This window comes from Pseudarthrobacter sp. NS4 (assembly GCF_024758005.1).
Classification (GTDB): Bacteria; Actinomycetota; Actinomycetes; order Actinomycetales; family Micrococcaceae; genus Arthrobacter.
Map to the genome: position 1 here is coordinate 3,589,383 of NZ_CP103288.1, position 56,496 is coordinate 3,645,878.

At 65.3% G+C, this 56,496-nt stretch carries 50 protein-coding genes and 1 pseudogene (2 of these 51 running past the window's edge); 24 read left to right on the top strand and 27 right to left on the bottom strand.

What is annotated here, in order from left to right:
• The 3 genes in view from NXY83_RS16950 to NXY83_RS16960 are tightly spaced (at most 36 nt apart) and all read left to right on the top strand, a layout consistent with a single transcriptional unit that may run on beyond the window.
• A protein-coding gene (locus NXY83_RS16950) for a molybdopterin-dependent oxidoreductase (RefSeq protein ID WP_258803370.1) crosses the window boundary here: on the top strand, nt 1-1,251 show its 3' portion. It extends 321 nt beyond the left edge of the window; the window shows 1,251 of its 1,572 coding nt (coding positions 322-1,572); the start codon falls outside the window, past its left edge; its stop codon occupies nt 1,249-1,251.
• Between the two features lie 36 nt (nt 1,252-1,287).
• Complete coding sequence (locus NXY83_RS16955; RefSeq protein ID WP_258803371.1) at nt 1,288-2,307, top strand: asparaginase; 1,020 nt, start codon at nt 1,288-1,290, stop codon at nt 2,305-2,307.
• 35 nt (nt 2,308-2,342) lie between these two features.
• A complete protein-coding gene (locus tag NXY83_RS16960) occupies nt 2,343-2,720 on the top strand; it encodes a sterol carrier family protein (RefSeq protein ID WP_258803372.1) in 378 nt (125 codons plus the stop codon).
• A gap of 67 nt (nt 2,721-2,787) precedes the next feature.
• Here the strand turns inward: NXY83_RS16960 and NXY83_RS16965 are convergent, their stop codons facing one another.
• The 3 genes from NXY83_RS16965 to NXY83_RS16975 form a co-directional block, all read right to left on the bottom strand.
• On the bottom strand, nt 2,788-3,549 hold the full coding sequence (locus NXY83_RS16965; RefSeq protein WP_258803373.1) for an SDR family oxidoreductase: 762 nt from the start codon (nt 3,547-3,549) through the stop codon (nt 2,788-2,790).
• 73 nt (nt 3,550-3,622) lie between these two features.
• Entirely contained in the window at nt 3,623-4,366 is a 744-nt protein-coding gene (locus NXY83_RS16970; RefSeq protein WP_258803374.1) for an aspartate/glutamate racemase family protein, read from the bottom strand.
• Between the two features lie 10 nt (nt 4,367-4,376).
• Complete coding sequence (locus NXY83_RS16975; RefSeq protein WP_258803375.1) at nt 4,377-5,945, bottom strand: NCS1 family nucleobase:cation symporter-1; 1,569 nt, start codon at nt 5,943-5,945, stop codon at nt 4,377-4,379.
• Between the two features lie 303 nt (nt 5,946-6,248).
• On the opposite strand from NXY83_RS16975, the gene aceE reads away from it, so the two are divergent.
• Together aceE and nboR are read left to right on the top strand one after the other, a co-directional pair.
• Complete coding sequence (aceE, locus tag NXY83_RS16980) at nt 6,249-8,990, top strand: pyruvate dehydrogenase (acetyl-transferring), homodimeric type (protein WP_258803376.1); 2,742 nt, start codon at nt 6,249-6,251, stop codon at nt 8,988-8,990.
• Nucleotides 8,991-9,072: 82 nt separating this feature from the next.
• Nucleotides 9,073-9,756, top strand: a complete 684-nt coding sequence (nboR, locus tag NXY83_RS16985; protein WP_258803377.1) for a nicotine blue oxidoreductase — start codon at nt 9,073-9,075, stop codon at nt 9,754-9,756.
• Nucleotides 9,757-9,790: 34 nt separating this feature from the next.
• On the opposite strand, the gene NXY83_RS16990 is transcribed toward nboR, so the two are convergent.
• The 9 genes from NXY83_RS16990 to NXY83_RS17030 form a co-directional block, all read right to left on the bottom strand.
• Nucleotides 9,791-11,293 (bottom strand): HNH endonuclease signature motif containing protein, encoded by a 1,503-nt coding sequence (locus NXY83_RS16990; RefSeq protein WP_258803378.1) that lies wholly within the window; start codon nt 11,291-11,293, stop codon nt 9,791-9,793.
• Between the two features lie 42 nt (nt 11,294-11,335).
• The gene (locus tag NXY83_RS16995; RefSeq protein ID WP_258803379.1) at nt 11,336-11,731 is read right to left on the bottom strand and encodes a DUF5655 domain-containing protein; all 396 of its coding nucleotides are present in this window, start codon (nt 11,729-11,731) and stop codon (nt 11,336-11,338) included.
• A gap of 62 nt (nt 11,732-11,793) precedes the next feature.
• Nucleotides 11,794-12,447 carry a uracil-DNA glycosylase gene (locus NXY83_RS17000; protein ID WP_258803380.1) on the bottom strand — a complete coding sequence of 218 codons (654 nt, stop codon included), beginning with the start codon at nt 12,445-12,447 and terminating at the stop codon, nt 11,794-11,796.
• Nucleotides 12,448-12,493: 46 nt separating this feature from the next.
• Nucleotides 12,494-13,474: an aldo/keto reductase gene (locus tag NXY83_RS17005; RefSeq protein ID WP_258803381.1), complete on the bottom strand. Its 981-nt coding sequence runs from the start codon at nt 13,472-13,474 to the stop codon at nt 12,494-12,496.
• 75 nt (nt 13,475-13,549) lie between these two features.
• A complete protein-coding gene (locus NXY83_RS17010; RefSeq protein ID WP_258803382.1) occupies nt 13,550-16,432 on the bottom strand; it encodes a molybdopterin-dependent oxidoreductase in 2,883 nt (960 codons plus the stop codon).
• Between the two features lie 2 nt (nt 16,433-16,434).
• A complete protein-coding gene (locus NXY83_RS17015) occupies nt 16,435-17,352 on the bottom strand; it encodes an FAD binding domain-containing protein (protein ID WP_258803383.1) in 918 nt (305 codons plus the stop codon).
• Nucleotides 17,343-18,605 carry an XdhC family protein gene (locus tag NXY83_RS17020; RefSeq protein ID WP_258803384.1) on the bottom strand — a complete coding sequence of 421 codons (1,263 nt, stop codon included), beginning with the start codon at nt 18,603-18,605 and terminating at the stop codon, nt 17,343-17,345. The genes NXY83_RS17015 and NXY83_RS17020 overlap by 10 nt, the downstream gene beginning before the upstream one ends.
• A gap of 169 nt (nt 18,606-18,774) precedes the next feature.
• On the bottom strand, nt 18,775-20,295 hold the full coding sequence (locus tag NXY83_RS17025; protein ID WP_258803385.1) for an NCS2 family permease: 1,521 nt from the start codon (nt 20,293-20,295) through the stop codon (nt 18,775-18,777).
• 14 nt (nt 20,296-20,309) lie between these two features.
• Nucleotides 20,310-20,804, bottom strand: coding sequence for a nucleoside deaminase (locus NXY83_RS17030; RefSeq protein WP_258803386.1), 495 nt, complete (start codon nt 20,802-20,804; stop codon nt 20,310-20,312).
• Between the two features lie 398 nt (nt 20,805-21,202).
• Between NXY83_RS17030 and NXY83_RS17035 the strand changes: the two genes are divergently transcribed.
• The gene (locus NXY83_RS17035) at nt 21,203-22,576 is read left to right on the top strand and encodes an 8-oxoguanine deaminase (RefSeq protein ID WP_258803388.1); all 1,374 of its coding nucleotides are present in this window, start codon (nt 21,203-21,205) and stop codon (nt 22,574-22,576) included.
• 45 nt (nt 22,577-22,621) lie between these two features.
• Nucleotides 22,622-23,866: a non-homologous end-joining DNA ligase gene (ligD, locus tag NXY83_RS17040; RefSeq protein WP_258803389.1), complete on the top strand. Its 1,245-nt coding sequence runs from the start codon at nt 22,622-22,624 to the stop codon at nt 23,864-23,866.
• Nucleotides 23,867-23,879: 13 nt separating this feature from the next.
• On the opposite strand, the gene NXY83_RS17045 is transcribed toward ligD, so the two are convergent.
• Nucleotides 23,880-24,062, bottom strand: a complete 183-nt coding sequence (locus NXY83_RS17045) for a hypothetical protein (RefSeq protein ID WP_258803390.1) — start codon at nt 24,060-24,062, stop codon at nt 23,880-23,882.
• Nucleotides 24,063-24,432: 370 nt separating this feature from the next.
• Here NXY83_RS17045 and pucL point away from each other — a divergent pair, with 370 nt between their 5' ends.
• On the top strand, nt 24,433-25,341 hold the full coding sequence (gene pucL / locus NXY83_RS17050) for a factor-independent urate hydroxylase (RefSeq protein WP_258803392.1): 909 nt from the start codon (nt 24,433-24,435) through the stop codon (nt 25,339-25,341).
• Between the two features lie 165 nt (nt 25,342-25,506).
• Nucleotides 25,507-27,012, top strand: a complete 1,506-nt coding sequence (locus NXY83_RS17055) for a nucleobase:cation symporter-2 family protein (RefSeq protein WP_258803394.1) — start codon at nt 25,507-25,509, stop codon at nt 27,010-27,012.
• Between the two features lie 102 nt (nt 27,013-27,114).
• Here the strand turns inward: NXY83_RS17055 and NXY83_RS17060 are convergent, their stop codons facing one another.
• Both NXY83_RS17060 and NXY83_RS17065 read right to left on the bottom strand, forming a co-directional pair.
• On the bottom strand, nt 27,115-27,363 hold the full coding sequence (locus NXY83_RS17060) for an SCO4226 family nickel-binding protein (protein WP_258803395.1): 249 nt from the start codon (nt 27,361-27,363) through the stop codon (nt 27,115-27,117).
• 159 nt (nt 27,364-27,522) lie between these two features.
• Nucleotides 27,523-28,278: an IclR family transcriptional regulator gene (locus tag NXY83_RS17065; protein WP_258803396.1), complete on the bottom strand. Its 756-nt coding sequence runs from the start codon at nt 28,276-28,278 to the stop codon at nt 27,523-27,525.
• 212 nt (nt 28,279-28,490) lie between these two features.
• On the opposite strand from NXY83_RS17065, the gene NXY83_RS17070 reads away from it, so the two are divergent.
• From NXY83_RS17070 to NXY83_RS17090, 5 genes and pseudogenes are all read left to right on the top strand, one after another.
• Complete coding sequence (locus NXY83_RS17070) at nt 28,491-29,945, top strand: NAD-dependent malic enzyme (RefSeq protein ID WP_258803397.1); 1,455 nt, start codon at nt 28,491-28,493, stop codon at nt 29,943-29,945.
• 38 nt (nt 29,946-29,983) lie between these two features.
• Nucleotides 29,984-31,581: pseudogene (gene aceB / locus NXY83_RS17075) on the top strand (malate synthase A).
• 3 nt (nt 31,582-31,584) lie between these two features.
• Nucleotides 31,585-32,862 (top strand): DUF6986 family protein, encoded by a 1,278-nt coding sequence (locus tag NXY83_RS17080; RefSeq protein ID WP_258803398.1) that lies wholly within the window; start codon nt 31,585-31,587, stop codon nt 32,860-32,862.
• Nucleotides 32,863-32,876: 14 nt separating this feature from the next.
• On the top strand, nt 32,877-33,689 hold the full coding sequence (locus NXY83_RS17085; protein ID WP_258803400.1) for a bifunctional allantoicase/(S)-ureidoglycine aminohydrolase: 813 nt from the start codon (nt 32,877-32,879) through the stop codon (nt 33,687-33,689).
• A gap of 106 nt (nt 33,690-33,795) precedes the next feature.
• Nucleotides 33,796-34,950 (top strand): serine hydrolase domain-containing protein, encoded by a 1,155-nt coding sequence (locus tag NXY83_RS17090; protein WP_258803401.1) that lies wholly within the window; start codon nt 33,796-33,798, stop codon nt 34,948-34,950.
• Nucleotides 34,951-34,966: 16 nt separating this feature from the next.
• Here the strand turns inward: NXY83_RS17090 and NXY83_RS17095 are convergent, their stop codons facing one another.
• Nucleotides 34,967-36,142, bottom strand: a complete 1,176-nt coding sequence (locus tag NXY83_RS17095; protein ID WP_258803402.1) for a zinc-dependent alcohol dehydrogenase — start codon at nt 36,140-36,142, stop codon at nt 34,967-34,969.
• Between the two features lie 204 nt (nt 36,143-36,346).
• Here NXY83_RS17095 and NXY83_RS17100 point away from each other — a divergent pair, with 204 nt between their 5' ends.
• Nucleotides 36,347-36,595: a hypothetical protein gene (locus tag NXY83_RS17100; RefSeq protein WP_258803403.1), complete on the top strand. Its 249-nt coding sequence runs from the start codon at nt 36,347-36,349 to the stop codon at nt 36,593-36,595.
• A 45-nt stretch (nt 36,596-36,640) separates the two neighbouring features.
• Here NXY83_RS17100 and NXY83_RS17105 read toward each other — a convergent pair whose 3' ends face one another.
• The 3 genes from NXY83_RS17105 to NXY83_RS17115 all read right to left on the bottom strand — a co-directional run bounded on the left by NXY83_RS17105 (nt 36,641) and on the right by NXY83_RS17115 (nt 39,572).
• A complete protein-coding gene (locus NXY83_RS17105; protein ID WP_258803404.1) occupies nt 36,641-37,357 on the bottom strand; it encodes an HAD family hydrolase in 717 nt (238 codons plus the stop codon).
• Nucleotides 37,357-37,647 carry a hypothetical protein gene (locus NXY83_RS17110; RefSeq protein WP_258803405.1) on the bottom strand — a complete coding sequence of 97 codons (291 nt, stop codon included), beginning with the start codon at nt 37,645-37,647 and terminating at the stop codon, nt 37,357-37,359. The genes NXY83_RS17105 and NXY83_RS17110 overlap by 1 nt, the downstream gene beginning before the upstream one ends.
• 116 nt (nt 37,648-37,763) lie before the next feature.
• Nucleotides 37,764-39,572: a glycoside hydrolase family 15 protein gene (locus tag NXY83_RS17115; protein WP_258803407.1), complete on the bottom strand. Its 1,809-nt coding sequence runs from the start codon at nt 39,570-39,572 to the stop codon at nt 37,764-37,766.
• A 61-nt stretch (nt 39,573-39,633) separates the two neighbouring features.
• Here NXY83_RS17115 and NXY83_RS17120 point away from each other — a divergent pair, with 61 nt between their 5' ends.
• Nucleotides 39,634-40,365 (top strand): DUF72 domain-containing protein, encoded by a 732-nt coding sequence (locus NXY83_RS17120; protein WP_258803408.1) that lies wholly within the window; start codon nt 39,634-39,636, stop codon nt 40,363-40,365.
• 66 nt (nt 40,366-40,431) lie between these two features.
• The gene (locus NXY83_RS17125) at nt 40,432-41,538 is read left to right on the top strand and encodes an App1 family protein (protein WP_258803409.1); all 1,107 of its coding nucleotides are present in this window, start codon (nt 40,432-40,434) and stop codon (nt 41,536-41,538) included.
• A gap of 54 nt (nt 41,539-41,592) precedes the next feature.
• On the opposite strand, the gene NXY83_RS17130 is transcribed toward NXY83_RS17125, so the two are convergent.
• Nucleotides 41,593-43,140, bottom strand: coding sequence for a glycoside hydrolase family 1 protein (locus tag NXY83_RS17130; protein ID WP_258803411.1), 1,548 nt, complete (start codon nt 43,138-43,140; stop codon nt 41,593-41,595).
• A gap of 87 nt (nt 43,141-43,227) precedes the next feature.
• Here NXY83_RS17130 and NXY83_RS17135 point away from each other — a divergent pair, with 87 nt between their 5' ends.
• On the top strand, nt 43,228-44,679 hold the full coding sequence (locus tag NXY83_RS17135; protein ID WP_258803412.1) for an AAA family ATPase: 1,452 nt from the start codon (nt 43,228-43,230) through the stop codon (nt 44,677-44,679).
• A 25-nt stretch (nt 44,680-44,704) separates the two neighbouring features.
• On the opposite strand, the gene NXY83_RS17140 is transcribed toward NXY83_RS17135, so the two are convergent.
• The 3 genes from NXY83_RS17140 to NXY83_RS17150 all read right to left on the bottom strand — a co-directional run bounded on the left by NXY83_RS17140 (nt 44,705) and on the right by NXY83_RS17150 (nt 46,008).
• On the bottom strand, nt 44,705-45,082 hold the full coding sequence (locus NXY83_RS17140; protein ID WP_258803413.1) for a hypothetical protein: 378 nt from the start codon (nt 45,080-45,082) through the stop codon (nt 44,705-44,707).
• 54 nt (nt 45,083-45,136) lie between these two features.
• Nucleotides 45,137-45,460, bottom strand: coding sequence for a J domain-containing protein (locus NXY83_RS17145; protein WP_258803414.1), 324 nt, complete (start codon nt 45,458-45,460; stop codon nt 45,137-45,139).
• 122 nt (nt 45,461-45,582) lie between these two features.
• Nucleotides 45,583-46,008, bottom strand: a complete 426-nt coding sequence (locus tag NXY83_RS17150) for an Hsp20/alpha crystallin family protein (protein ID WP_258806310.1) — start codon at nt 46,006-46,008, stop codon at nt 45,583-45,585.
• A 138-nt stretch (nt 46,009-46,146) separates the two neighbouring features.
• On the opposite strand from NXY83_RS17150, the gene NXY83_RS17155 reads away from it, so the two are divergent.
• Complete coding sequence (locus NXY83_RS17155) at nt 46,147-46,467, top strand: MerR family transcriptional regulator (RefSeq protein ID WP_258803415.1); 321 nt, start codon at nt 46,147-46,149, stop codon at nt 46,465-46,467.
• A 65-nt stretch (nt 46,468-46,532) separates the two neighbouring features.
• Here the strand turns inward: NXY83_RS17155 and NXY83_RS17160 are convergent, their stop codons facing one another.
• Nucleotides 46,533-47,345 carry a phosphatase PAP2 family protein gene (locus tag NXY83_RS17160; protein WP_258803416.1) on the bottom strand — a complete coding sequence of 271 codons (813 nt, stop codon included), beginning with the start codon at nt 47,343-47,345 and terminating at the stop codon, nt 46,533-46,535.
• A 361-nt stretch (nt 47,346-47,706) separates the two neighbouring features.
• Between NXY83_RS17160 and chvE the strand changes: the two genes are divergently transcribed.
• The 4 genes from chvE to NXY83_RS17180 all read left to right on the top strand — a co-directional run bounded on the left by chvE (nt 47,707) and on the right by NXY83_RS17180 (nt 52,004).
• Nucleotides 47,707-48,831, top strand: coding sequence for a multiple monosaccharide ABC transporter substrate-binding protein (gene chvE / locus NXY83_RS17165; RefSeq protein WP_258803417.1), 1,125 nt, complete (start codon nt 47,707-47,709; stop codon nt 48,829-48,831).
• A 102-nt stretch (nt 48,832-48,933) separates the two neighbouring features.
• Complete coding sequence (gene mmsA, locus NXY83_RS17170) at nt 48,934-50,463, top strand: multiple monosaccharide ABC transporter ATP-binding protein (RefSeq protein ID WP_258803418.1); 1,530 nt, start codon at nt 48,934-48,936, stop codon at nt 50,461-50,463.
• A gap of 1 nt (nt 50,464) precedes the next feature.
• The gene (mmsB, locus tag NXY83_RS17175) at nt 50,465-51,772 is read left to right on the top strand and encodes a multiple monosaccharide ABC transporter permease (RefSeq protein WP_258803419.1); all 1,308 of its coding nucleotides are present in this window, start codon (nt 50,465-50,467) and stop codon (nt 51,770-51,772) included.
• A 16-nt stretch (nt 51,773-51,788) separates the two neighbouring features.
• Nucleotides 51,789-52,004, top strand: a complete 216-nt coding sequence (locus tag NXY83_RS17180; protein ID WP_258803420.1) for a hypothetical protein — start codon at nt 51,789-51,791, stop codon at nt 52,002-52,004.
• A gap of 89 nt (nt 52,005-52,093) precedes the next feature.
• Here the strand turns inward: NXY83_RS17180 and NXY83_RS17185 are convergent, their stop codons facing one another.
• The 3 genes from NXY83_RS17185 to NXY83_RS17195 all read right to left on the bottom strand — a co-directional run bounded on the left by NXY83_RS17185 (nt 52,094) and on the right by NXY83_RS17195 (nt 55,566).
• Nucleotides 52,094-53,905, bottom strand: coding sequence for a S8 family serine peptidase (locus NXY83_RS17185; RefSeq protein ID WP_258803421.1), 1,812 nt, complete (start codon nt 53,903-53,905; stop codon nt 52,094-52,096).
• 167 nt (nt 53,906-54,072) lie between these two features.
• On the bottom strand, nt 54,073-54,945 hold the full coding sequence (locus NXY83_RS17190) for an NAD-dependent epimerase/dehydratase family protein (protein ID WP_258803422.1): 873 nt from the start codon (nt 54,943-54,945) through the stop codon (nt 54,073-54,075).
• Nucleotides 54,946-54,978: 33 nt separating this feature from the next.
• Complete coding sequence (locus NXY83_RS17195) at nt 54,979-55,566, bottom strand: adenylate kinase (RefSeq protein WP_258803423.1); 588 nt, start codon at nt 55,564-55,566, stop codon at nt 54,979-54,981.
• A 295-nt stretch (nt 55,567-55,861) separates the two neighbouring features.
• Between NXY83_RS17195 and NXY83_RS17200 the strand changes: the two genes are divergently transcribed.
• A protein-coding gene (locus NXY83_RS17200) for a GAF and ANTAR domain-containing protein (protein ID WP_258806312.1) crosses the window boundary here: on the top strand, nt 55,862-56,496 show its 5' portion. It continues 109 nt past the right edge of the window; the window shows 635 of its 744 coding nt (coding positions 1-635); its start codon is at nt 55,862-55,864; its stop codon lies beyond the right edge, outside the window.

Below are 56,496 nucleotides of genomic sequence, written 5' to 3' on the forward strand. Positions count from 1 at the left end.
ATGGGCACCGTCATCATTGCAAGCGTCGTGACCCGCGCCGGCGTGGACCCGGTGGATGCGTTCCCCAGCGTGCTCGGAACGCTCGCGGGCCTCGTAACCCTGCGGCTCCTGATAGCCCCGCTGTGGGGACTGAAGGCCTGGCCTGAGGCGCCCGCCGATGTTGCCGACGGCCGGCACCCCGCAACCACCCGGCGCCGGTTCTTTGCGGCAACGGGAATCACCGCGGCAGCAGCGGGAATTGCGGCAACGGGTGGCCGGCTCCTCAGTGCCGCCCGGAGCAACATTGCCCAAGCGAGGGAGGCCCTCCAACTGCCCTCTCCTGCCAAGGCCGCACCCCCCGTACCCGCAGGCGTCCAGTCAGCGGTGGCAGGCGTTCCGCCGTGGACAACGCCCAACGGCGACTTCTACCGCATCGATACCGCCCTCAGCGTTCCGGAGATCAACGCCGATGACTGGGAACTCCGGATCCATGGACTGGTGGAGGAGGAAGTGCGCCTCACCTTCCAGGACCTGCTCGACGCCGACCTGATCGAATCACACGTGACCCTCACCTGCGTCTCCAATCCGGTAGGCGGAAACCTGGCAGGCAACGCCAAGTGGCTGGGCCTGCCCATCCGGGAGGTCCTCAAGCAGGCCCGGCCCAAGGACGGGGCGGACATGGTGCTCTCCACCTCCATCGACGGCTTCAGCGCCTCCACTCCCCTGGAAGTACTCCAGGATGACCGTGACGCCATGCTGGCCATCGGCATGAACGGCGAGCCCCTTCCACTGGAGCATGGCTACCCCGTGCGGATGGTGGTTCCCGGCCTGTATGGTTTCGTCTCCGCCACCAAATGGGTGGTGGACCTGGAGGTGACCCGTTTCGCCGACAGCAAGGCCTACTGGACAGAGCGTGGCTGGTCCGAACGCGGACCCATCAAAACGATGGCGCGGGTGGACGTGCCCAAGTCCTTCGCCAAGGTGCCTGCAGGAAAGGTAGCCCTGGGCGGCACTGCATGGGCGCAGACCCGGGGCATCACCAAGGTGGAAATCCAGGTAGACGACGGGGACTGGGCCGAGGCCGAACTGTCCACCGAGGCGTCGCTCATCACCTGGCGCCAGTGGTCCTATGAGTGGGACGCCGCGCCCGGTGCCCACTACATCAAAGTCCGGGCCACTGACGGCTCCGGTGAGGTGCAGACGGACCAGCGCGCAGACCCCGTCCCGGACGGTGCGTCGGGCTGGCAGTCCGTGATGGTGACGGTGGAATAGCGCCGGTTTCCAAGGGGCGGCCCCTAGACTGGCACCATGCCGCACAATCCACATGCCACCTTCACCGTGGACTCCGCCGTCGAACTGGCTGTGATCGAGCGCAGCGGGTTTGTGGAGTCCCGGCACATCGGTTCAGCCGTCCTCCTGTCCGCGGACGGTTCCGTGGTCACCGAACTGGGGGACATCAATACGCCCATTTATGCCCGGTCCGCCCTGAAGCCTTTCCAGGCGCTGGCGGCCATGCAGTCCGGCGTTCCGCTGCGGGGAGCCCAGGTGGCAGTTGCCTGCGGCAGCCACACCGGATCACTGGACCACATGGACGTGGTGGCCGGGATGCTGAAAGCGGCAGGCGTCCGCGAGGACCAGCTTCAGTGCCCCGAAGCGTGGCCGCAGGACGAGACTGCCCGGAACTGGCTGGTACGTTCCGAAAAGGGGAAGTCCCGGCTGGCGTTCAACTGTTCAGGCAAGCACGCGGCCTTCCTCTGGGCGTGCACCGAAAACGGCTGGGATACCCACAGTTACCTGGAGCCCAACCATCCACTGCAGCAACGGATCCGCAGTGTGATCGAGGAATACGCGGGCGAGAAGATCGCCCACCTGGGCATCGACGGGTGCGGGGCGCCAGTGGCAGCAGTGTCGCTAAAGGGCCTGGCCAGGGGTTTTTCGCATCTGGCGAAGGCTCCGGGTGACCAGAGTTTCAGTGCCCGCGCCGCAACCATCGCAACCTCCATGCTGGACTACCCATGGGCGGTCCAGGGCCGCGGCGAGGCCAACACGATGGTGATGGATGAGCTGGAGATCATTGCCAAGATCGGGGCCGAGGGAGTCCTGGCCATGGCCACCCCGCAGGGCGTGTCCGTGGCCGTCAAAATCCTGGACGGAAACGTCAGGGCAACCTCGCTGGTGGCCCTGACGCTCCTCGCCGCTGCCGGTGCCGTGGACATTCCTGGTGTTGCCAGCGTCCTGGAGAAAGTCGTGGAACCGGTCATGGGCGGCGGACAGCCGGTGGGCAAGATCCGGCTGGGCCCGGCCGTTTCCGCGCTCCTGGACCAATAACCCCACACGAACGTTCACAAGAGGAGGCCGGAAACATGGCCGTAGCCCGCCGTCGTATTGACGTCGAGGAAGGCGCAGCGGCGCTGGCATCATGGCGGAAAGCCGCCGAATCGCCGTCGGACGCGCCCCTGCCCCGGGCCGTCCTGGCTACCGCCGTGCGCTACTCGCTCGAGGAAGTAACCGCCCGGGCACCGGGAAACTCCGTGGAAGTCCGCGTCCCGCCCTTCGGCGTCACGCAGTGCGTGGAGGGGCCCCGCCACACCCGTGGCACCCCGCCCAACGTTATTGAGTGCGACGCCGCCACCTGGCTGGCGATGGTGACCGGCCAGTTGGGCTGGGCGGACGCCGTCGGGGCGGGCAAGGTGGCTGCCTCGGGGCTGCGGGCAGACCTGTCGCAGCTGTTGCCGCTCTAGGTGTACTAAGTCAGGCGGGAGGGCCCTCATTAGCTGGTGGTCCCGCTTGGCTGGATGGTCCCCCCGCTTAGCCGCGGCCGATGAAGGGCATCCCCGCCGCGGTCACCACGACGGAGCCCACACTGGCCGTTGGTGGCATGTTGGCCATCATCAGCACGGCGCTGGCCGCGTCGGCCACCGGAAACATCGGCTCAACCCGGCGGCTGCCATCCGCCTGCAGCGCGCCTGAGCCCACCCCGATGGTGTCCATGATGTCGGTGGCCGTATTGCCGATGTCGATCTGGCCGCAGGTGATCCCGAAGCCACGCCCGTCCAGCTCGATGCTTTTGGTGAGGCCCGTCATCGCGTGCTTGGTCACCGTGTAGGCCACGGTCCGCGGGCGCGGCGAATGCGCAGAGATGGAGCCGTTGTTGATGATGCGACCGCCCTGCGGTTCCTGGGCCTTCATGGTCCTGACGGCGGCCGCGGCGCACAGTATGGAACCCGTGAGGTTGACCGCTACCGTGGCGTTCCAGTCGTCCACACTGATCTCGTCCACGCTGGCGGCCGGGCCGAAGATGCCCGCGTTGTTGAACAGCACATCCACCCGTCCCCACTTCTGCCGGGCGGCTTCGAAAAGCCGTGCGACGTCGTCGGGCAGGGTAACGTCGCACGGCACCACCAGCGCGTCCGGGTGACCGTCCGCCGTCTCCAGCAGCTGCGCCTCCCGCCGCCCGGCCAGGGCAACCCGGTACCCGTCGGCCAGCATCTGCCGGGCTACCTCCCGGCCTATACCTGAGCCGGCACCGGTGACGACGGCGACGCGTCCGGCGGGCTGGGGATTGTTCACGCTGTTCTCCTGGAATTGCTGATGCTTGCCGTTTGACGACGACGCTGATGTCGGCGCCGGTGCCGGAAAGGCGTTAGAGCGACGCCGGCACGGCGTTGCTGTTCAGCGGCCAGCCTATGACGGTCTTGGGCCGCGGCGCAGCGTAGGTCCGGACTTTCGAGGTGGACAGGCCCATCCGGACCAGGGACTCGGCGATGGTCACCGCGGACGCCACGCCGTCCACCACGGGGACGCCGGCCCGCTGCCGGATCTGCTCGTCCAGGCCCGCCATGCCTCCGCAGCCAAGCACAATGACCTCGGCCTTGTCCTGGCTGACGGCCTGCAGGGCCTGGTTGATGATGGCTTCCACGGCACGCTCCGGTTCCTCCTCGAGTTCAAGGACGGCCATGCCGCTGGCCCGGACCGAGGCACAGCGGGCGTCCAGACCCGCAAGCTTGAGCCTGTCTTCGATCAGCGGGACGGTCCGGTCGAGGGTGGTGACCACGGAGTATTTGTGGCCGAGGAACATGGCGGTGCTGGCCGCGGCCTCGGTCATGTCCACTACGGGAACGTCAAGCAGTTCCTGCAGTCCCTCCCGACCGTGCTCGCCGTAGCCGGCCTGAACGACGGCGTCGAAGGGCTCGGCGTAGGAGGTCACGGCGTCCATCACGGCGATGGCCGCCAGGTAGCTTTCGAAGTTGCCTTCGCAGGAATCGGCACCGAACCGGGGCGTGATGCCCACGATTTCCGTTCCCGGCGCCGCGATGCTGCGGGCTTGGGCGGCTATGGAGTCCGTCATGGACGTGGTGGTGTTGACGTTGGCGACGAGTATGCGCATTGAGGTGTCCTTAGTGGGTGCTGGCGATGGCGATGGTCTCGCCGTCGCGGTCTTCCAGCCGCTGGGTGCGGTCTGCGATGAAGAAATACACCACCGCTGCGATGCCTGCTGCGAAGAACCAGGCAAAGGGTGCTGCGGATGCCAGGGTGGGGACGAACGCGATCAGCAGTGCCACAGCGGCGGCGGGGACCATGGCGGTGATCGCCTTGGGGTTGACGCCGTTTTTGTAGTAGTAGGCTCCGGCCGGGGAGGCGGTGTAGAGCTGGGGGACGTTGACCTTGCCGCGGCGGATGAGCCAGTAGTCGGCCATGACGACGCCGAACAGGGGGCCGAGCAGGGCGCCGAGGCCGCCGAGGAAGTACACGATGACCAGCGGGTTGTTGTAGAGGTTCCAGGGCAGGATGACCAGGCCGATGATGCCGCTGACCCACGCGGCCTTGCGGAAGTTCAGGTGCTTGGGGAACAAGTTGGTCAGGGCGTAGACGGGAGCCACGAAGTTGGCCATGAGGTTCACGGCGATGGTCAGGATCAGCAGCGCAAGGCAGGCCAGCACCAGGAACAGGGTGTTGGGGATCGTCTGGACAATGTCCGAGGGGCTTTGGATGATGGTGCCGTTGATTTTGAATTGCCCGCCGGCCATGACGACGACGATGGCGCCGAAGACCAGCATGTTGATGGGGATGCCCCAGAAGTTGCCCCGGACCACGGCCTTCTTCGAGACGGCGGAGCGGGTGAAGTCACAGAAGTTCAGGACGAAGGTGCCGTAGATGGAGACCCACAGTGCACCGCCGGCGAAGATGGTGAGCCACATTTGGGGCCCCTCCAGCGCGTTGTCCGAGGACCATGCGATGGCGCCGCCGGCCTCGATGAAGATCCAGATGGCGATGGCCGCCATGGTTACCAGGATGACGGGTCCGGCGAATGCTTCATACTTGCGGATCATTTCCATGCCGAAGCTGACGATGACCAGTTGGACAACCCAGAGGATGATGAAGGCGATCCAGCCCAGCGTGGACAGCCCCAGGGTGGAGTCTTTGTCCATTGCAGCGAGGGCAGGGAACATTGCCACGAGCATGACACGGAAGACCACGGAGGCGAGGTAGGTCTGGATGCCGAACCAGGCCACGGCGACGGCGCCGCGGAGGAGGCTGGCGATCTGGGCGCCCCTGATTCCGAAGCTGATTCGGCTCATGACCGGGAACGGAACGCCCGTCTTTACCCCCATGAAACCGGAGAGGTTGAGGAGGCCGAACAGCAACGCCGCCCCGATGCCGAGTGCAAGAAGGATCTGCCATCCACCCAGGCCCAGGGCGAACAGCCCGATGGCGAAGGCATAGTTGCCCAGGCTGTGCACGTCGTTGGCCCAGAGGGTGAAGATGCTGTAGCCGGACCAGCTGCGGCCGGCCCGCTTGGTGGGGGCAAGATCTACGTTGTAAAGGGTGGGGCTGATGCTCTGGCCTGATGCTGCGCTGGCTGATTCGCACAGTGCTTCAACGCCCACGGAGGGATGGGTGGAAGCAACTGACGGCGCTGTCAGGTCCGGAGCCGCGTCAACGCCGACCGGTGGAGGGGTCTGCATGGGGCTCTCCAGTTCTGGGAGTGGTTCGCGGGTGGTGAGCCGGGGACCGGTACTGTTATTCCACATCGCGAAAACAAGATATTGAATAGTGAAATAAGAGTATGACCCCCATCACCCCGGGTCAAGGGTGTGCCGCCGGTCCCCTCGGTCACAATCCGTTCGCAGAGGCAGCAAGGCGAGGTCGGCCCCCTGCAGCGCCTGCCCATGTTGACCGCACCACTCGCGTCTCGCTAATCTCATATTGCAAGAATGTTTTCTCACAATACGAAAACATGAGCCATTCGACGATGAAATGAGGCTCCCGTGGCTGCAGGAGAAGATACCTCCCATATCCTCAGCGGGTTGACTAACCAGCTGCCTGATCGTGATCCGGAAGAGACTGCCGAGTGGGTTGAGTCCCTGGATTCGTTGATCAGGGAACAGGGCACCGAGCGTGCCCAATACATCATGCGGAGCCTGCTGCAGCGTGCGGGTGCGCAGAGTGTCGGGGTGCCGATGGTGACCACTACCGATTACGTGAACACGATCCCGGTGGACCAGGAAGCGGAGTTCCCGGGCAATGAGGAGTACGAGCGCCGGTACCGGGCGTACATGCGGTGGAACGCCGCGGTGATGGTGCACCGGGCGCAGCGGGCCAACATCGGGGTCGGCGGGCACATTTCCACTTACGCCGGCGCGGCGACGCTGTACGAGGTGGGTTTCAACCACTTCTTCCGCGGCAAGGACCATCCCGGCGGCGGGGACCAGGTGTTTTTCCAGGGCCACGCGTCCCCGGGCATGTACGCCAGGGCGTTCATGGAAGGCCGCCTGTCCGAGGAGGACCTGGACGGGTTCCGGCAGGAAAAGTCCCGCCAGGGCCATGCCCTCTCCTCCTACCCGCACCCACGGTTGATGCCGGAGTTCTGGGAATTCCCCACGGTCTCGATGGGTATCGGGCCGATGAACGCGATCTACCAGGCCCAGTCCAACCGGTACCTGCACAACCGGGGCCTGAAAGACACCTCGGACCAGCAGGTCTGGGCGTTTTTGGGTGACGGGGAAATGGACGAGCCCGAGTCCCGCGGCCTGCTCCAGCTCGCCGCGAACGAGAACCTGGACAACCTGAACTTCGTGATCAACTGCAACCTCCAGCGCCTGGACGGGCCGGTGCGCGGCAACGGCAAGATCATGCAGGAACTCGAAGCGTTCTTCCGCGGCGCGGGCTGGAACGTGATCAAGGTCGTCTGGGGCCGGGAATGGGACGAACTGCTCTCCCGCGACGCCGACGGCCCGCTGGTGAAGATCATGAACGAAACCCCCGACGGGGACTACCAGACCTACAAGGCCGAATCCGGCGGGTTCGTCCGCGAACACTTCTTCGGCAAGGACCCGGCCACCAAGGACCTGGTCGCTGACCTGACCGATGACCAGATCTGGAACCTCAAACGCGGCGGCCACGACTACCGCAAGGTCTACGCCGCGTACAAGGCAGCCACCGAATTCAAGGGCAAACCCACCGTCATCCTCGCCAAAACCGTCAAGGGCTACGGACTCGGACCCCACTTCGAAGGCCGCAACGCCACCCACCAGATGAAAAAACTCACCCTGGATGACCTGAAGGAATTCAGGGACTACCTTCGAATTCCGATTTCCGATGCCCGCCTGGAGGAGGATCCCTACAGCCCGCCGTATTTCCATCCCGGCCATGACGCCCCGGAGATTGTTTATCTCCACGAGCGGCGCAGGGCACTCGGGGGCGCCGTCCCCGAACGCCGGCCGAACCACCAGGCCGTTGAGCTGCCTGAGTCCAAGACTTTTGACGTTGCCAAGCGGGGCTCCGGCAAGCAGCAGGCTGCCACCACCATGGCCTTCGTCCGCCTGCTCAAGGACCTGATGCGGGATAAGAACTTCGGCAAGCACATCGCTCCGATCATCCCGGACGAGGCGCGCACGTTCGGCATGGACGCGTTCTTCCCGACGGCGAAGATCTACAACCCGGGCGGGCAGAACTACCTGTCCGTGGACCGGGACCTGGTCCTGGCCTACAAGGAATCCGCCCAGGGCCAACTGATCCACCCCGGGATCAACGAAGCCGGCGCCGTGGCAGCGTTCACCGCCGCCGGAACCGCGTACGCCACCCACGGCGTGCCCCTGGTCCCGGTCTACGTGTTCTACTCCATGTTCGGCTTCCAGCGCACCGGCGACGCCTTCTGGGCAGCCGCGGACCAAATGACCCGCGGCTTCATCATCGGCGCCACCGCAGGCCGGACCACCCTCACCGGCGAAGGCCTCCAGCACGCCGACGGCCACTCCCCCCTGCTGGCCTCCACCAACCCCGCCGTGGTCACCTACGACCCCGCCTACGGCTACGAAATGGGCCACATCATCCGCGACGGCCTGGAACGGATGTACGGACCGGACTCCACCGACCGGAACCTGATGTACTACCTCACCGTGTACAACGAACCGATCACCCAGCCCGCCGAACCCGAAGAACTGGACACCGAAGGCGTCATCAAGGGCATCTACCTGCTCGCCCCCGCCAAAATCGACGGCCCCCGCACCCAGATCCTGGCCTCCGGCGTCTCCGTCCCCTGGGCCCTCGAAGCCCAGCGGATCCTCGCCGAAGACTGGTCCGTCTCCGCCGACGTCTGGTCCGTCACCTCCTGGAACGAACTCCGACGCGACGGCCTCGCCGCCGAAGAAGAAGCCTTCCTCAACCCCGGCGAACCCACACGCGTACCCTTCGTCACCCAACAACTCGAAGGCGCCACCGGCCCCGTCGTCGCCGTGTCCGACTACATGAAAGCCGTCCCCGACCAAATCCGCCAATTCGTCCCCAACGAATTCGCCACCCTCGGCGCCGACGGCTTCGGCTTCTCCGACACCCGCGCCGCAGCCCGCCGCTACTTCAAAAACGACACCCACTCCATCGTGGTGAAGGCGTTGCAGATGCTGGCGGCGAGGGGTGAAGTCAAGGAGGGCACGGCGTCGTACGCGATGGACCGCTACAAGCTCCTGGACGTCAGCGCCGGGACCACCGGCGGTGCAGGCGGCGAAGCCTGACGCCAGCCGAAAAACCGGCAGCCGGGTCGGTTTCCGGGGGGAGACCGACCCGGCTGCCCTTTTCATCATCTAGGGTGCAGCTATGGGCGATATTGGTGCGGAAAGCACAGGTGACCGCCGGGCTACGGGCGTCGTCCTGGCAGCCGGGGCCGGTACCCGCCTGGGCTTGGGCCCCAAGGCATTGCTGCCGTACCGTGGGCGGCCGCTGGTGGAAGTCATCGCAGGAAACCTGCTCGACGGCGGCTGCCGCGAGGTGGTGGTGGTGCTGGGGGCCGGGGCACCGGAGGTTGCGGCCGCCGCCGAACTGGACCGGTACCGGATTGCCGTCAACCCCGACTGGCGTACGGGGATGGGCAGTTCATTCCTGCTCGCTGACCAGACGGCGGACCCGGTCGACCATCTGCTGATCGCGCTCGTGGACCAGCCCGGGGTAACCCGGGCAACCGTGGGACGCCTGCTCGCCTTCCACAAGTCCGGCCGGATCACCGCCGCCGCCTACCGCCGTCGGGAAGCCTCCGACGGCGGGCAGCCGTCTGGGCCTAAGGCCGGGCAGCAGCACAGGTTGCTGCGCGGCCATCCGCTGCTCATTGACGCTTCCCTCCGCGAAGCAGTGAGCGCCACCGTAACCGGCGACGCCGGGGCGCGCGGCTTCCTGCAGGCCCACCCGGATCTGGTGGACGAGGTGGATTGCAGCGACCAGTCCACTGGTGAGGACATCGACACACGGGACCAGTTACGGCTTCTCGGCTGGCAGACTGCGGAATAAAGGCATGGATGCGCACGGCAGGTGAGGCCAATGCTCAGGCGCGCCTATGCAGGAACCCTTCCAGGCTGTCCTCGCACAGTGACAGGCCGCCCACGACGAAATCTGCATGACCAAAAGGAGCGCCGAGGGGTGCTAAGTACGGCTGCTTCGCCTTTGATTTCGGCTCAGGTTTTTGTTCGAGCCCTAAGTGCTGGGGCCAGTGTGGTGGTTCCCAGTCCTGGTGTTCGCTTTTGTAGCGTCGTCCGGATGGGGATATCCAGCCCGGTGGCTCGTTCTTGGTTGCCTCCGTGGGTTTCCAGGTGCTGGTGTGCTTGAGCCGGTGGTGCTTCGGGCAGGGCTGTCCCAGGTTGCTGATCCCGGTACTCCCGCCCTGATGCCAGGCCAGGAGGTGATCCGCTTCGTTATCCAACGAGTGGTTGCTGCAACCCGGGAACGAGCACTTCCCATCCCGCAGGCGCAGCCAGTTCCGCATCGGTTTGGTCAATCTGTAACTGGTGCGGCCGATTTCCAGTGGAGCCCCGTCCCTCGGATCTACGAGGACCCGGTAGAACGAGCCGGCGCCGTTGGCGACGAGGTCCCTGGCCATCGACGGCGGGATCGGGCCGTACCCGTCGAGCATCGCCAGTTCGTCCGTTAGGCCCATCAGGGACAACGCCGGTACGGTGACCAGCACCTGGGCCCGGATCGACAACGACGGGCCGGCAGCCGTTTCAGCGAGGACGCCGGCACGGCTGGCGAGAAGCGCTTCGGCGAAATTGTCGGCCCTGAGCTGGGTAAGGGTGCGTTCCTCGTCGGGTCCCTGCATTGCCCTGGAAAGCTCGGTAAGCCGGTACCAACCGCCCAGTGCCTGGTCCGCGGGCAAGTAAGCGGACAGCCAGGCCATGCCGTCCTGATCCGGCCGGTATTCGACCCGCCGGTAGGCCACACCTTTGGCGTGGCGTTTCTCGATGCTTTTGGGATGGTGGCGTTCGCGCCAGGTCCGGGCCTTGGCCCGGAACCGGTAGGCTGGCATCTCCCCGATCCCGGCCGCTGCAGCCGGCCTGGGCACGTCCGGGTCCAGGAAATGGGCTTCCAGCGCTGCGGCGCCGACGGGGTCAAGGGTGGCAGTCTCGTCAACCATCACTTTGGCGTGCTGCCAGGAAATTGTTCCGTTGCGCAGGGCCGCCACTGTCCGGGGCAGGGACGTGGTCAGGGCGTGCGACTGGGCAAGAAGGGCGCCCGCGGCACGGTCACTCAGGGCGAGAAGGCTACCAATTTCGGCGGCGATAGCCATTTCCTGCGCCTGAACGGGTGCGTCCGGAGGAGCTGCTGCCCGTGCGGTGTCCGCGTACGTCCCCGCGGCGTTGGCCACCAGCCCCGAAACCATTGCTTGGACCCCTGCGGCTCCGGCAAGGATCTCCAGGCAGCCATCAGCCAGCCCTGCTAACGGATCAGCATCCGAAAATGGCTCGGAACCACACCCGGCGGCCTCGGCATTGAGCACGGCAAGAGCGGCAATGATGTCCTCAAACGCCTTCGTCACCGCCCCTTTCCCCATAAACCCATCATCGCAAGGGGGTCTGACAATGCCGCGCAGAGATCACAAAAGATCCCCATGGAGGGCTTGAGGGTTGTTCGGCCAACGTTGCTTCCGACCCCAAGCGGCTGATTCCTCGAACCAGCCGAGCGCGGCCACAGTCTCAATGTCGGCTGCCGAACGCACTTCGATCTGGTGTGTGTACTTGTCGTGACGAAATCGGATAACGCCACGGAGGAACGAAGCCTGGTGCTCATCCCACATGTCCATTGTCAGAAGCGCTTTGGTCTTCGTGACCGGGGTGAGCCACACGAACTTCCGGGCCGCACCGTAACTCACCTGCGTTCTCGATAACTCTTCGACGATGTCGTCACCCAGTCCGAGCACCCGAGCGGAAAGAGCATCATAAATCTCTTTGAGTGCGCCGGGAAAAAGCTGTTGTGCATCCACAATCACCATGGTGGCCTACCTGCGTGCAGGCCGCAGTGTTCGCTGCGTTTGCAGACGGCCGCCACCATCCTTCAAGCCTGCATTCCAGCCTCAAGGAGCTGCTCCAGACCCCGTTTGAAGCCGACCCGTCCGCCATGGGACGGATGCCTCACCTTGGGCACATCGAGTCCGCTCCGCTGCACGCTGAGGTGCGCCACGTTACCCACGGCCACCACCGTCTGAACGGCAAAGATCTCCACCAGCGCCTGCCAAAAAGGTGTTCCGAGGGCAGCTTCCGCCCGCGTTGGAGTCCGATTGGACAGGGGCTGTCCCGGAAGATGCGGATGCCACGGGAAGGCGCTCCACAGCAGGGGAAGGAATTCTAGCTCGGCCAGCACCTGCCACATCACCGTAGCGGTCGGTTCGGCGGCAACCCCCGCAGCGTCCGGCGGCAGAGCGTAGCCCTTCCCCGTCCCGAACAGCCCGAAGCCGTTGGCCGGCCCCTCGAACATCCCACGGTTGGTGAACGGAACCCCGGTGATACGCATGCCCCTGAAACCAGGGGCCTCCCCCACCAGCAGCACTTTCGGCGCGCGGTCCAGCATCTCCGTCAGGTAGATCCGCAGGTTTTCCCTGCGCTGGATATTTGCCGGGACACCATGGGCGAAGAAGTTGGTGCAGGCAGGGCCCGTTTCCACCGCCGCGAGCTTGTCAATGAAGGCATCTATGCCGGAAGCCGGGCGCATGCCGTAGTCCTGGAGCCCTGAACGTTGAAGTCCTGCAGAACCTTCCCTACCAGCGGGGGTGGATGGCTTCGCGGAAGTAGTGGTCGTAGATCCAGCGCACGCCGGCGCCGAATTCTTCGCTGACGGCAACGGAAGCCGCGGCAGCGTTCGCCGTCGCCTGTTCCACGTTGCGCGCGCCGGGGATTACCGTGGTGACGCCGTCCTGCGCCGCAATCCAGGCGATTGCTGCCTGGGCGGTGGTGGCACCCGACGGAACGAGCTGTTCGAACTCCTTCACGGCCTTCAGCCCCAGCTCATAGTCCACGCCCGAGAACGTCTCGCCGACGTCGAAAGAATCGCCGTTGCGGTTGTAGTTCCGGTGGTCGTTCTCCGCGAAGGTGGTTTCCTTGGAGTACTTGCCGGAGAGCAGTCCGGAAGCGAGCGGCACGCGGGCGATGATCCCCACGTTTGCCGCCTTGGCTGCGGGAAGGACCTCGTCGAGCGGCTTGAGCCGGAAGGCGTTCAGGATGATCTGGACGGAGGCGGTTCCTTCATGGCGGATCGCTTCGAGGGCTTCGTCGGTGCGCTCCACGCTGACGCCGTAGTTGCGGATAGCCCCTTCGGCCACCAGCGTGTCCAGGGCGTCGTAAACCTCGGCGTTGCTGTACACCGGGGTGGGCGGGCAGTGCAGCTGGACCAGGTCCAGGGTGTCAGTGCCCAGGTTCTTCCGTGAACGGTCCACCCACTGGCGGAAGTTGGCCAGCGTGTAGTTTTCCGGCAGCTGGTCCATCCGGCGGCCCATCTTGGTGGCCACGGTAATGTCCAACCCGGGGTTGTCCGCCAGGAACTTCCCGATGGCCTGCTCGCTCTTGCCATCCCCGTAGACGTCAGCAGTATCGAAAAGGGTGACGCCCGCCTCCACCGAGGCTGCCAGGATGGCCTGGGCCTGCGCCGGGTCAACGTTGCCCCAGTCGGCGCCGAGCTGCCACGTGCCCAGTCCCACGGTGGAGACTTTACGTCCGGTCTTGCCTAAAATCCGCTGTTCCATCCTCCGACTATAGGGTGTGCCCTTACCGCGGCCGGAATTTTACGGTCCCGCCGGCCGCGGAACATGGGGCGCACCTCAGCCGGCGGCGCGCTCCAGCTCGGGCACCAGCCCTGCCTCCTTCAGCCCCAGATAGATTTTGTCCCGGGCAATAGGCAGTGCTGCAAAGCGCACCCCGGTGGCATTCCGGATGGCATTCGCCAGGGCCGGAGCCACCGGGTTGAAGGGGCTTTCGCTCATGGACTTGGCACCCAGTGGACCCATCTCGTCGTTGGTGTCCGCGAAGTACACCTCACTGCGCGGGACGTCCGCAAAGGTGGGGATGTGGTACTGCCGGAGGATGTCCGTGGTGACCTTTCCTGCATCGTTCACCACCACCTCCTCATACAGTGCGGCGCCGATGGCCTGGGCAATGCCCCCTTCAATCTGGCCCCGGCACTGGCGCGGGTTCACCACCACTCCGGCGTCGGCTGCCTGCACGCTCTGCAGGATTTTCAGCTCTCCCGTGCCGCGGTTCACTGCCACCCGGAAACCATGGACATTGAACGCGACCGAGCGTGGAGTGCCGCCCCAGCGGCCCTCTGCGGCAAGTTCGACGCCGGCATCCGCGGCAGCCTGCGCCAGTTCCGCGAGCGGCACGGACGCTCCGTCGATAACGATGGCATCGCCGTCAAGGACGCACGCTGCGGCCTGTGTCTGATGGATACCGGCCGCGAAGGCGCGGAGGCGGACGGCCAGCTCCTCCGCCGCTGCCAGTGTGGCCTTTCCGGCCACCACAGTGCCTGCCGAGCCGAACGCACCGGTATCGTGCTCAATCAGGTCCGTGTCCGACTGCCGCACCACCACCCGCGGGGCGTCCGTGGACAGGGCCGTGGCTGCGAGCTGGGCATGGACCGTGGTGGTGCCGTTCCCGAACTCGGCGGTGCCGACGTCGGCCTGGTACGTTCCGTCCCGCAGGAGCCGGAGCTTCGAATGGGCAAAGTGGCCGCGCGGCGGCACAGTGTCGATCATGGACAACGCCACACCTTCGCCGGTCATCCAGTCCGGACCCAGCTCGTCCAGGCCGGCAGCCCGGTAGCGTTCCCGCCCCCGGTCCAGCGCATCCCGGACCAGGTCCAGGCACTGGTCCAGCCCGTAGCTGCCGTAGTGGACGTCCTCCTCCGGCTCCGGCTGCGTGGACAGCATCCGGTCCCCTTCGCGGACCATGTTCCGGCGGCGGAACTCGAGCGGGTCCATGCCGATTCCCACCGCGAGTTCATCCATGGCGGACTCGATGGCGAAAATCATCTGGCTCAGCCCGTAGCCGCGGAAAGCCCCCGCCGGCACCGTATTGGTGTACATCGCGTGCGCGTCCACCTTCTTGTTGGCGCAGTTGTAGACGCTCAGCGATTCACCGCAGCCGTGGAACATCACGCCCGGGCCATGGTTGCCGTAGGCGCCGGTATTGGTGAGGACATCCAGCTCCAGCGCTGTCAGCCGGCCATCAGAGGTGGCCCCGGCCTTGAGCTTGATAGTGAAGGGATGGCGGGTGGTAGTGGCGATGAACTGCTCGGTCCGGGTGAGCTCCAGCTGGACCGGCCGCTTCAGCTTCAGGGCGGCGAGCGCCACCAGATCCTCCGTGAGGACCTCCTGCTTGCCGCCGAATCCCCCGCCCACGCGGCCGGCCACCACGTGTACCTGGTCCTCCTCAAGCCCGAAGACCCGGCACAGTGTGCGGCGCACCAGGAACGGGACCTGGCTGGAGGTGCGGACCTGGAGGCGGCCCTCGCCGTCCACGGAGGCGATGGCAGCGTGGGTTTCCAAGGCGACGTGCTGGACCCGCTGCGTGCGGTACGTCTGCTCGTGGATGAAGTCGGCCGCAGCGAATCCTTCTGCCACGCTTCCCAGTTCCGAGTGGAGCTCGGCCACCACGTTGCGGTCCGGCCGGGCGATCCGGGAGGCCGTGCCGTCCTTGTCGCCGTGAACCAGTGCCGCGCCCGGAAACAGCGCGTCCTGCGGCGTGAAAACCGCGGGTAGCTCCTGGTACTCCACTTCCAGGGCACGGACACCGGCTTCGGCGGCGCCCACAGATTCGGCGACGACGGCGGCAACGCGCTGCCCGATGAACCGCACCACGTCATCCAGTACACGGGTGTCGTCCGGATCGTCCGTGAAGAGCTCGTGCTGGGCTGTGGAAAACAGCTGGGCCGGAGCGTCCTCATGGGTGAAGACAGCAACCACTCCGGGCACTTTCAGCGCCGCCGCCGTGTTGATGGAGGCAACGCGGGCCGAGGCGTGCGGCGAGCGCAGGATCTTCATGTGCAGCAGGCCCGGTTGCTGTTCCCGCGGAATGTCGAGGGTGTAGCGGGCGGTGCCGGTGACCACTGCCCTGCTGGCCGGGGCAGGGACGTCGTCGCCCAGCTGCCCCGGTTCAGGGTCCGGCTGCCCTTCCCCTGCGATCCCCGAGCCCTGTCCCTGGGGATCCGGGTGGCCGGCCTGCCCGCAGACTGCATCAGCGATGGCACGGTATCCCGTGCACCGGCAGAGATTCCCCTTGAGGTTCCGGGGCAGGTTCTCCTTCTGCTCATCATCAAACGTCGCGGCCGTCATCAGTATGCCCGCTGTGCAGAAGCCGCACTGGAAGCCCTGCCGCTCCATAAACTGCTGCTGGACCGGGTGAAGCTCATCCCCGCCGGAAGTGCCCGCCAGGCCCTCGATGGTGGTGACCGCATGCCCCTCGGCCCGCACCGCCGGGTAAATGCAGCTGTGCACCGGCGTTCCGTCCACGTGCACCGTGCAGGCGCCGCAGTCACCGCCGTCGCAGCCCTTCTTAACCCCGAGGTTGCCCTGCTCCCGCAGGAAGGTGCGCAGGCATTGCCCCGGGCGGGGAGCGGCGTCCGCCAACACCCCATTAATCCGTATGGTCCCGTCCACGTGGACAGCACCGTTGCTGTCCACGGCTCCGTTGGTCTCGCCGGCCATGTTCAGGCCCCTTTCGAAAGTGCGTTGTGCCTGGCCTGCGGCGGCCAGAAGTCTCCGGATACGGTCAGCCCGGGCGCCCCTTGCGGAGCCGCGAGTTCCGAGCGGATCTCCTCCGCGAGCCGGAAGGTCATGTCCCGGCGCCAGGCCGGCAGCCCGTGGATATCGTCGTGGTACAGGTCGCCGGGGATGCTCTCGTCCAGCGACGCTGCCAGTTCATCAGCGTCCGGGATCCCGTCGAAGCGCAGCTGCACCGGCCGCTTGGTGGCTGCGGTGACGGTCAGGACCAGGGATGTTCCGCCGTCGAGCCTTCCAATCAGCAGCACCCCGGACCTGCCCAGGTTGCTCAGCGAGAGGCGACGGAAGGCCGCCCGGGAGGCGAGGGCCGACGCCGGGAGGTAGACACTGCGCAGCAGCTCACCGGGTGCCAGGCAGTTTGTTGCATCCCCCGTGACGAAGTCGGCCACCGGAACGGTCCGGCTGGTGCCGCCGGGACCCAGGATGGTGGCGACGCCGTCAAGGCCTGCACAGAGCGAAATAACAGGTCCTGCAGGCAATGATGTACAGAGGTTGCCGCCGACCGTGGACATGTTCCACACCTTGAAGGACGCCACGAAGGAATCGCAGCACGGCCGGACCAGGTCCAGTCCCGGCCAGGCCCGGCCTGCCACGTCCGGCGAGCCGGGGAGGCTGTACAGCCCGGCGATGGTGCAGGTGGCAGCAAGTTCGATTCCATCGTCGGTGACGGCGACCGGTTCCCAGCCTGCGGCACCGAGGTCCAGGAGCCGTTTGAGCGGCTGCGGGCCAAAGGCGTAGCTGCCGTAGGAGAAGAGGACGGTTCCGCCCGCCAGCCAGGCATCGCCGTCGCGCCATTGTGCGGGGTCGGTGGTGGGGACCACCGCCTCGATGGTGTTCATGTCCATGCGATCTCCTGCGGGGAAACGTTGGTGGGCGCGGGCTGGGTTCCGCGGCGCGTTTGCTGTTGATGGATGGGGCCGGACCAATCGCGGAGCGGCGTGCAGCTGGCCGCACGGTTGCGGGCAGCGATGAGTTCCGCCGTGATGGAGACCGCCACTTCGGCGGGCGTGACGGCGCCCAGGTCCAGGCCGATGGGTGAGTGCAGCTGGGCGATCCGCTCCGGCGCGACGCCCGCGGTCAGGAGGCTGTCCACCCGCTGGAGGTGGCTGCGGCGGGAACCCATCGCGCCGATGTAGGCGAGGTCCAGGGCCAGTGCGGTTTCCAGCAGCGGGAGGTCGAACTTCGGGTCGTGGGTGAGTACGGCGGCCACCGCGCGGCTGTCCAGGCGCCCGGCTGCCGACTCTGCGGCCAAGTAGCGGTGCGGCCAGTCAGTCACCACTTCATCAGCGGCGGCAAAGCGCGGCTGCGACGCGAACGCGGGACGGGCGTCAACCAGGGTCACGTGGTAGCCCAGCAGCTTGGCGGCCGGAATCAGCGCGGCGCCGAAATCGTTGGCGCCGAACACCAGCATCCGCGGCGGGGCGAGCCGGGACTCCACCAGGATGGCTTCCGCGCCCGGGTCCTGGTGCTGGTCCCCGCCGAACCGGCCCGGAGGGCAATGGCCGGGTTCGGCCAGCCGGACAACCCCTGCGCCGCCGCTGCGGACCAGGGCTTCCGCCTGAAGCAGGGACTCCGCACTGAGGGACCCCTTGGAACGCAGCAGCCCTGCCAGTTCCGGGCAGGCAGCCGCCCGGAAGTTCGCCGGGTCGGAAAGTACGACGGCGCCGCCTCCGGAAGTGCCCACGCGGCGTACCAGCGCCACGGGTTGGTCCGGCTCCAGGTCCGCGAGTTGCCGCAGCGAGGTCCGGAGCGGGTGTTGGGCGGTCTCGCCGGGCAGGTCCGCAGGCACCGGTTCAATGTGGATGTCCAGTTCTCCCCCGCAGGTGAGCCCGGCGGCGAAGGCATCGTGGGAACTGAAGCCGAAGGTCTTCCGGCGGGTCCCGCCGTCGTCCATTGCTTCGAGCGCGAGCGCCACCACGGCGCCTTCCACGCAGCCGCCGGAGAGGCTGCCGAGCACGGCACCGGACCCGGTGACGATCATGGACGTGCCCACGGGCCGCGGTACCGAACCGGTGGCCGCCACGATGGTGGCGACTGCGAACTGCCGGCCTGCAAGTGACGGCACCCAGGAGCCGGGCAGGGGAATCAGGTCAAGCATGGCGGCACTCCTTCTTCCGCGCTGCGGTGGTGTCCATATTGTCGTTCCTATCGGGTCGTTCGAAAAGCAGGTGGTGCAAATACAACGTGGTGAAAGCCGCTGCCGGTCCGGACATCCGCTCCAGGGGTCGCGGGTGCGGATGTCCGGACCGGGCGCGCGGCAAGGGGCGTCAGGCCCCGAGCAGGACGTTGATGGGTCCGCGGGCGAAGTACACCAGGAATCCGGCGCTGACCACCCACATCAGCGGATGGATCTTTTTGAACTTCCCGGAAGCAGCCCCGATGATGGCCCAGCTGACGAAGCCAACCCCGATGCCGTTGGCGATCGAGTAGCTCAGCGGCATGGTCACGATGGTGAGGAACGCCGGCAGGGCCACGCTGAACTTGCTGAACTTGATCTCGCGGATCTGTGCCATCATCATGGCGCCCACCACCACCAGTGCGGCGGCAGCGACTTCAAGCGGAACCACGCTGGTGAGCGGGGTGAGGAACATCGAGCCCAGGAACAGCACTCCAGTAACCACCGATGCCAGGCCGGTGCGGGCGCCTTCGCCGATCCCTGCCGCGGAGTCGATGTACACGGTGTTGGAGGAGCCGGAAGTGGCACCGCCGGCGACGGCGCCGATGCCTTCCACGACAAAGGCCGACTTGAGCCGGGGGAACGTGCCGTCCTTGTGGGCCACGCCGGCGCTCTTGGCCAGGCCGGTCATGGTGCCCATGGCGTCGAAGAAGTTGGTGAACACCAGCGTGAAAACCAGCATGGTGGCGGCAAGTCCACCGATCCGGGCGAACGATCCGAAGAGGTCGAACTGCCCCACGAGTGCCAGGTCCGGGGCCGAGACGAGCTGTCCGGAGAGGACCGGAGTGTTCAGGTGCCAGCCGCCGGGGTTGGTGGCGCTGGCAGGGCCGATCTTGAAAATGGCTTCGACGACGGCGGCGAGCACGGTGGTGCCCACGATGCCGATCAGCAGGCCGCCCTGGACCTTGCGTGCCACCAGGATGCCCATGGCCAGGAGTCCGACGACGAACACCAGCGTGGGCACGGAGGTGATGGACCCGCCGTCGCCCAGCTGGACGGGAGGCCCGCCCGCCGTGGGCCGGACGAATCCGGAGTCCACAAAGCCGATGAAGGCGATGAACAGGCCGATGCCCACGGTGATGGCGGCCTTCAGTTCCTTGGGCACGGCCCGGAAGATTGCCGTCCGGGCGCCGGTGACGCCGAACAGCACGATCAGGATGCCGTTGATCACCACCAGGCCCATGGCCTCGGCCCAGGTGACTTCCTGGATCACAGAGACGGCCAGGAAGGAGTTGATGCCGAGCCCGGCTGCCAGGCCGAACGGCAGGTTGGCCACGAGGCCGAACAGGATGGTCATCACGCCGGCAGTCAGGCCGGTGACGGCGCCTACCTGCGCGGCGGACAGCCAGCCCCCGGCGACGTCGGTGGGCGCGTTGTCCGCACTGAACCCGCCAAGGATCAGGGGGTTGAGGATAACGATGTACGCCATGGTGAAGAAGGTGACCAGGCCGCCGCGGAATTCACGGGCCAGCGTGGAGCCGCGTTGGCTGATGTGGAAGAAGCGGTCAAGGATGGCGTTGGACGCCGGCGGCTTGGGGGTGCCTGGTGCCGGCTTGGGGGTGCGGGGTGATGGAGCCGAATGCTCCTCGTGGGACTGGTCCAGGATGGTCATGTCAGCCGCCGGGCCTAGTAGTCGATCCTGGATTCGAGCGCGTTCCAGGTGTTGAACGGCTCCAGCGGGCCCGGCGCCTGGGGATCGCCCAGCGCCAGCTTGGAGACCGGCATCAGGGAGTCCCTGTCCTGGTTTTCGAAGTATTCGTAGAAGACTGCGTCATCGAAGCCGACGGAGGCGGCGTCGTGGCGGTCGGCGGCGTAGACCACCCGCTCGACGCGGGCCCAGAGTGCTGAGGCCAGGCACATGGGGCATGGCTCGCAGCTGGTGTAGAGGACTGCGCCGCTGAGGTCGAAGGTGCCGAGTTCGCGGCAGGCGGTGCGGATGGCGGTGACTTCGGCGTGGGCCGTTGGATCGTTGTCCGCAGTGACGCGGTTGACGCCGTCGAACGTTTTGCCGTCCGCAGTGACGATCATGGCCCCGAAAGGCCCTCCGCTGTTCAGGACGTTGGCCGTTGCCAGCCGGATGGATCTGGCCAGAAAATCCTCGGCCGTGACGGTGGTACTCATGATGCGACTCCCTTTGCTTGGAAGCCGGGTCTCCCGTTGCGGGACCAGTAGAACCAGGTGCGAACGGTTACCAGGCTTCAGCATGTGCTGTGAAGGTTAAGTTGCGCCTGGTAGATAGCTTCCCGGAGTCCGGGCGCCCGCCTTTGGCAAAATCGAGATTAGCACCGGATTGTGGTCCGCGCCATACTTTTCTGGAAACTTAATTTCGCAATGTGAAATCCGCGTTTCGCCTCCTTCACTGCTGCCGGAACCGCCGGTCACATTGCATCACCATTGACGCAGGTCAGGCCCATTCCCTAGTCTGATGCCACCCGCGCTGTCCGCAGCCGCGGCACCTGGATCAGCAGACAGGGCCTCACTGAGCTGGAACCACAACCGCGCTCAGACAAAGGACAGCCATGAACCAGCCCGCCGCTCCTGCCGCCGCCTCCCGCCTCTGGATCAGGAATCCGCAGGCCGCCTTCACCGCCAACCAGCTGGACGCCTCCGGCGGCGTGGTGGTCAGCGGCGGGACCATCGTTGAGGTCCTGGCAGCAGGACAGCAGCCCTCGGCCCCCTGCCGGCAGACGTTCGACGCCGGCAGCCACGTGCTGCTGCCGGGCCTGATCAACACGCACCACCACTTCTACCAAACCCTCACGCGGGCCTGGGGGCCGGTGGCCAATGCGCCGCTGTTCCCCTGGCTGCAGAACCTCTACCCGGTGTGGGCCCGGCTCACGCCGCGGGACCTGGAGCTCGCCGCCACAGCCGCCCTTGCCGAGCTGCTGCTCTCCGGCTGCACCACGGCCGCTGACCATCACTACCTCTTTCCTGCCGGCCTGGAAGATGCCATCGACATCGAAGTGGAAGCCGTGCGGCGGCTGGGAATGCGCGCCACGCTGACCCGGGGTTCCATGACGCTGGGAACGGGCGACGGCGGCCTGCCGCCGCAGTCAACAGTGCAGGCTCCCGAAGTGGTACTGGCAGACAGCGAACGGCTGGTTGGCCGGTACCACGAGCGCGGCGGGGACGCGGTGATCCAGATTGCCCTGGCCCCCTGCTCACCGTTCTCCGTGACAAAGGAAGTCATGGCCGAAAGCGCGGCGCTCGCCGAGCGGCTGGACGTGCGGCTGCACACCCACCTGGCGGAGACCCTGGACGAGGAGGACTTCTGCCGGGAGATGTTCGGGCTGCGGACCGTCGACTACCTGGACAGCGTGGGCTGGCTGACGGACCGCACCTGGTTGGGGCACGGCATCCACTTCAGCGACGCCGAGATTGCCAGGCTGGGAGCCGCGGGCACCGCCGTCGCGCACTGCCCCACTTCAAATATGCGGCTGGCGTCAGGCACCGCGCGGGTCCTGGAAATGGAGGACGCGGGTGTCCCGGTGGGGCTGGGGGTGGACGGCTCGGCGTCGAACGATGCCTCCAACATGATCCTCGAAGCCCGGCAGGCACTGTATTTGCAGAGGCTGCGCTACGGGGCGGATGTTCCGGTGGAGCGGGCCCTTGGCTGGGCCACGAAGGGCTCTGCCGCCGTACTGGGCCGCCCGGGACTGGGCCAGCTGGCACCCGGAATGCAGGCGGACCTGGCACTGTTCCGGCTTGACGACCTGCGTTTCTCCGGCAGCCACGATCCCGTCGCGGCCATGCTGCTGTGCGCCGCGGACCGGGCGGACCGGGTTATGGTCGGCGGGCAGTGGCGGGTGGCGGACGGGCAAATTCCCGGGTTGGACGTGGCCGGGCTCATCGCGGAACACTCGGCCGCGGCACACAGACTCGTGAACGGCTGATACCAGCCACTGTTATGGCTGGTCAGCCGCTGCTAGCGTGGCGGCATGAACCCGTCGAAGACACCGGCTGAGATTCTCGATATCGACGGGGCCGAGGTCCGCATCTCGAGCCCGGACAAGATGGTTTTCCCCGAGCCCGGCCTGACCAAGCTGGACCTGGTGCGGTACTACCTGGCCGTCGCGGAGGGCGCGTTGCGCGGTGCGGGGGGCCGGCCGATGGTGCTCAAACGCTTCCCGAAGGGCATCGACGCGGAGCCGTTCTTCCAGAAGCGCGTGCCCGAAAACCACCCTGACTTTATCGACACCACCACGCTCCGTTATGCGTCGGGGACGTCGGCCGAGGAGGCCGTCATCCGTGATGCGGCAGGCCTGGCCTGGGTTATTAATCTTGGCTGCCTCGACCTCAACCCGCATCCGGTGCGTGCCGAGGACCTCGAGCATCCCGACGAGCTGCGGGTAGACCTCGATCCCATGCCGGGGGTCGACTGGTCACAGATCGTGGACGTCGCCTATGTGGCGCAGGAGGTCCTGGAGGATGTGGGGCTTGTGGGCTGGCCGAAGACGAGCGGATCGCGGGGACTCCACGTTCTGGTGCGCATCGCCCCGGAGTGGTCTTACCGCGACGTGCGGCTTGCTGCCGAAACGCTCGCCCGGGAGGTTGAAAACCGGGCGCCCGGGCTCGCCACGGCTCGATGGTGGAAGGAGGAGCGCGGCGAGAGTGTGTTCGTCGACTTCAACCAGAACGCGAAGGACCGTACTGTGGCGTCCGCTTACTCGGTCCGTTCCCTGCCCGACGCCCGGGTCTCCACGCCGCTCGCCTGGAGTGAGGTCCGCTCCATTCGGCCGGAACAATTCACGGTGCCCACGGTGCTCGAACGTTTTGCAGACGTGGGTGATCCCCACGCCGGCATCGACGCTGCGGTGGGCTCGCTCGAAGGCCTCCTGGCCCTGGCTACCGAGCTCGGGCCGGCCGAGAAGGCGCCGCGCGCGGGTGATGGCGCGGGCCGCCGGCAGTCAATGATGCCGCTCATCGAGGTTGCGCGCACCAAGACCAAGCCGGAAGCCCTCGCGGCACTCGACGAGTGGAAGGCCCGGCATGCAGATGTGGTCCCGGCCCTGCACCCCGCCGATGTGCTCATGGATGGGATGCGCGGATCGAGTTCGCTCTGGTACCGGGTGCGGGTAAACCTGCAGCACGTTCCCGAAGCCGGGCGTCCGCCCCAGGAGGAGCTCATCGCCGACTATGACCCCTGGGCCGGCAAGGAATGGCCGGGGCGCCAGGGATCCTGAGGCGGTTACCTGTTTACCGGCGGCCGAAACCCGGGAGGGCATGGATCCAGCGCGAGAAGCGGTTGGCCGCGTGGACCCGGTCCTCCGGGACGTAGAAATCGGGGTCGATTCCGCCACCGCGCGGGAGGTAGAACTCCTGGGCTGAAGGTACGGTGGCCGGCTTGGGCGCCGGCGTCGTCTTGTCCTGCTGGTACATGCTGTCCTCCTCGAGGCTGGTTATTTGTTTTACTTATTTCATATAACGGAAAACAAATTCTGCTTTGTGAAACCTTACCGTCGTCGCCGATGAAGCGTCAATGATCCCTGGAGGCTGGGAACATGCGCGCGCAGTCACAAACTGATTTTTGATCTTGTGATGTACACCACCGGTTTGCGGGGGTACGCTGTTAGTCAACTCGTGGCGCACGTCACGTAACCTGGGAGCAGCAGGCAGGGTCGTAATGAGCTGGCATCAATGGATGCCGGCTCTTTTTTGTTGGGTCGGCTCCACCGGAAACGCGCTCGAAACGCGCGCTAATTTCAGTGATGGAACCTAGGTTCCACTTGACGGAAGTTGGGAAAAGACCATGAGCAGCAAGATCATCCTCGGCGAAAACCAGTACGGCAAGGCGGAGGTCCGGGTCGTCAAGATCACCCGCGATACAGCCCGGCACGAGATTGAAGACCTGAACGTCACCTCGCAGTTGCGGGGCGACTTCGCCGCGGCCCACCTTGAGGGCGACAACGCCCACGTGGTGGCAACGGACACCCAGAAGAACACCATCTACGCCTTTGCCCGGGACGGCATCGGTTCCCCGGAAGCGTTCCTGCTGCGCCTCGGCGAGCACTTCACGTCCAGCTTCGACTGGGTTACCGGCGGCCGCTGGGAAGCCGAGTCCTACAGCTGGAACCGTATCCAGGCCCACGGCAGCGAACACGACCACTCCTTCGTCCGCAACGGCCAGGAAGTCCGCACCGCCGTCCTGGTCCGCGACGGCGCCACCACCCACCTGATCTCGGGACTCAAGGATCTGACGGTGCTGAAGTCCACCCAGTCCGGCTTCGTCGGCTATCCGCGGGACCGCTACACCACCCTGCCGGAAACCACGGACCGGATCCTCGCCACGGATGTCTCCGCCCGGTGGCGCTTCAAGACCGGAACCGATTTCAGCACCCTTGACTTCAATAAGGGCTACGACGACGTCAAGGCACTCCTGCTCGAAGGGTTCACCGAGAAGTACTCCCATGCACTGCAGCAGACCCTGTTCGACATGGGCACCAAAGTCCTGGAAGCCCACAGCGAGATCGACGAGATCAAGTTCTCAATGCCCAACAAGCACCACTTCCTGGTGGACCTCTCCCCCTTCGGCCTCGACAACCCCAATGAGGTCTTCTTCGCCGCAGACCGTCCCTACGGTTTGATTGAGGCCACCGTCCAGCGGGAAGACGCAGCCGCAGCTCCCGCCGCCTGGTCCGGCATCGCCGGATTCTGCTAAACCACCGCCAACAACGGTTGAGCCTGTCGAAATCTTTGTGTTCCGGCAGGCTCAGCGACCGGTGATTGAGCCTGTCGAAATCAAGCCCCGAGAGTTTTGCCACACCTGTTAGCCAGACAACGTTAGCCAGACGATGACGTCTGCCATGAACCAAGAAAGTCTGCCATGAACACCAAGAAGAAGCTGGCCGCTGCGGCCGCCGGCAAGAAGCACCAGCAGGCCCGCCCGGAGGACGAGCGGTTGTCCGTAGGAAGCAGTTTTGCCTACGGCTTCCAGCACGTGCTGACCATGTACGGCGGCATCGTTGCCGTGCCGCTTATCGTCGGCCAGGCTGCCGGGTTGCCCCCTGCCGACATCGGCGTCCTGATCGCCGCCGCGCTCTTCATGGGCGGGCTTGCCACCATCCTCCAGACCGTGGGCATCCCTTTCTTCGGCTCCCAGTTGCCGCTGGTCCAGGGCGTATCCTTCGCAGGCGTGGCCACGATGGTCGCCATCGTCACCACCGGCGGAGGCATTCAGTCCGTCTTCGGCGCGGTCATCGTTTCGGCCGCCATCGGGTTGTTGATCGCGCCGGTCTTCTCGAAGATCGTGCGGTTCTTCCCACCGGTGGTCACCGGTACTGTCATCACGACCATTGGCCTCACACTGATGCCGGTCGCCGCTAACTGGGCCATGGGAGGGAACAGGAATGCCGAGAACTACGGCAGTATGGAAAACATCGGCCTCGCGGCGATCACACTGGCCCTCGTTCTCCTCCTGAGCAAGCTCGGCAACGCGACCATCTCCCGGCTCTCGATCCTGCTGGCCATGGTCATCGGAACCCTGGTCGCCGTCGCAACCGGGATGGCCAACTTCTCCAAGGTCGGGGATGGCCCGATCGTCGCCTTCCCCGCGCCATTCCACCTCGGCGCCCCCACCTTCGAGATCGCCGCGATCATCTCCATGCTGATCGTCGTCCTGGTCATCCTCACCGAAACCATGGCCGACATCCTGGCCGTCGGGGAAATCATCGGAACCAAGGTCGACTCGAAACGCATCGCCGCCGGCCTCCGTGCAGACATGGGCTCCAGCCTCATCGCCCCGGTCTTCGGCTCCTTCACGCAAAGCGCGTTCGCCCAGAACGTCGGCCTGGTGGCAGTCACCAGGATCAAGAGCCGATACGTCGTAGCAGCCGGCGGCGTCATCCTGGTTATCCTCGGGCTTCTGCCGGTCCTGGGCCGTGTTGTGGCAGCCGTACCCACCGCAGTCCTGGGCGGGGCAGGCATTGTCCTGTTCGGCACCGTAGCTGCCAGTGGCATTCGCACCCTCGCCAAAGTCGAGTACAAAAACAACATGAACCTGATCATCGTGGCGACCTCCATCGGCTTCGGCATGATCCCCATCGCCGCCCCGGCCTTCTACGACAAGTTCCCCGACTGGTTCGCGACCATCTTCCACTCCGGCATCAGCTCAGCCGCCGTCATGGCCATCCTGCTGAACCTGCTCTTCAACCACCTCAAGGCCGGCAACTCGGACAACCAGTCCGTGTTCGTGGCCGGCACAGGACGGGTCATCAAGGAAGAAGACCTTGCATGCCTCGAGCACGGCGACCGCTACGAAAACGGGAAACTCATCGACTGCAACGGCAATGAAGTCCGGGTCGAGTCCGCCGATAAGGCCTCAGAACACTAAGGCCACACAGAAATGGCGGTTCGCAGCAATCTTCATGGATTGTTGCGAACCGCCATCCCGCGGCTTAACTACGGCCGCGGCAAGGTGACCGAATGATGTGCCTCACACAATGAGCGGGACGGGATGGATTTCGTCAGCCGGATGACCCGCCCTCTCGTGGATGCGCTTTACTGCGTCGGCGGATGGAGCCTCCGAGAGGCAATAGACCACGCCGGATTCAGGATCTGCCCAAGCATTCTTGAAGTCAACATGCTCGTCAGCCTGGATCGCCAAATCTGCATCATGCGCAGCGTGCAACTGCTCCGGGGTTAGACCGACCATGTTGTGGTGCACGTCCATAAAGGTTGCCATGACAGCACTCCCGTGGGTTGGGTTCCAATGATGCGCTGATGGTACGCCCGCCGAATTAACCGGTCAATGGCCGTTTAATGCCGTTGCTCAATGCCCCTTAATCACGCTGCTCAATGCCCCGGACGAGTCAGATTGCAGGGGCCGAGGGAGCTTTGAGGGTCAGTTGCGGTTCAACTCGTCCGAGATCGCCTGGGCGGCTTCGCGGAGCAGCGGCACGGCGCGTTCGGCGAACGACTGGTCCACCCGGGATACCGGCCCCGACACGGAGATTGCGGCAGGAGTGGGGGCGTTGGGTACCGCCATGGCGAAGCACCGCACGCCCAGCTCCTGTTCCTCCTCGTCAATGGAGTAACCGCGTTCGCGGATCTTGCCGAGGTCATCCAGCAGCGACTCGATGTCCCCGATGCTCTTGGCCGTAGGAGTGGGCATGCCAGTGCGGGCCACGATGCCGCGGACCACGTCGTCATCGAGCTGGGCGAGGATGGCCTTGCCCACGCCGGTGTCGTGTGTGTGGGCCCGGCGGCCCACTTCGGTGAACATCCGCATGGAATGCAGGGAAGGCACCTGGGCCACGTAAATGACCATGTCCGAATCGAGCACCGCCATGTTGGAGGTCTCCCCCAGCCTGTCCACGAGGCCCTTAAGCTGCGGGCGGGCCACGGCTCCAAGCTGCTTGTTGGCTCCTTCGCCCAGCCGGATGAGCCGGGGGCCAAGGGCGTAGCGGCGGTTGGGCAGCTGGCGGATGTAGCCGAGCGCCACGAGGGTACGCAGGAGCCGGTGGATGGTAGGCAGCGGCAGGTCCGTGGATGAGGACAGTTCACTGAGGGTGACGTCGCCGCCCGCGTCAGTGATCAGTTCCAGAAGTTCGAAGACGCGCTCAACGGACTGCACGCCTCCGGCGGCTTTTTCAGCCATGTACCAGTCTCCTGTGACTCAGATTCCGACAAGTCTTATCCACATCGTGAAAACACTTGACCTAGTGGTCCCAAGATACAGCACAGCCCAATCACCGCGCGATGGAACACTTCACAGGGCTTGTGTTTCCACAAAGTAGATAATAATATCCATAATACGAAAACATTCGGACGAAGCAGCAGCCCGGACAAGGCCTAACAGGAGGACATTCAATGGCGAACCCCAGCCCCGGAAACTCGATCACCCTGCGCGTGGAAGCACCGTCAAGCTTCAGCGCCACCAGCGAACTGGCCGCGGCGGTCGGTGCAGCCGGCGCCGCGATTACCGCCCTGGACGTCACCGAGTCCCACCACGAGACGCTCGTGGTTGACGTCACCTGCAACACCACTGACGACGACCACGCCGGGCGGGTCAAGGACGCCCTGAACGCACTCGATGGCGTCACCGTCCAGCACGTCTCGGACCGCACCTTCCTGATGCACCTGGGCGGCAAGCTTGAAGTCGTCCCCAAAGTAGCCCTGCGCAACCGCGACGATCTGTCACGCGCCTACACTCCCGGCGTCGCCCGCGTGTGCCTCGCCATCGCCGAAGACCCGGCAGCGGCCCGCAACCTGACCGTCAAGCGCAACACCATCGCCGTCGTCACGGACGGCTCGGCTGTCCTGGGCCTGGGCAACATCGGCCCGGCCGCCGCCCTTCCCGTGATGGAAGGCAAGGCAGCGCTGTTCAAGCAGTTCGCCAACGTGGACGCCTGGCCGGTCTGCCTGGACACCCAGGACACCGAGGAAATCATCAGCATCGTCAAGGCACTGGCCCCTGTCTACGGCGGCGTCAACCTCGAGGACATCGCCGCCCCGCGTTGCTTCGAGATCGAAAACCGGCTTCGCGAGGAACTGGACATCCCGGTGTTCCACGACGATCAGCACGGCACCGCCATCGTCACCCTCGCCGCCCTGGTTAACGCCCTCCGCGTCGTCGACAAGAAGCTCTCCGAGGTGAAAATCGTCGTCTCCGGTGTCGGCGCCGCCGGTTCCGCCATCATCCAGCTCCTGAAAGCCCAGGGCGCCCGGCACATCGTCGCGGCCGGCCGCTCCGGCGCCATCCACTCGGGTGAAGAATACGGCGACGAACACCGCAGCTGGATTGCCGCCAACACCAACGGGGAAGGCTTCTCCGGCACGCTGCACGAGGCCCTCAAGGGAGCCGACGTGTTCATCGGCGTCAGCGCCCCGCATGTGATCGGCGAGGAACAGGTGGCCTCCATGGCGGCGGACGCCATCGTCTTTGCCATGGCCAACCCCACACCGGAGATCGACCCCGTTATCGCGTCAAGGCACGCCGCAGTGGTGGCCACCGGCCGCAGCGACTTCCCCAACCAGATCAACAACGTGCTGGCCTTCCCCGGTTTCTTCCGGGGACTGCTGGACGCCGGCGCATCGGACATCACTCCGGAGATGCTGGTGGCCGCCGCGGATGCCATTGCCAACCGGGTGGCTGACGACGAGCTGAATGCCAGCTACATTATCCCCAGCGTCTTCGATCCCCATGTGGCTGCGGACGTGGCTGCAGCCGTGGCCGCGGCCGCCCGCTCCGCCAACGTGGCAGCCACGGCCGAGCAGGCCGGGAATGCCGCCGCGGCTCCCGTTGCCGCCCTGGCCAGCGCCTGATTCACCGCCCCGCTTCCAGCCAAAGGAAAGGACCAGAAATGGCCATCACAGTCACAGATCCCCGGCCGATCAACCGTGCAGAGGAGATCCTCACCCCCAAGGCGCTTGCTTTCGTGGAGGAACTTCACACGCGCTTTGCCGGCACCCGCAATGAACTCCTGGCGGCCCGCGCCGTCAGGCGCCGGCGGGTGGCCGAGACCGGAAAGCTGGACTTCCTGCCGGAAACGCAGGATGTGCGCGACGGCGACTGGAAGGTCGCACCGGCGCCCGCAGCCCTGCAGGACCGCCGCGTTGAGATGACCGGCCCCGCTTCCCCGGCAAAGATGGCCATCAACGCCCTCAACTCCGGCGCCAAGGTGTGGCTGGCGGACCTTGAGGACGCCAGCACACCCACTTGGGGGAACGTCATCGACGCCATCCTGAACCTCCGCGATGCCGCGCAGGGCACCCTGGGCTACACCTCCGGGGGGGCAAGGAATACCGCCTCCGCACGGACGCGCCGCTCGCCGTTGTCGTGGCCCGTCCCCGCGGCTGGCACATGCAGGAAAAGCACATGATCATCGACGGCCAGCCGGCCGTGGGTGCCCTGGTGGACTTCGGCCTGCACTTCTTCCATGTGGCCAAGCAGCTGGTCCTCAACGGCCAGGGCCCGTACTACTACCTGCCCAAGATGGAGAGCCACCTCGAGGCACGGTTGTGGAACGACGTCTTTGTGTTCGCCCAGGACTACCTCGGGCTGAACCAGGGCACCATCCGCGCCACCGTGCTGATTGAAACCATCCCGGCCGCGTTCGAAATGGACGAGATCCTCTACGAACTCCGTGACCACGCCTCCGGCCTGAACGCCGGGCGCTGGGACTACCTGTTCAGCATCATCAAGTACTTCCGGGACGCCGGCGAGGAATTCGTCCTGCCGGACCGTGCCTCGGTGGCAATGACGGCGCCGTTCATGCGCGCCTACACCGAACTGCTGGTCAAGACATGCCACAAGCGCGGCGCCTTCGCCATGGGCGGCATGGCCGCCGTGATCCCCAACCGCCGCCACCCGGAGGTGACCGAGGCAGCCTTTGCCAAGGTCCGCGCGGACAAGACCCGCGAAGCCAACGACGGGTTCGACGGCTCCTGGGTTGCCCACCCGGACCTGGTGCCCACCTGCCGCGAAGTCTTCGACGCAGTCCTCGGTGACAAGCCGAACCAGCTCGACAGGCAGCGGCCGGAAGTGAACGTCACCGCTGACCAGCTGCTGGACGTGGCATCCGCGGAAGGGCAGGTTACCGAATCAGGCCTGCGCCTGAACCTCTACGTGGCCGTGGCCTACACCGCCGTGTGGCTCTCCGGAAACGGTGCCGTGGCAATCCACAACCTGATGGAGGACGCGGCCACTGCCGAAATCTCACGGTCCCAGGTCTGGCAGCAGATCCGGAACAAGTCGGTTTTGGCGGATACCGGCAACACCGTGACCAAAGAGCTCGTGGAGCGGATCCTGGGCGAGGAGACCGAACGGCTCCGCACCGAGGTGGGTGACGAGGCGTTCCGCCGCTATTACCAGCCGGCCAGTGACCTGATCGGGGACATCTGCCTCTCGGACGACTACACCGATTTCCTCACCACCCCGGCCTACGAACTGGTGGGCTGAGGCATGGCGGCAACACCCCAATCCTCGCTTTCGCCGGCGGACCTGGCCAACATCGACGGGCAGCTGGCCGCGACGGACCGCCTGCTGGACCGGAACTACCCGGGCGACGACGGCTCACGCCAGCCCGTTCACACGGTGTACGTCCCGGCGGACCGCTTCACGCCGTCGTTCGCCTCCGACTGGGGAGCCGAAGCACAGGCCGCCGTTGCCGCACACGGCGGATACGGCAAGCTTGGCCACCTGCTGGGCCAGGAGTCCGGCCTCGCCGCGGCCGTGGCCTCACGGGTGGAAACCAAGCTGGCCGGCGAACCCGTCGAGGACCTCCGGCTCGATTTCGAGGACGGCTTCGGGGACAGGGGCGACGACGCCGAGGACGCCGCCGCTGTTGCCGCGGCTTCCGCGGTGGCGGCCGCTGTCTCTGCCGGCTCCGTTCCCCCGTTCATCGGGATCCGATTCAAGTGCTTCGAAGCGCCCACCCGGGCACGCGGCCTGCGGACCCTGGACCTGTTCGTCTCCGGCCTGGCCGCCGCCGGTGAACTGCCGGAAGGCCTGGTCCTGACCCTGCCCAAGGTCACCACCGTGGCCCAGGTCCAGGCCATGGACTACGCCGTGTCCCGGCTGGAGGAAATCCACGGCCTGCCTGCCGGGCGGCTGCGCTTCGAGGTCCAGGTGGAAACGCCGCAGCTCATCCTCGGACCGGAGGGCACGTCGCCTGTGGCGCAGCTGGCGCACGCCGTTCCGGGCAGGATCAGCGGCCTCCACTACGGCACGTACGACTACTCGGCGTCGCTGCAAATTTCCGCCGAGTACCAGTCCATGGAGCATCCGGTGGCGGATTTCGCCAAAGAGGTCATGCAGCTGGCAGTGGCAGGCACCGGGATCCGGCTTTCAGACGGTTCCACCAACATCATTCCGGTGGGCGACAACGTGGAGAACGCCTGGCAGCTGCACGGCAGGCTGGTCCGGCGGTCACTGGAACGGGGCTTCTACCAGGGCTGGGACCTGCACCCGGCCCAGCTGCCCAGCAGGTTCGCTGCCACCTACGCCTTCTACCGGCAGGGGCTGCCGGCCGCGGCCGCGCGCCTGCGCAACTATGTGGAACAGACCGAAGGCGGCGTCATGGACGAGCCCGCCACGGCCCGCGCCCTGGCAGCGTTTGTCCTGCGCGGTGTCCAGTGCGGCGCCGTAGGTGCCGATGAGGTCCAGGCGCTTGCCGGCGTCGGACTTCCCCAACTCACCGGACTGGCCCACCCGCGGCTCGCCACCACATCAAACTCATAAGTAAGGATCCAGCAATGGGCAAGTACTACTCCCCTGCCGGCGGGCTGCCGCCGCAGACCCACCTCACCACCGAGCGGGCCATCGTCACCGAGGCGTACACGGTGATTCCCAAGGGTGTTATGACGGACATCGTCACGTCCAATCTGCCAGGCTTTTCGAAAACCCGCTCCTGGATCATCGCCCGCCCCATTTCGGGCTTCGCCACCACGTTCTCGCAGCTGATCGTGGAGATCGGCCCGGGCGGCGGCGCACCCAAGGCCGAATTCGAGGCCGGCGTGGAAGGCGTCATCTTCGTCACCAGGGGCAAGGTCAACCTGACCCTTGACGGCGAACTGCACCAGCTGGAGGAAGGCGGCTACGCCTACCTGGCTGCCGGTGCAGAGTGGGGCCTGGAGAACGTCTCCGATGACGTTGTTTCCTTCCACTGGATCCGCAAGGCCTACGAACGCCTTGAGGGCTACGAAGCCAAGTCCTTCGTCACCAACGAGAAGGACGTGGAGCCGACGTCAATGCCGGACACCAACGACGTCTGGAAGACCACCCGCTTCACGGACTCCAACGATCTGGCCCACGACATGCAGGTGAACATCGTGACGTTCCAGCCCGGCGGTGTCATCCCGTTCCCGGAAACCCACGTCATGGAGCACGGCCTGTATGTCCTGGAGGGCAAGGCCATGTACCTGCTGAACAACGACTGGGTGGAGGTGGAGGCCGGCGACTTCATGTGGCTGCGCGCCTTCTGCCCGCAGGCCTGCTACGCCGGCGGCCCGGGCGAGTTCCGCTACCTGCTCTACAAGGACATGAACCGGCAGGTCCGCCTCACATAGGGGCTCCCCCTTACCCAAGAGTCCCGCCCCACCAGGTAGCAGTAACTGTCGTTTTGGAGGCTCAAAACGACACTTACTGCTACCTGCTTGGGGGAAGAATAGGTCCATGGGTATACACCCGGCCAGCACGTGGACGCAGGTGGCAACAGCCCTGTGCGCAGCGCTGCTGGCCGCATCCACCACAGGCTGCACCGGTGATCCGCGGCCTCCGGATCCGGAGCCGGACAAGCCTGCCGCATTCGCCCTTTTGGAGGCCTTCAGCGCCCGGATGCTGGAGGAAGGTGCCCCGGCAGTCCTGGTGGCAGTCCGGAACAGGGGTGAGACGTGGACGCATGCCGCCGGCGTCCGGAACCTTGACACACGGGAACCCGCTGCGGCGGGCGATCCGGTCCACGTGGGCGGCATCACCGAGTCCCTGGTGGCTGTTTCGGTGATCAAGCTGGTCGAGGAGGGGCGGCTTGACCTGGACGGCCAGGTCAGCGATTACCTTCCTGAATTCGGCAACCTCCTGCATCCTCCCGGCCCTGTTTCCGTACGGCAGCTGCTGATCCACGAGTCGGGCATCCCCGACTTTTCCGTACCCCTGCTGGCCTCCGGGAACTGGGAGGAAACCATGGACCGGCCGCTCAGCCTTGAACAGCAGCTGGCCCTCGCCGCCACAGTGCCCTGGCCGGGGCGACTGGCGCGCGTTTTCCACTATTCGCGGTCCAACTACGCAGCGCTGGGGCTGATCGTCCAGCGCCTCCGCGGTCAAGGGATCGGCCGCGTCCTGGCAGCCGATGTCACTGGGCCGCTGGGGCTGGAAATTACCCGGCTGGGCGAAGGTTTCCCTCCGCCCACCATGGTCCACGGCTACATCACTATCGAGGGCAAGCGGCTGGACGTGGCCCGGCCGCCCTGGCTCGCGGAACTGCCCTCTGCGGGTGCGCTATCCACAGTGGAGGAGGTGAACGGGTTCTACGGCGCGCTGTTGGAGGGCAGGCTGCTGGCACCGGAAAGCGTCGAAGCGATGAAGGGCAGCTACACGCAGTATTACGGCTTTGCCCTTCGCCGGTGGAATGACACTTGCAACAACCGTTTCTACTACGGACTTCCAGGGGACGTGGACGGATACGGAACAGTCGCCATGACCAGCGAGGACGGCATCCGGCAACTCGCACTCTCCGTCGCCTACCCGCCCGCGCCGCCAACCCTGGGCCCTGATCCGCTGATCCTGGAACTGCAGGACGTGGCCCAGGAGGCCTTGAACAGCATGTGCTGAGGCCCGGAGGAACGGATCAGGGGTTAAGGACCACCTTGATGCAGCCGTCCGCCTTCTTCTGGAACTTCTCGTACAGTGCCGGCGCGCCCTCCAGGCCAGAGCGGTGGGTGACCAGGTCCATCACACCCAGCGGATCGGCGTCGTCCTCCACCAGGGGCAGCAGGTCGTCGGTCCAGCGGCGGACGTTGCACTGGCCCATCCTCACCTGGAGCTGCTTGTCGAACATGGTGAGCATGGGCATCGGGCTCGCCTGGCCGCCGTACACGCCACTGAGCGACAAGGTGCCGCCGCGCCGCACGACGTCGATGGAGGTGTGCAATGCGGCCAGCCGGTCAACGCCCGCGGTCTTCATCGCCTTCTGCGCCAGCTTGTCCGGCAACAGTCCCAGTGCCTGGTGGGCGAAGCCTGCCACAGGCGAACCATGGGCTTCCATTCCGACGGCGTCCACGACGGCGTCGGGGCCCCTTCCGGAGGTCATCTCCCGCAGTTCGTCCACAATGGTCTTCGTGTAATCGAAGGTTTCCACCCCGTGCCGCGCTGCCATGTCCCGGCGTTCCGGAACCGGGTCCACACCCACCACCCGGAAGCCGCGCTGGACGCCGATCCGGGCGGCGAACTGCCCTACGGGTCCCAGCCCGAAGACGGCCAGGGTGCCGCCGGGCTGGACGTCGGCGTACTCCACTGCCTGCCAGGCCGTGGGAAGGATGTCGGAAAGGAACAGGTACCGCTCGTCGGGAAGCTCGGTTCCAACCTTCACGGGGCCGTAGTCGGCGTGGGGCACCCGCAGGTACTCGGCCTGCCCGCCCGGGACGGAACCGTACAGTTCCGAATAGCCAAAGAGGGCTGCGCCGGAACCCTTCTCCTTCACCTGGGTGGTTTCACACTGGGACTGGAGTCCCTGGCCGCACATGTAGCAGCGGCCGCAGGAGATGTTGAAGGGAATGACCACGCGGTCACCCGGGCGAAGGTTCGTGACGGCGCTTCCCACTTCCTCCACGATGCCCATCGGCTCGTGGCCAATCACGTCGCCCTTGTGCATGTAGGGTCCCAGGACCTCGTACAGGTGCAGGTCCGATCCGCAGATCGCCGTCGAGGTGATGCGCACGATGGCATCGGTGGGTTCCTGGATCACGGGGTCGGGAACTTCTTCCACGCTCACCGAACGTTTTCCTTGCCAGGTCAGTGCTTTCACAGTTTCCCTTTCTCTCGTGCTCCTGCAATCGGGTGCTCCTGCAATCGGACGGGCACTCCGCTCTCCGACGCTATCGGCTTCGGCAGGAAAAAGTAAGCAGGCTGATCAAATACTTGTCGTCCCGGCCGGCGGCTTCTAGCGTAGGAAGGGCCAGATGCGCACCAGGTTTTGATGAAGAGCATGCCCGAGTGAAAGAGGAACACCATGTCGCTGTACCAGCCGGAACCGGTCGAAATCTCCACGCGGATGCGCCCGGGCGAATGGACGGAAGCCAGCCTCGAGGAGCTGGTCAACACGTACCGCACCAGAATTGTGGAGATGGGCGCGAGCATGTCCGACGTGGTCACGGATATCCAGCGGAACGACGACGGCTCGGTCCGGGTTGCGGTTTCCTGGGACAAGCCGGCGAATGCGGGTGACGAGGACACCGTCACCGGCGGGCAGACGGTCTGACACGAGCGGGGATCCGGCTGGTGGCGATCGGAATCCCCGCAGGCCTCAGGGTCGCGGCTCCCGCGCGAGCAGCCGGCCAATCGCGCTTGAAGTCAGGTTGCGCAGGAGGTCCCGCGGGCCGTCGTAAACCTCGATGGCGCCGGCATCCCGCAGTTCGTCGCCGTTGATCCCGCCACAGGTGACTCCGATTGAGGGGATGCCAAGGGCAGCGGCAGCCTTCATGTCCCACACAGCGTCCCCGACGAAGACGGCGTCCCCGGCCTCCACATCGATGGCCTCCAGGGCCGCCACCAGGATGTCCGGCGATGGCTTGCTTTCCTTGGCGTCATTGGCGCTGGTGGCCCCGCTAATGAAGGCGTCGGCGTCGAGCGTGGCCTTCATGACCTGGAGGTCCTTCTTCCGGGCGGAGGAGGCGAGCGCGACAGCCAGCCCGCCTGCATGGCACTGAGCGAGCAGGTCCTTGGCACCGTCGAAGGCACGCAGCGCCGGCCAATGGGAGGCATACAGGGCGCCATGGCTGGACATGATCTCCTGGTCCCCCGAGGGGTCACGGTCGGACGGCAGGAGGCTGTCCACCAAGCGGTCCCCGCCCATGCCCACGAAGTGGTGGATGGACGCCATGGGAATGTCGTAGCCGTGCTGGCGGAAGGCACCCCACCAGGCGATGGTGTGGATATATGACGAGTCGATCAGCGTGCCGTCCACGTCAAAGAGAACCCCCCGGCGTTCCGCGCCAGGGGGTGAGATGCGGGCGGGGGCCATCAGCTGACCGCTGCCCGCCGGGCCTCCGGAGCCTTCTTGCGCCGGGCCGCTTCTTCCTTCGGCGTGCTGACGGGCCGGACACGCTCCCGGATCACCGTCCCGGCGCCGTCGTGGCTCTTGTCCCGGATGAGGCCGGTACCGGCAATCTCCCGGGCCATCGCAACACCGGCAACAGCTGCCCTTTTGGTGGGGAACGTGACCGAGATGGCCATGAGGTTCCCGGTTCCGTCCATCATCCTGACCCTGTAGCCGCCATCGGGCGCGTCCACGAGCTCAAAATACCCGGCCATTCAAATCACTCCTCCGTCAGTCACGGCGCTGTGCTTTTTGGAGCACTCCATGAAGGTGTTAGTAAGTCTACTTATCTATTCTGCGAAGGGAAAGTTCCGCCCCGGTCCACGCCGCCTCAGCGCAGTCCCGCCGTCTCCGGCGGAATGGGGGTATCACTTCGGCGAACCGTATCCTGATGAAGCTCCAAAGCGCTAGTCACAAGCGCAAAATGGCTGAAAGCCTGCGGAGTATTGCCTAGCTGGCGGCCGGCCTTCACGGCCCATTCCTCACTCAGCAGCCCTACGTCGTTCCGCAGTTCCAGCAACCGTTCGAAAAGTTCCCGGGACTCCTCGTGGCGGCCCGCACCCAGGAGTGCCTCCACCAGCCAGAAGGAGCAGGCCAAAAAGACGCCCTCGTGGCCCGGCAGCCCGTCGTCGCTCTCTTCAGGGCGGTAACGCAACACAAAACCGTCCTCGGTGAGTTCGCGCTGGATGGCCTCGATGGTTCCGATCACCCGCGGATCGTCGGGAGGCAGGAAGCCCACGCGCGGAATCAGGAGGAGGCTGGCATCCAGCTCCGGCCTGCCGTAGGACTGGACGAAGGTATTGCGGGCGGCATCGAAACCATTGGCGAGAACGTCCCGGTGGATGGTGTTCCGCAGCGCCTCCCAGCGCTCGGCCGGCCCGGGCAGCCCGGACTCGCGGACCCCTTTCACCATCCGGTCCGCGGCAACCCAGGCCATCACCTTCGAGTGCGTGAAGTGCCGGCGGGGGCCGCGCATCTCCCACAGCCCGTTGTCCGGCTGGTCCCAGATGGTTTCGAGGTGCTCCATCAGGGCGCACTGCACGTCCCATGCCTCATCCGTGTGCTTGAGCAGCGAGTTGCGGGTCAGCGCGAGGCAGTCCAGCACCTCGCCCCAGACATCCAGCTGCAGCTGTTCCGCCGCGCCGTTCCCGATGCGCACGGGCGATGAGTTCTCGTAACCCTTCAGCCAGGGCAGCTCCATTTCCGGCAGCCGGCGTTCGCCGTGGATACCGTACATGATCTGCAGGTCCGCAGGATCGCCGGCAACCGCCCGCAGCAGCCAGTCCCGCCAGGCAGCTGCGTCTGCGGTGTACCCGGCGGCCAGGAGCGCCTGGAGCGTCATGGTGGCATCGCGCAGCCAGCAGTACCGGTAGTCCCAGTTACGGGGACCGCCCAGCTGCTCCGGCAGCGAGGTTGTCACGGCGGCAACGATGCCGCCGGTGGGCGCGTAGGTGAGGGCCTTCAGGGTCACGAGGGAACGCACCACCGCTTCCTGGTACTCCCCCGTCACTGTGCACTGGGAAGCCCAACCGCGCCAGAAGGCGTAGGTGCTGTCCAGGACTCTTTCAGCGTCAACGATGTGGGGCCGTCCCACATGGCTGGGTGCCCAGGTAAGCACGAACGGGACGCGCTCGCCGGCACTGACGGTGAAGTCGCTGAAAGTGTGCATGTTCTCGCCGCGCAGGGGCGCGGGGGTGACAAAATACACGGCGTCGGGACCTGCAATCGCATGCAGCCCCTGTTCGTCCTTGCGGACCCAGGGAATGATGTGGCCGTAATCGAACCGCAACGTCAGTTCGCTGTGCATCTTCACCGTGCCGCTGACGCCCACAACGATGCGCACGATGTCTGCCACCTCGTCACGCGGCGGCATGAAATCGATGACACGCACGGTCCCGTCCGGTGTTTCCCACTCCGTCTCCAAAATCAGGCTGCCGTCCCGATAGCTCCGCCGGGTGCACGGCCCGCCGTTTGCGGGTGCCAGCAGCCAGCGGCCGGCGTCGGGCGTATCCAGCAGTGCGTTGAAACACGCCGGTGAATCGAAACGGGGCAGGCAGAGCCAATCGATCGAGCCCTCAGTACTGACCAAGGCCCCGGTTTGAAGGTCCCCGACTACGGCATAATCTTCAATTCGCGCCATGACCATACACTGCCACAGTCGGCCCCGCGGTGATGGGCACAATTCGATGTAGCCTGCAGGAATGGCAGTCCACATCGGCACCTCAGGCTGGAGTTACGACCACTGGGAAAACGTCCTCTACCCGCCCGGGCTGCCTGCGAAGGACCGGCTCCAGCATTACGTTGCGCGGTTCAGCACCGTGGAGCTCAACGCCAGCTTCTACCGCTGGCCCAAGGACACCACCTTCGCGGGTTGGAACCAGCGGCTTCCCCCCGGCTTCGGCATGTCCGTCAAGGCCCCGCGGGGGCTCACCCATGCCAGGAAGCTGTACTCCCCGGAGGTGTGGCTGGAGCGCATCACCCGGTGCTGGCACGAGCTGGGCGACAAACGCGCTGTCCTCCTTGTCCAACTGCCCCCGCAGATGGAACGCGACGACGCCCGGCTGGACTACTTTTTGGCGGCAGTCCCGTCCTGGATCCGGGTAACAGTGGAGTTCCGGCACCCCACCTGGGACTGCCCCGAGGTGTTCGCCCTGCTGGAGCGGCACCAGGCCGCGTACTGCATCATGAGCGGAGCCAACCTGCCCTGCATCCTGCGGACCACGGCGCCGTTCGCGTACGTCCGGCTGCACGGGCCCGATCACCAGCACCTCTACGCCGGCTCCTACTCGGATGCGGACATGCACTGGTGGGCGGACCGCATCCGAGGTTGGGCAGGTGACGGCCTGGACGTGTACGCCTACTTCAATAACGACGGCGGGGGCAACGCCGTGCGGAACGCCGGGACCCTGCGCGGGATCCTCGGGCAGGGCTGACGTCACGGAGCGGTGTCCGGGCCCGATTGTCTCCTCGCGGCTGCTGCCCTGTGGCAGAGTGGAGCCATGGACACGGCTCCGCAGAAAACACCCCGGAATGCAGCGCACCCGATCCGGCAGAACCGGGAAAGCCTGAATGGGCTGTCCGGGAACCAGGTCTTCCGGCTGGCGCACCGGCTCTCAGACGCCTTCAATGACGTCCGGATCAAAGTGGCCAAGCGCTGGAATTTCGTTCCACAGACCATCGCCTACCAGGGCTACGGTTCCACCAGCCTGGTCAGGGTGTTGGGCCGCGTGCTGCTGACACAGAAGCCGACGCCGGGCAGCAAAGCTGAAAACGAAGCAATGAATGGCAATCAGAACGTACGCGGCTGGCGTGCCTTCACCGGTGTGCCGTTGCAGTTCACCGACGTCGAAATCACCATCGGCGACGTGGTTGCCCATGTCCAGGCGGACCGCGGCGGCCTGATCGACACCGAGGTGGAAGTCCAGCTGTCCCCCGGCTGGCATACAGCCATCCTGCGGGCCGAAGGGACGGAGCCTGTTGAGGCCCGGATCCGGGTGATCGCGCCGGACGTGAAGTTTGGCATCGTCTCGGACATTGACGACACCGTTATGGTGACGGCGCTGCCCCGGCCGTTCCTGGCGCTGTGGAACACGTTTGTGCTCAGCGAGCGTGCACGCATGGCCACACCGGGGATGGCTGTGCTGATGGACCGGCTCACCATCGAACACCCCGACGCCCCGGTCATTTACCTGTCCACCGGCCCGTGGAATGCCGCACCTACCCTGGCCCGGTTCCTTAACCGCAACATGTACCCAAGCGGTGCGCTGCTCCTGACGGACTGGGGGCTGACCCAGGACCGCTGGTTCCGCAGCGGCCAGGACCACAAGCACCGCAACCTGGAACGGCTCAGCAAGGAGTTCCCGGACATGCAGTGGCTCCTGATCGGCGACAACGGCCAGCACGATGAAGCCATCTATTCCGGCTTTGCCTCCGAAAATCCGGAAAAAGTTGCCGCAATCGCCATCCGGCAGCTGTCCGTCAGCGAGTCTGTGTTCGCCGGCGGCCACTCCGAGGATGGGGACCACACCACCTCCAGAGTTCCGTGGATCTACTCCCCGGACGGCGCCGGCATGGCCAAGCAGCTGGCCACGCTGGACCTGCTCTAGGTAAGACTCAAGGAGTCGCCGCCGGATCAGTCCGACGGCGGCTCCTCCGCTGTTCTAGGCGCTGGCACCCAGCGGGGTCACGCCGTCGTCGGGCGCTTCCTCGCCGAAGTCCCCGTCGACCAGAGCCTGGGCTATGGCGGTGTCTGCCGCCAGGGCGAGGTCCCGTTCCTCGATGAGCTCCTGCAGCCAGAAGTAGGAGGCCTTCGGCGTCCGCTCCTGCGTTTCGAAGTCCACGTGCAGGAGCCCGAAGGGCTGGTTGTAGCCGGCGGACCACTCGAAGTTGTCCAGCAGGGACCACACGTAGTACCCGCGCAGGTCAATGGACTCCGCCTCGCCGCCGGGCGCCGTGGCCCGCAACGCCGCCTGGAGGTGGTCCGACAGGTACTTCAGCCGGCGCTCATCCGGGATGAACATGGTGTTGGTGGACTTGTCCCGGACAATGATGTCCTCGAAGCTTGCTCCGCCTTCGGTGAGGATCACCGGGGGCAGGTTCGGGTACCGCTCCGCCATCTCCTTCAAGGCCACTGCCATGTACTCCGGCTTCACGGGCCACCCGTAGGACGTGATGTCCGCCTCCGGCCAGGTCTCCACGTGGAACGGGGTACCGCCGCTGCCCGCCGCGCTGAGGTCGCTGCCCATGGCCTCTGCCATGCTGGCCGGTACGGCACCGCCGCCCGGACCCACGGCCACCTTGGTGGGCATGTAGTAGTTGAGCCCGTAGAAATCCATCGGCTGGGAGATGAGCGCCATGTCCTCCTCCGGGTGCTCGAAGGAGCTGAAGAACTTGGCCGCCCGGATCAGGTCCGGGTACTTGCCGGTGAGCACGGGGTCCGCATAGAGCCGGTTCTGGGCGAGGTCCATGAGCCCGGTGCTGATCCGGTCCAGGGGGTTGATGGAATTCGGGACCATGGGCGAGTAGACGTTCGTCATCCCGATTTCGCCCGGCACCCGCGCAGCGCGGAGCGCCTGCATGGCCAACCCGTGTCCCAGCAGCTGGTGGTGGACGGTGGGGAAGGCACCCAGGACCAGTTCCTTGCCCGGTGAGTGCAGGCCCAGCGAGTAGCCGTTGGTGCTTACGGTTGCGGGTTCGTTGATGGTGATCCACCGGGATACCCTGTCGCCGAAGGCTTCAGCCAGAATTCCGGCGTACTCCCCCAGCCGGTACGCGGTGTCCCGGTTCATCCAGCCGCCCGCCTCGTCCAGCGCCAGGGGCGTATCCCAGTGGTAGATGGTGGCCATCGGCGAGATCCCGTTCTCCAGCAGCTCATCCAGGAGGCGGTCGTAGAATGCCAGGCCCGCACGGTTCGCCGGGCCGCTTCCCGTTGGCTGGATCCGGGGCCAGGCAAATGAGAACCGGTAGGAATCCACCCCCAGCTGCTTCATGAGTGCAACATCCTGGGGCATGCGGTGGTAGTGGTCGCACGCCACCTCGGGGCTGTGGTTGTCCACGATGGCACCGGGCTTCGCGGCAAAAACGTCCCAGCCGGCGGGCCCACGGCCGTCCTCATCCAGCGCGCCTTCAATCTGGAAGGCTGCGGTGGCAACACCAAGCGTGAACCCGGGAGGGATAAGAGCTGCGAGGTCCTTGGCGGTAATGTGCATGCGAGCCTTCTTGTCACGGTGAATTTGTACGTCTCAGGATGGCATAAGGGAAGGTTACTGACGAGCGGGCACTGCTAGGGTCTGGGCATGGATGAAAATCTGGGGAAGTTCATCGACGATTTCGCCGATCTGGTGCAGCTGGCGCAGGCCGGACGCCACCGGCAACAGCCTGGAACACAGCTGCTGGACGCACTGACGGACCATCTGGGAGTGCCTGCCGGGGACCTGGCCATGGTGGAGGAACAGATTCCGTTCCATCGGTTTGTGGACGCGGATATCGTCCTGTCGGATCTGGCAGCCCTTGATCCGGACAACAGGCTCTTAGGGATTGGCGGGGGTGGCCAGCGGCACCACTCCTCCCTCAGCGACATGGTGCAGCAGTCGCAGTTCTTTCCGCAGTTTCCGTTGTCCCAGCCGGACTACGTCAACCTGGCAGTGGGCCCGGACGCGCAACGCCAGGCTGTGGGCTTCGGGCTTCGGCTCTTTAAGTTCGTCGGCGGGAGCATCGCCGTTCTGCAGCGCGCCGCGGACCCGCGCTCCGGGCGGCAGACCGCGTCCCTGGAGATGGTGGCCGGCAAAGCGGAGACAGGTACCGCCTTCCTTGCCGAATACCGGCGGCGTATGGAGAGCCAAAGCGTGCTGAAGGGCCAGGTGATTTCGCTGACCATGGGCGAGTATGGCCCCAGCAGCGGCGGCGTCACCTTCCACCACAGGCCCCGGCTTTCCGAGCAGGAAGTCATCCTCCCGGCGGGGCTTTTGCAGAAGGTGGCGGACCATACGGTGGGCATCGCGACGCACCGGGAGTCCCTGCGGGCCCACGGCCAGCACCTCAAGCGGGGTGCGCTGCTGTACGGCCCGCCGGGTACGGGCAAGACGCATACAGTGCGGTACCTCCTGGGCCGGAGTGCAGGCTCGACGGCGATCCTCCTCTCCGGTGGTTCGCTTGCCCGCATAGCCGATGCGGCCAGGATGGCCCGGGCCCTGCAGCCTTCGATCGTGGTGCTGGAGGATTGCGACCTCATCGCCGAGGACAGGAGCTTTGGCCACGGGCCCCAGCCGCTCCTCTTTGAGGTTTTGGACGCGATGGACGGCCTGGACAACGATGCCGACGTCGCGTTCATCCTGACCACCAACCGCCCGGACATGCTGGAGCGTGCCCTGGCCCAGCGTCCCGGCCGGGTGGACCTGGCGGTGGAGATTCCTTTGCCGGCGCTCCATGAGCGCGTTGAGCTTCTCCGGCTGTACGGCCGGCAGGCAGCCTTTACCGCTGCAGCCCTGGAGTCTGCCGCCGAACGTACTGCCGGGACCACCGCATCCTTCGCCCGGGAACTGGTCCGGCGGGCAGTGGTGGCCGCCGCCCTGGCCAACACTGCCGTGGACGATTCCCATCTCGCACAAGCGGTGGACGGGCTGATGACCGATTCAGAGTCCCTGACGCGCAGCCTCCTGGGCAGCGGAACCGACGCCGGACCCACCGAGCCGACCTTCCCGTCCGTCGGGGCGGGCGGTCCGTGGCCGCCCGGCCACCCTCGAAGCTGACCTCCCCTGACCGGGAATTGTTGCGCTACTGCGAGCCGAACAGAAATTCCTTCGCGTGCATCACCGCTTTCCGGAAGGCATCGTTGCGGAGGGTCACCAGGTGTTCTGTTTCACCGTCCGCCGGTTCCAGGTACCCGGTGTAGCCGGGGCGCAGGACCCAGATGTCTCCCGCCGGCGGGAGATAGAACACGCCGAAGGACCGCTGCTGCCGTTCCTCCGCGGTCCACACCGGCACAACCGCCAGGGCGGCCCCGGTGGCCGGGTTGATCCATTGGGCACGCGGCAGCGGCTCCTCATGCGCTTCCGGGTCAAGGAACGGTGCGGTTCCGGCACCCCACCGCTGCTCAAACCGCTCGTGGAATGCCGGAATCAAGTGTGAATCGTAGCGTCGCCATTCGCTCATGCAGTTCTCCGCCTCCTCGCGGTTGTTGTTACCACGCCGCATCCCCGCCAGGGGCTAGGACCAGGGACCGCTTTCCCAGCGCACGGGGGTAATCCTGATCGTGTGCCCCGAGCTCCCGCTGCGGGTGTTTACTTTCCGAACGGGAATCACTTCCGGCGCTGATGCCATCTGCTGCTTGTCGTAGGCGGCGCGCCGCTCCGGGTCGCGCAGGACACTGAAGGCCTGCATGATGCGCAGCAGTTCTCCCTCGGGGGCGGTGCCGCCATCCATGTCCGGATGGTGGCTGCGCATCAGTGCCCGGTAGGCCCGGGAGATTTCCTGCTGGCTGGCACCTGGCCGGACGCGCAGGGTGGCGTAGTAGTCAGGGGACTCTGTCATCTCGGTCCTTTTCCTCCGTTCCGCCGGGCGCCCGTGGCCATAATCCGGAAACGCGTGCGCCGCCGTCGGAGAAGGAATGCCGGGGGCGGGCACCACCGGGCGCCTGCCCCCGGCCGTTGGGACTAGGTTGATATCTGCTGCATCTGGCTTTGCTGCGTTTCGACCTCGATCTTGCGGGGCTTGGCCTTTTCTGCAACGTGGATCCGCAGGGTCAGGACGCCCTGGTCGTAGCTTGCCTTGATGTTGTCCGTATCCAGGGTGTCGCCGAGGATCAACTGGCGGCTGAACACACCGCGGGGACGCTCGGACGCCACCAGCTCCACGTTGGGCTGCGTAGGGTCGGAGCGCTCTGCCCGTACAGTCAGGACGTTCCGTTCAACGTTCAGGTCCAGCGAGTCAGTCTTGACGCCCGGAAGGTCGAACGCCACCACAAACTCGCCGTCTTCCTGCCACGCGTCCATCGGCATGGCCGCGGGCCGGGCAGCAGTTCCAAAGACCTGCTGCGTGAGCCGGTCCAGCTCACGGAACGGATCCGTGCGCATCAACATCATTTCCCACTCCTTCAGCTTCACAGATGTTGGATCGGTACTGTATCCGCTCACCGATCTATGGTGGTGGATATAGATTTTTTATAGCACCCGTGGGAAACTGAGGCAAGACCGCGGAACGAGGATTTTGGAGACCCCATGGCAGATCCCGGAGCAGGACGGCCGGGCCGGCCCGCCGGCGGACATGCCCTCTACGCCATCTCCGTTGCGGCAAAGCTGGCCGGGACGGGCCAGCAGAACATCCGTCTGTACGAGAGCAAGGGATTGCTGACGCCGTCACGGACAGCCGGCGGCACCCGCCAGTACAGCGACGACGACGTTGCCGTACTGCTGCGGATCGGCGAACTCCTTGACCAAGGCCTGAACCTCGCGGGCGTCGCCAAAGTGCTCGAACTGGAGGCGGCCAACGTGAAGCTTCACCGCGCCCTGAAGAGGGCCAGGTCGAGGCCCCCTGCCTGACGCTCAAAACGCGCGCCACAGGGCCTGGACTCCAGGTCCGCGGGTACCGCACCCGGGAGTGGAGGTCAATCCCCCGGCGATTCAGCCTTGGACAGTTTCCCCGTAATCCTCTCCCCCGGCACCCTGGCGGTCCGCCACGTGTCGAGGGCAATCACACCGCCCAGGATGATCAATGACAGGGAGACCGAGGCGAGGGCGTCGCTGAGCCAGTGGTAGCCCAGGTACAACCGGCTCAGGGCGGCCAGGACAATCCCCACCCCTGCGCCAGCGAATCCAAGCACGGCCGCCTGCCGGTTCCTGCGCCGGGAGAAGATCAGGAAGGCGCCCACCAGGAGGAAATCGCAGGCACCGAGGACATGCCCCGAGGGGAACGAAAAGGTGTGGTCTATCCCGAAGAGCATCTGGTCCACGGGCGGGCGGGACCGCCGGACGATTTGTAGGATGATCTGCGAGATGATCACACCCGTGATCATCGCGGACGCCAGCAGGATGGGCCGCCAGGCATGCTTGGCGGCGAATCCCCACACGAGGGTGACCACCAGGACGATGATGGGCAGGGCAACAGGGCCAAACACAACTGCAAGGAAAATCATGATCCCCGTGATGACCCCGGACCTCAGCCCGAGGAGCCAGTCGCGGACAGGACCATCAGCCGCGGAGAGCCCGTCGGCCTGCACCACGCTGATGAGGGTGGCAATAAAGAGGACAACCCCTGCTGCCACCAGGATGAAAGCTGCGCGGTAGAGGGCGCGCCGGTCGGCCGCCTCCACGTAGCGTTCTTCCACCACGAACTTGTCATGGAAAGCGCGCCACCTGCCGGAGCTTTTGCCGGTTGCTCCGGAAGCCGCCCGAGAGCCTGCTGATCCCTGCTGTCCCACTGATGCACCTCCCAACGTGGCGAAGAATTGCTTTGGGTGAAGGTTACCCCGGAAGCCGCATGGCGACGGGGCCGGCAGTACCAGTTACTGCCATCCCTGCTGCAGGCCCGGACCCATGGAGTGACTTGACTCACAGACAACCGCGCAGTAACATCTGTGTTAGCGCTAACAAGGATGTGTGGGCTATTGAAACGGAGGCTGGCCCTCTCACCGCTTCCGTAGGGTCCGCCAGTCCACCGATGTCCGGAGCCGCGGACCCCAACCACCACCAGGCACTCTGGCAGCTCTACCAGCCGGCAAGCGCAGATGCTTGCCGGCCCAGCACCACTTCGCGGATCAGCCTCCGCGAAAGGAGAAAAGCATGAAAATCAGAAAACTACTGGGTGCCGTCGCAGTCGCCCTCGCAGTCACTGTAGGGGCCACAGGTTGCGGCTCCCGGGGGGCAGCGACTGAATCAGGGGCATCTGCAAATCCCAGTGAATCCCTCGTGGGCATTTCCATGCCCACGCAGACATCTGAACGCTGGATTGCTGATGGCGGCAACGTGGAAAAGTCCCTGAAGGACCTGGGATACAAGACTGATCTGCAATTCGCCAACGATGACATTCCCACCCAGGTATCACAGATCGAGAACATGCTGACCAAGGGTGCCAAGGCACTCATCATCGCCGCCATTGACGGCACTACCCTGACGGATGTCCTGGCCAAGGCCAAGGAGCAGAACGTCAAGGTCATCGCTTACGACCGGCTGATCAACGGTTCCCCGAACGTTGACTACTACACCACGTTCGACAACTACACCGTAGGCGTGCAGCAGGCGACATCCCTGCTGACCGGGCTCGGCCTCGTGGATGCCAGCGGCCAGAAGGTCGAGGGCAAGGGCCCCTTCAACGTGGAGCTTTTTGCCGGCAGTCCCGATGACAACAACGCCAACTTCTTCTGGACCGGCGCCATGGACACGCTCAAGCCTTACCTGGACGCCGGGTCCTTGAAGGTGCCCAGCGGCCAGACAAAGTTCGAGCAGGCGGCCATCCTGCGCTGGCAGGCCCCTGTTGCGCAGAAGCGCATGGAGGACATCCTCACTGCCGCCTACAGTTCAGGGACCAAGCTGGACGGCGTGCTCTCTCCCTATGACGGCCTCTCCATCGGCATCATCTCGGCACTGACCAGTACTGGCGGTTACTCCAAGGGCACGCTTCCCGTCGTGACCGGCCAGGATGCCGAGAAGGGCTCCGTGAAGTCCATCATCGCCGGTGAGCAGTACTCCACGATCTTCAAGGACACCCGGAAGCTCGGCTCCCAGGCAGTCAAGATGGTCGACGCGGTACTGAAAGGCCAGGAGCCGGAAGTGAATGACACGAAGACCTACGACAACAAGGTCAAGGTGGTTCCGGCATTCCTGCTTGAGTCCGTGATCATCACCGAGGACAACTACAAGAAGGAACTCATCGACTCCGGGTACTACTCGGACGCCGACGTCAAGTAATACCAGGGAGGTGTGGCCGGGCACTTTCGGCCCGGCCACACGCTTCCCCCCGCGCCTGCAGCAGCAGGCTGCCAGCTTCCAACCAGTCAGTGGGAATTGACGATGAACACACCCATTCTTCAAATGCGAGGAATCACCAAGACCTTCCCGGGGGTCAAGGCCCTGCAGGATGTCACCCTGGACGTCAACCGCGGCGAAGTACATGCCATTTGCGGAGAGAACGGGGCCGGGAAATCCACCCTGATGAAGGTCCTGTCCGGGGTCTACCCGGCCAATTCGTTCGACGGGCAAATCCTCTTCGAAAACGAACCGTGCAACTTCTTCAGTATCAATGACAGCGAAAAGCGCGGCATCGTGATCATTCACCAGGAGCTTGCCCTCAGCCCGTACCTCTCCATCGCCGAAAACATCTACCTCGGAAACGAGCAGGCCAGGAACGGCTGGGTGGATTGGCGTAAAACCAACCTGGAAGCGGCCAAGCTTCTGGCCAGGGTGGGCCTGGCCGAGAATCCGGTCACGCCGGTCCAGCACATCAGCGTTGGAAAGCAGCAGTTGGTGGAGATCGCAAAAGCCCTGTCCAAGGAAGTTAAGCTTCTCATTTTGGATGAGCCCACTGCTGCACTCAACGACGAGGACTCAGGCCATCTCCTGGACCTGATCCTGCACCTCAAGGGGCAAGGAATCACGTGCATCATCATCAGTCACAAACTTAACGAGATCCGCAAAGTGGCGGACGCCGTCACCATCATCCGCGATGGCAGGACCATTGAGACCCTCCGGCTGGCTGAAGGCCAGATCACCCAGGAACGCATCATCCGCGGCATGGTTGGTCGGGACCTGGACAGCCTCTACCCCGAACGGACCCCCCGCATCGGGGAGGAAGTCCTGCGCATCGAAGACTGGTCAGTCCAGCACCCCCAGGACCACACACGGATGGTGGTATCCAACGCCCACCTCAACGTTCGCAAGGGCGAAGTAGTAGGCCTGGCCGGACTCATGGGCGCGGGCAGGACCGAATTGGCCATGAGCGTTTTCGGGCGGACCTACGGGCGTGCCGTTTCGGGAAAGGTGTACAAGTACGGCCAGGAAATCAATACCTCCACCGTGCCGGAAGCTATTCGGCACGGGATCGCCTACGCCACCGAAGACCGCAAACACTACGGCCTTAACCTCATCGAGGACATCAAGCGCAATATCTCCATGGCGGCCCTCGGAAAACTTGCAACCCGCGGCTGGGTGGACAAGAACGAAGAGACCGCCGTTGCCAACCGCTACCGGACGAGCATGAACATCAAAGCGCCGTCAGTTGCCGCCATTACGGGCAAGCTCTCGGGCGGGAACCAGCAGAAGGTGGTGCTGAGCAAGTGGATGTTCTCGGATCCGGATGTGCTGATTCTTGATGAACCCACCAGGGGCATCGACGTCGGCGCCAAATTCGAGATCTACACGATCATTGCCCAGCTAGCGGCAGAAGGAAAAGCAGTCATCGTCATTTCCTCGGAACTGCCCGAACTCCTTGGCATCTGCGACAGGATCTACACCCTGTCCGCAGGCCACGTCACCGGTGAAGTGCCCATTGCCGAGGCCTCCCAGGAAACCCTCATGCACTACATGACCCAAGAGAAGGAATAGCATGTCCGCCCTACGAGAATCCCTCGGCTTCCTGACAAGCCGCCTTCGGCAGGTTGGCATCTTCGTCGCCCTGATCCTGATTGTCCTGCTGTTCCAGGTGCTCACCGACGGAATCCTTCTGCAGCCCCAGAACGTCACCAACCTTGTGGTCCAGAACAGCTACATACTGATCCTGGCAATCGGCATGGTGATGGTGATCATCGCCGGGCATATCGACCTTTCGGTGGGTTCTGTTGCCGGCTTCATCGGAGCCGTGGCCGGCGTCATGATGGTCCAATGGGGGTGGGCGTGGTGGCTCGCGATCCCGGCCTGCCTCTTGGTGGGCGCGCTGGTAGGGGCCTGGCAGGGTTATTGGATCGCATACGTGGGCATACCGGCGTTCATCGTTACCCTCGCAGGCATGCTGATCTTCCGCGGACTCACCCTCATCACCCTGAAGAACCAGCAGATCACCCCGTTCCCGGACGAGCTGCGCGCCCTGGGCGGCGGCTTCCTCCCCGACATCACCGGCGGTACTTCCGTGCTGGAATGGCTGACCGTCATCCTGGGCGTTGGAGGCACCGCAGCAATCGTCTTCCAGTCGTTGAAGGAGCGCAGGGTCCGCAGAAAGTTCGACCTCGAGAACGAACCGATGGCGTGGTTTGCCACGAAGACAGCCTTCATCGCGCTGCTCATGCTCGTCATAACGTTCCTGCTCGCCAGCTACCGTGGCACGCCGATCGTACTGATCGTCCTCGCTGTCCTGGTGATTGTCTACTCCGCGTTGATGAACAACAGCATCTTCGGCCGCCACATCTACGCCGTGGGCGGGAACCTGCACGCGGCAGAACTTTCCGGCATCAAGACCAAGGCCGTCACCTTCCGGCTTTTCGTCAACATGGGCGTCCTGGCCGCCTTGGCCGGCCTGGTATTCACCGCCCGCTTGAACTCGGCGCAGCCCGCGGGCGGCACAGGCTTCGAACTCGATTCCATTGCCGCCGCCTTCATCGGCGGGGCAGCTGTAACGGGTGGCATCGGAACCGTGGCCGGCGCGATGATCGGCGGCCTCATCATGGGCGTACTGAACAACGGCATGTCCATTTTGGGCCTCGGCACCGATTACCAGCAGCTCATCAAGGGGCTTGTCCTCCTTCTCGCCGTCGGCTTCGACATCTTCAACAAGAACCGCACCAATGGAGGCGGAAGCACCGTCGGAAAGCGCTTCAAGTTGCGGACCACGCCCCCGGCTGCAAGCGATCCAAAAGCACCAGGGAAAGAAGACACACAGCGGCCCGTGCCGGTCCCGGTGAATACCGCCGACCGGATCTGACGGAACGGGTCAACCTATGCACGGAGCAGTGGACGACTGGCAGCACCTGCGTGGCGTATGGGTGGAACTCCGCGCAGAGGGACGACTCGTGAGGACCGGCGAAGTGGAGGACGTGGCAGCGGATTCTTCTGTCCTGTGGCTCAGGTACAACGGTGCCCACGGCCGCCAGATGATAGCCGCCGGGGACGGCTACGAAATTATCCCGCTGGAAGACAGGACGCCGGGAGCTTAGAGCAGGACTGAACTGGGCGGTCGACGGCGGCAGGCAACTGCCGCCGTCGGCCGCCCTTTCGCTGCCCGGCAAGCGGGCGGCAACCCGGATCAGAACGAGCCGGTGGTGAATTGCCAGGTACGGGTGGCGAGCTGGTTTCCCGCGAGGTCGCGGATGGCGGTTCCTCCACCGGTCACCGTCACGGTGTATCTGGTCTTCCCCGCCAGCGACTGCTGCGGGTCAAGGATCCACTGGTTGGTGGTGCCGTAGCGGAACACGGCGGCCGGTACAACGGCACCGGTGGCGGCGTTCTTCACGGTGAAGGTGGTTCCGTTGACTCCTTGGACCGGTTCACTGAAGGTCACGCTGATGTTGTTGTCGCGGCGGACCAGCAGTTTGTTGCTCGTGGGGATCGTTCCAGTAACGACGGGCGCCGGGCCGGTAAGGAAGGACCAGCTGACGGACGCCAGCGGAGTTCCTGCGGTATCCCGGATGGCCGAGGTTCCACCCACCAGTGTGGCGGTATAGGTTCCATCCGCGGGCAGGCCTGCGGCGGGGTCCAGGGTGGCGGTCCGGGCAGTGGCGTTGTAGGTGACATTGGCAGGGATGGTGCTGCCGGCCGCGTTCTTGAGTACGAAGGTCCCTGTGGTCAGGCCCTGAACGGCAGCGCTGAAGGTTGCGGTCACATTAGTACCGCTCGGAACTGAGGTCGCATTGGCTCCGGGAGTGACCGCCGTAACGGTGGGGGCAGGCGCCGGAGCAGGGGCAGGCGCGGCAGCCACAGCACCCGCATAGAGCAGGCGGTTGGGCGTCCCGCTGGTGGCTCCGGTGATGACTCCGGACGTGGCGTTGGATACCAGGGAGCCCGCTACCTGGGCAGGTGTTAGTGCCGGGTTTTGCGAGAGCAGCACCGCCGCCGCTCCGGCAGCGTGCGGCGCGGCCATCGAGGTGCCGGACATGGACGCAGTGGCGGTGGCAGAGGTGTGGTACGTGGATGTGATGCCCACGCCGGGGGCGTAGAGGTCCACGCAGGAGCCGAAGTTGGAGAAGGATGCCTGCCGGTCTGCGGAATCGCTGGCGGCCACGGTGACCGCCCCCGGAACGCGGGCCGGGGAACTGCCGCACGCGTCCACGGCGGAGTTACCGGCGGCAACCACTGCAGTGACGCCGTCGTTCATGATTGCCTGGAGGGCAGTGTCCACGGCAGAGCTCGCGGCCCCGCCCAGGCTGAGGTTGGCCACGGCCGGCACGCCGGCCGGATGGTGCGCTGCGATCCAGTCCAGCCCCGCCACGACGTCGGAGTTGTAGCCTGAGCCGTTGCAGTCGAGCACCCGGACAGGCACCACGGTGGCACCCTTGGCCACACCGTAGGTTGACCCGGCCACAGACCCGGCAACGTGCGTGCCGTGCCCGTTGCAGTCGCTGGAGCCCCGGCCGTCGTCTACGGCGGTCCAGCCCGCTGCCACCCTGCCGCCAAAGTCGGTGTGTGAAGCAAGGACCCCCGTATCCACCACGTATGCGCTTACGCCTGCTCCCGATGAGGTCCAGGAGTAGGAGCCGGAAAGCGGCAGGGGCCGCTGGTCCACCCGGTCCAGGCCCCACGGGGCGGGCTGCTGGGTGGCGGAAGCGGTGACGGGCGCGTCGGGCTCTACCGAGACGGCGCGCCCTGAGCGGAGCAGCGCCGCGGCCTGGGCGGGGTTGGCAGTAACGACGGCGCCGCGGAGCGCGTGCGTGAAGGTACGTCCGACGGCGAGGCCCTTCCCCCGCAGTTCGGCCGCCTCCGCTGCAACATCGGCAGTCGCAGCGTACTGGACGATGTACCGGCCCGCGGCACCGGGATCAGCCGGGGCTACGGCCGAAGCGGACACGGCGGTGGTGGAAAGGGCGGCGGCGGAGGCGAGCGCCGCGGCTGCGGGCAACACAAAGAATGAGGCGCGAATTTTGGGGTCCTTGATGTGGCGAGGGGGCTGCGGAGGGCCGGGGAAACTACCGCTGTACCAAAAGGATAGGAGCCGGAAACGCGCGGATTCCGGGTCCTTGCAGGATCCTGTGTCAACACTTGGAGATTCCTGCGGACGGTGAAAGTTTCCTAGTTTTCTCCGTGCACGGGGGTGCCGGGGTGGTGGTTCCGCCAGCTGTGCTCAGGCTCGAAGCCCAGCAGGCGCCGGGCTTTGTCGATGGACAGCATGGTCTCGTGCTCGCCCAGCTCCTTGGTGACTTTCACCGCGGGAAACACCTCGGCGGCGAGGCCGGTGCTTGAACGGCTCATGACAGTGTCCGCATTGGCGATGATGAAGGCTTCAAACCCCGGCCGGCCGTGCTCCAGTGCCCGCACCACTGCCTGGGCCCCGTCCCGGCCGTCGATATAGCCCCAGAGGTTCCATTTCCGGAGCGTCGCATCCGAGTCAAATGAGGGGAACTTCGCATAGTCCTCCACATCCATGACGTTTGAGAACCGCAGCCCAACAATGCTCAGTTGCGGGTCCCAGCGGGTCAGTTCCACGGCCATCTGCTCTTCCAGGTGCTTGACCAGGGAATAGGTGCTCTCCGGCCGGGCGGGATATTCCTCGTCCACCGGAATGTAGGGCGGGTCGACGTCGAACGGCAGCCCCAGCACCGTCTCGCTGGAGGCGTACACCACTTTCCTGATGCCGGCCCGGCGGGCTGCCTGGAAGACGTTGTAGGTGGAGAGCATGTTGTTTTCGAACGTCGCGGCGTCCGGAAGGATGCCCGGTGCCGGGATGGCACCCAGGTGCACCACGGCGTCGAAACCGCTGTGCCGGTCATCCACGCCCAGCAACGCATCCACCACCTGGCCGTAGTTGCGCAGGTCCACCACCAGGAGTCCGGGGCTCCGGGTTCCTGCCCGGTCAAGGTTGAGGACCTGGTGGCCGTCATCAATGAGCCGGCGCACCACGTGCCTGCCCAGTTTTCCGCTTCCACCGGTGACGGCAATTCGCATCAGGATGTCCTTCTGTTGGAGGTACGCGCAGGCTCAGGTGCTGGAGCCGGCAAGGAACTTTTCGACGGCGGCGATCGCCAGTGCGGTGATCTCCCCCGGATCGCCGCTGCCGTCCACGGAGACGAGGATCCCGCGGCCGGCATAGACCGAGACTACTTCATGGGTCTCACGATGGTAGAGGTCAAGGCGGCGCCGGAAAACGTCCACAGTGTCGTCCGCCCGCCCCTGTTCCTCCGCGCGCCGGCGCATCCGCTGTTCCAGTTCGGCATCGGGGGCACGCAATTCGATGACGGCGTCCAGGGCGAACCCTTGGGAGGCGAGCATGTTGTCCAGTTCCATCACCTGGGGCGCGGTGCGGGGGTAGCCGTCCAGCAGGAAACCGGACTGGACGTCACTGTCCAGGAGGCGGTCCTTCACCAGGGCGTTGGTGAGATGGTCCGGGACGAAATCGCCGCCGTCGAGGTATCCTGCGGCCTGGCCGCCCAGTTTGGTCTCCTGGCTCACGTTGCTCCGGAAGATGTCGCCGGTGGAAACGGCCGGGACCTTGAAGTGGCTGGCAAGGTGTTCGGCCTGGGTTCCCTTGCCCGAGCCGGGCGGACCAATGATGAGCAGTCTCGGCATGTTCCTGTCCCTCCGCGGCACAACAGCCGCTGCTTTCCGGTCCGCCGACGGCAGCCCCGGCGCCTGCTTCATTCTGCCGCTAACCCTCCGACGGCGCCAGCAATCGACTGGCGGGCATGCCTCATTATGACGCTTTCCCTTGCCCGAGGATGTATATACTTCTGGGTATCGGTTTAGCAGCAGGCCGTTGGAAAGTTCGTCGATCCAGCGACCTGCACCGGCTCCCCGCCCTCCCGCGGGACGGTTGTGTGTTGCCGGCTCGTTTTGACCTGAGCGAATGGCACCAAAAAATATCGTGGCCCGCGAGTCAACAGCAAAAACCGATACATCCATTGCCGAGCACCTGCACGAATTGGTCCTCAACAGCTCTGACGTTGAGGACTTCCTTAATGAACTGGCACAGGTGTCCGCGCGCAACCTCTCCGAGCCCGGAGACGGGATCCTGTGCGCCATCACACTGTTGCGGCAGCGGAAGGCAGCAACTGTAGCCAGCAGCAGCCCGGAAGCCAAGGCGATCGGCCAGCTCGAGTACGAGTTCGGCGAGACACCCAGCATGACGGCCTACACGGCCCAGGAGATCGTCCATGTACCGGATGTGCAGGACGACGGCCGCTGGCCCGAATACTCCTCGGCGGTCTTCGCGCAGGGCGTCCGCTCCGTTCTGGCGCTGCCCTTCGAACTTGAAGGCGGAACCAAGGCCGCCCTTGTCCTGTACTCGCGCCGCCCGCAGCGTTTCGAAAGCCGGGTCCTTGAGTTCGCAGAGGATTTTGTCCGCCAGACATCCCTCGCCCTGCGGCTGGCAGTCCGCTTTGCCCACTACAGCGAGACGGCTGCCAACCTGCGCGCCACCCTGGAATCCCGGACCGTCATCGACATGGCCGTGGGCATCATCATGGCCCAGAACAGGTGCAGCCAGCATGACGCCTTCCA

Excerpts from the sequence above, each read along its gene's own strand:
- NXY83_RS16955 (WP_258803371.1), top strand. The coding sequence starts at position 1,288 with ATGCCGCACAATCCACATGCCACCTTCACCGTGGACTCCGCCGTCGAA.
- NXY83_RS16960 (WP_258803372.1), top strand. The coding sequence starts at position 2,343 with ATGGCCGTAGCCCGCCGTCGTATTGACGTCGAGGAAGGCGCAGCGGCG.
- NXY83_RS16970 (WP_258803374.1), bottom strand. The coding sequence starts at position 4,366 with ATGCGCATACTCGTCGCCAACGTCAACACCACCACGTCCATGACGGAC.
- NXY83_RS16975 (WP_258803375.1), bottom strand. The coding sequence starts at position 5,945 with ATGCAGACCCCTCCACCGGTCGGCGTTGACGCGGCTCCGGACCTGACA.
- nboR (WP_258803377.1), top strand. The coding sequence starts at position 9,073 with ATGGGCGATATTGGTGCGGAAAGCACAGGTGACCGCCGGGCTACGGGC.
- NXY83_RS16990 (WP_258803378.1), bottom strand. The coding sequence starts at position 11,293 with ATGGGGAAAGGGGCGGTGACGAAGGCGTTTGAGGACATCATTGCCGCT.
- NXY83_RS16995 (WP_258803379.1), bottom strand. The coding sequence starts at position 11,731 with ATGGTGATTGTGGATGCACAACAGCTTTTTCCCGGCGCACTCAAAGAG.
- NXY83_RS17000 (WP_258803380.1), bottom strand. The coding sequence starts at position 12,447 with ATGCGCCCGGCTTCCGGCATAGATGCCTTCATTGACAAGCTCGCGGCG.
- NXY83_RS17005 (WP_258803381.1), bottom strand. The coding sequence starts at position 13,474 with ATGGAACAGCGGATTTTAGGCAAGACCGGACGTAAAGTCTCCACCGTG.
- NXY83_RS17010 (WP_258803382.1), bottom strand. The coding sequence starts at position 16,432 with ATGGCCGGCGAGACCAACGGAGCCGTGGACAGCAACGGTGCTGTCCAC.
- NXY83_RS17015 (WP_258803383.1), bottom strand. The coding sequence starts at position 17,352 with ATGGACATGAACACCATCGAGGCGGTGGTCCCCACCACCGACCCCGCA.
- NXY83_RS17020 (WP_258803384.1), bottom strand. The coding sequence starts at position 18,605 with ATGCTTGACCTGATTCCCCTGCCCGGCTCCTGGGTGCCGTCACTTGCA.
- NXY83_RS17025 (WP_258803385.1), bottom strand. The coding sequence starts at position 20,295 with ATGACCATCCTGGACCAGTCCCACGAGGAGCATTCGGCTCCATCACCC.
- NXY83_RS17030 (WP_258803386.1), bottom strand. The coding sequence starts at position 20,804 with ATGAGTACCACCGTCACGGCCGAGGATTTTCTGGCCAGATCCATCCGG.
- NXY83_RS17035 (WP_258803388.1), top strand. The coding sequence starts at position 21,203 with ATGAACCAGCCCGCCGCTCCTGCCGCCGCCTCCCGCCTCTGGATCAGG.
- ligD (WP_258803389.1), top strand. The coding sequence starts at position 22,622 with ATGAACCCGTCGAAGACACCGGCTGAGATTCTCGATATCGACGGGGCC.
- NXY83_RS17045 (WP_258803390.1), bottom strand. The coding sequence starts at position 24,062 with ATGTACCAGCAGGACAAGACGACGCCGGCGCCCAAGCCGGCCACCGTA.
- pucL (WP_258803392.1), top strand. The coding sequence starts at position 24,433 with ATGAGCAGCAAGATCATCCTCGGCGAAAACCAGTACGGCAAGGCGGAG.
- NXY83_RS17055 (WP_258803394.1), top strand. The coding sequence starts at position 25,507 with ATGAACACCAAGAAGAAGCTGGCCGCTGCGGCCGCCGGCAAGAAGCAC.
- NXY83_RS17060 (WP_258803395.1), bottom strand. The coding sequence starts at position 27,363 with ATGGCAACCTTTATGGACGTGCACCACAACATGGTCGGTCTAACCCCG.
- NXY83_RS17065 (WP_258803396.1), bottom strand. The coding sequence starts at position 28,278 with ATGGCTGAAAAAGCCGCCGGAGGCGTGCAGTCCGTTGAGCGCGTCTTC.
- NXY83_RS17070 (WP_258803397.1), top strand. The coding sequence starts at position 28,491 with ATGGCGAACCCCAGCCCCGGAAACTCGATCACCCTGCGCGTGGAAGCA.
- NXY83_RS17080 (WP_258803398.1), top strand. The coding sequence starts at position 31,585 with ATGGCGGCAACACCCCAATCCTCGCTTTCGCCGGCGGACCTGGCCAAC.
- NXY83_RS17085 (WP_258803400.1), top strand. The coding sequence starts at position 32,877 with ATGGGCAAGTACTACTCCCCTGCCGGCGGGCTGCCGCCGCAGACCCAC.
- NXY83_RS17090 (WP_258803401.1), top strand. The coding sequence starts at position 33,796 with ATGGGTATACACCCGGCCAGCACGTGGACGCAGGTGGCAACAGCCCTG.
- NXY83_RS17100 (WP_258803403.1), top strand. The coding sequence starts at position 36,347 with ATGTCGCTGTACCAGCCGGAACCGGTCGAAATCTCCACGCGGATGCGC.
- NXY83_RS17105 (WP_258803404.1), bottom strand. The coding sequence starts at position 37,357 with ATGGCCCCCGCCCGCATCTCACCCCCTGGCGCGGAACGCCGGGGGGTT.
- NXY83_RS17110 (WP_258803405.1), bottom strand. The coding sequence starts at position 37,647 with ATGGCCGGGTATTTTGAGCTCGTGGACGCGCCCGATGGCGGCTACAGG.
- NXY83_RS17115 (WP_258803407.1), bottom strand. The coding sequence starts at position 39,572 with ATGGCGCGAATTGAAGATTATGCCGTAGTCGGGGACCTTCAAACCGGG.
- NXY83_RS17120 (WP_258803408.1), top strand. The coding sequence starts at position 39,634 with ATGGCAGTCCACATCGGCACCTCAGGCTGGAGTTACGACCACTGGGAA.
- NXY83_RS17125 (WP_258803409.1), top strand. The coding sequence starts at position 40,432 with ATGGACACGGCTCCGCAGAAAACACCCCGGAATGCAGCGCACCCGATC.
- NXY83_RS17130 (WP_258803411.1), bottom strand. The coding sequence starts at position 43,140 with ATGCACATTACCGCCAAGGACCTCGCAGCTCTTATCCCTCCCGGGTTC.
- NXY83_RS17135 (WP_258803412.1), top strand. The coding sequence starts at position 43,228 with ATGGATGAAAATCTGGGGAAGTTCATCGACGATTTCGCCGATCTGGTG.
- NXY83_RS17140 (WP_258803413.1), bottom strand. The coding sequence starts at position 45,082 with ATGAGCGAATGGCGACGCTACGATTCACACTTGATTCCGGCATTCCAC.
- NXY83_RS17145 (WP_258803414.1), bottom strand. The coding sequence starts at position 45,460 with ATGACAGAGTCCCCTGACTACTACGCCACCCTGCGCGTCCGGCCAGGT.
- NXY83_RS17150 (WP_258806310.1), bottom strand. The coding sequence starts at position 46,008 with ATGTTGATGCGCACGGATCCGTTCCGTGAGCTGGACCGGCTCACGCAG.
- NXY83_RS17155 (WP_258803415.1), top strand. The coding sequence starts at position 46,147 with ATGGCAGATCCCGGAGCAGGACGGCCGGGCCGGCCCGCCGGCGGACAT.
- chvE (WP_258803417.1), top strand. The coding sequence starts at position 47,707 with ATGAAAATCAGAAAACTACTGGGTGCCGTCGCAGTCGCCCTCGCAGTC.
- mmsA (WP_258803418.1), top strand. The coding sequence starts at position 48,934 with ATGAACACACCCATTCTTCAAATGCGAGGAATCACCAAGACCTTCCCG.
- mmsB (WP_258803419.1), top strand. The coding sequence starts at position 50,465 with ATGTCCGCCCTACGAGAATCCCTCGGCTTCCTGACAAGCCGCCTTCGG.
- NXY83_RS17180 (WP_258803420.1), top strand. The coding sequence starts at position 51,789 with ATGCACGGAGCAGTGGACGACTGGCAGCACCTGCGTGGCGTATGGGTG.
- NXY83_RS17190 (WP_258803422.1), bottom strand. The coding sequence starts at position 54,945 with ATGCGAATTGCCGTCACCGGTGGAAGCGGAAAACTGGGCAGGCACGTG.
- NXY83_RS17195 (WP_258803423.1), bottom strand. The coding sequence starts at position 55,566 with ATGCCGAGACTGCTCATCATTGGTCCGCCCGGCTCGGGCAAGGGAACC.